The sequence below is a fragment of the Extibacter sp. GGCC_0201 genome (assembly GCF_017566055.1).
In the GTDB taxonomy this organism is placed as follows: domain Bacteria; phylum Bacillota; class Clostridia; order Lachnospirales; family Lachnospiraceae; genus Extibacter.
This window is the reverse complement of sequence record NZ_JABFCH010000001.1, coordinates 171,483-229,153: the sequence shown is the minus strand read 5'-3', so window position 1 is coordinate 229,153 and position 57,671 is coordinate 171,483. Positions and strand designations below refer to the sequence as shown.

Below are 57,671 nucleotides of genomic sequence, written 5' to 3'. Positions count from 1 at the left end.
CATCTTGGATTCAAAAAATCGAAGGCGACATTTGGCAATCTCGGCATCAAAGTGCTGGAATGGTTCCGTGCCCCTGCTACAGAAGCTTTTAAGGCAAGCAGGCATTTTGATCCTCCGGCCCGTATAGAAGATCTTGGCCGTATGGCTTCTGAAATTGTCTCCCTCGGCAACCAGACCGGAGAAGGCTGGTTCCTCACCGGTGAGATGCTGGAGCTGATCCACAGCGGCGCCTCCAACATCGTGTGTACGCAGCCCTTCGCCTGCCTTCCGAACCATGTCGTAGGCAAAGGAGTCATAAAAGAGCTGAGGAGGCGGTATCCGAAGTCCAATGTGGTAGCAATCGACTTCGACCCCGGCGCAAGCGAGGTCAACCAGCTGAACCGTATCAAGCTCATGCTGTCAACCGCCAATAAGAATATGGAATGATGCAAAATAAAACGGGCAGGCCGAAGGCACATATCTACATGTACCTTCGGCCTGCCCGTCTACATAAGAATAAAAACCAGGATTCTGATGTCAGCCGCTTTGCAAGGCGGCATGTATCGGAATCCTGGTTTTCCGCTTCAATTGCGGAAGTCTATTCTCCCCTTACGATCAAGGACTTTCCTGACATCTCTTTTGGCTGCTCCATCCCCATCATCTCGATAAGGGTAGGGGCGATGTCTGCAAGGCATCCGCCTTCTCTCAGCTTATACGCCGGGTCGGCATTAACAAGGATGAAGGGAACCGGATTCGTCGTATGTGCCGTAAATGGCTCCCCTGACTTGTCATCAATGAGCTGTTCTGCATTACCGTGGTCTGCACAGATGAACATCTGCCCGTCTACTTCCTCCAGTGCCGCCACTGCTCTGCCCACACATGCGTCTACTGCTTCGATTGCCTTGATTGCGGCAGCTTCGACTCCTGTGTGTCCTACCATGTCTGGGTTGGCAAAGTTGATGATGATAACGTCGTATCGGTCAGACTTGATAGCTTCGACAAGCTTATCGCATACTTCATAAGCACTCATCTCCGGTTTCAGGTCATACGTAGCAACCTTGGGAGATTTTACAAGGATTCTGTCTTCCCCCTTATTCGGCTCTTCCACGCCACCGTTGAAGAAGAATGTGACATGTGCGTACTTTTCGGTCTCTGCGATTCGGGCCTGCGTCTTCCCATTTGCCGCCAGAAATTCTCCAAATGTGTTCGTAATCTCATCCTTCACAAATGCAACCAGCTTATTTTCAATCGTCACGTCATATTCCGTGAAGCACACGAAGGTCGTCTTAATCCTGTCTCCTCTGTCAAATCCTTCGAATTCGTCATCGCAGAATGTTCTCGTAATCTCTCTTGCACGGTCCGGACGGAAATTGAAGAAGATGATGGAATCTCCATCTTTTACGGTCGCCACCGGCGCGCCGCCCTTCATCACGACCGTAGGCAGGACGAACTCGTCTGTCGTGTCCTTATCATAGGAGGCCTGGATTCCCTCCGGCCCTCCGGATGCAGTTTCTCCCCTGCCTTCTGCCATGGCCTCGTATGCCTTCTTGACGCGCTCCCATCGGTTATCCCGGTCCATAGCATAGTAGCGGCCCATCACAGTGGCAACTTCGCCGACGCCAATCTCCTTCATTTTCGCAACAAGCTCTTCCACATATCCTTTCCCAGACGCCGGCGGCGTGTCACGCCCGTCGAGGAAACAGTGTACATATACGTTTTCAATCCCCTGTTTCTTTGCCAGTTCCAGCAGCCCGTATATGTGTTCATTGTGGCTGTGGACACCGCCGTCTGACACAAGGCCCATCATATGAAGGGAAGAGCTGTTCTTCTTCACATTTTCACATGCTGCCAGAAGTGCCTTGTTCTCAAAGAAATCGCCGTCCTGAATCGCTTTCGTAATCTTCGTAAGGTCCTGATATACGATGCGTCCTGCACCCATGTTCAGATGCCCGACTTCAGAGTTACCCATCTGCCCGTCCGGAAGTCCGACTGCCATTCCGCTGGCATAGCCTTTTACAAACGGGCACTTTGCCATAAGACTATCCATAACAGGTGTCCTGCCTTCCGCCACGGCATTTCCTTCTATGCTGTCATTTAACCCATATCCGTCAAGGATCATCAATACTGTTGGTTTTTTACTCATAATTCATCTCCTACTATTTACTCTTTTCCAAAGTCTAATTTTACATGATTTAGCTACATCTTTCAAGGCATCCTGTCAACTTTATATCGTTTGGCCCCACAGGATCTTATCGGGGCATCGTCCGTCTCGTGACATGCAGCCGGGAAGGGAAAAGCCGCAGGAATCTGCTTCCTGCGGCTCCCGCTTTCTTTATTTGTAGTTTACGATTTTCCCGAAGTCTGCCTTGAGGGAAGCCCCGCCAACAAGGCCGCCGTCGATATCCGCCTGGGCGAACAGTTCCGGTGCCGTAGCGGCATTGACAGAACCGCCGTACTGGATACGGACAGCCTCTGCTGTAGCTTCATCATAAATCTCAGCGATACATGAACGGATTCCTGCACATACTTCCTGCGCCTGCTCTGTCGTGGCCGTCTTGCCTGTACCGATGGCCCAGATCGGCTCGTAAGCGATGACGGCCGTCTTTGCCTGATCTGCCGTAACTCCCAGGAATCCGACCTTAACCTGCTGGCGGATGAAATCCATCGTAACGCCCTGCTCCCTCTGCTCAAGCGTCTCGCCACAGCACATGATAGGGGTGATTCCGTGCTCGAATGCCTTCAGCATCTTCTTATTAACCGTCTCGCTCGTCTCCGCAAAATATTCTCTTCTCTCAGAGTGTCCGAGAACTACATATGATACGCCTGCGTCCGTGAGCATTGCAGGAGCGATCTCACCTGTGTAGGCGCCGCTCTCTTCAAAATACATGTTCTCTGCCCCAACCTGAATGTTCGTTCCTTTGCAAGCCTCTACGACAGGTATGATATCGATAGCGGGCACGCAGAACACGACGTCCACATCATCGTTAGCCACGAGCGGCTTCAATTCCTCCACAAGCGCAACTGCCTCGCTTGGTGTCTTGTTCATCTTCCAGTTTCCAGCTATAATCTTTCTTCTTGCCATCTTTTTATCTCCTATTTTATATAATTTATCTGCAAAAGAATCTATTTATCATTTGCCGCGGCTACTCCCGGCAGTTCCTTGCCTTCCAGGAATTCAAGCGAAGCTCCGCCGCCGGTTGATATATGTGACATCTTATCACCGTATCCGAGCTGGTTTACCGCTGCAGCGGAATCTCCGCCACCGATAATCGTCGTGGCGTCCGTGTCTGCAAGGGCCTTTGCAACCTCTTCTGTACCTTTAGCGAAGTTAGGCATCTCAAAGCATCCCATCGGTCCGTTCCATACCACGGTCTTTGCATCTTTTACCGCTTCTGAGAACATGGCGGCTGTCTCAGGTCCTATGTCAAGCCCTTCCCAGTCTGCCGGAATCTCTCCTGCCTTGACAACCTTGGAATTTGCATCGTTAGAAAAGTCATCTGCAATGACCGTATCTACAGGAAGGAGCAGCTTGACGCCTTTCTCCTTCGCCTTGTCCAGCATCTTTATCGCATAATCACAATAATCTTCCTCGAGGAGAGATTTGCCGACGCTTCCGCCCTGCGCCTTGCTGAATGTATAGGACATTCCCCCTCCGATGATCAAGGTGTCAACCTTGTCCAGCAGATTCTCGATAACGGATATCTTGCTGGAAACCTTTGCCCCACCCAGGATGGCGACAAACGGTCTCTCAGGGTTGTTGACCGCGTTGCCGAGGAAATCGATCTCTTTCTGCATGAGATAACCTACGACAGCCGTATCTACGAACCGGGTAACGCCTACATTAGAACAGTGTGCCCTGTGTGCGGTACCAAACGCGTCATTGACAAACACGTCGCACAGTGACGCAAGGTCCTTGGAGAATGCCTCGCCATTCTTCGTCTCCTCCGCCCTGTAGCGTGTATTTTCAAGCAGTATGATGTCGCCGTCCTTCATCTCTGCAGCGGCAGCTTTCGCATTCGGCCCTACCACTTCCGGGTCAGCGGCAAACTTCACTTCCTGTCCAAGCAGCTCGCTCAGGCGCAGAGCGACCGGGGCAAGAGAAAGAGAAGGAACCGCCTCTCCCTTCGGTTTGCCAAGATGCGAGCACAGAATCACCCTGCCCCCATCCGCAGCCAGCTTCTTTATCGTCGGCAGCGCCGCCACAAGACGGTTCTCATCCGTAATCTTGCCGTCGATAAGCGGCACGTTGAAGTCACATCTGACAAGTACCTTTTTTCCCTTTACATTGATATCATCCACTGATTTCTTATTAAGCATATGATGGCCTCCTTTTTCATAGGGGTCAGACCCCTTTAGGGCATAGGGGTCTGACCCCTATGAAAATTCCCTCAATATTCTGATAATTTAAAAGGAATCCGGCCCAATATAGACCGGACCCCTTTGTGAGTCTTAAAGCAGATTTATGCTAATTCAGAGAAGTATTTGATTGTTCTTACCATCTGGCTTGTGTAAGAATTCTCATTGTCGTACCAGGATACGACCTGTACTTCTGTTGTTCCGTTATCTAAAGGCAGTACCATTGTCTGGGTAGCATCAAAGAGTGAACCATATCTCATACCGATAACGTCAGTGGATACGATTTCATCTGTGTTATATCCGAAGGATTCTGTAGCTGCTGCTTTCATAGCTGCGTTTACATCGTCAACTGTAACTGTTCCGTCTACTACTGCTGTCAGGATAGTCGTAGATCCTGTAGGTGTCGGAACACGCTGTGCAGAACCGATCAGCTTGCCGTTCAGTTCCGGAATAACGAGGCCGATAGCCTTTGCAGCACCTGTGCTGTTCGGAACGATATTCAAAGCAGCTGCGCGGGATCTTCTGAGATCGCCTTTTCTCTGAGGGCCGTCAAGTGTCATCTGATCACCTGTGTACGCGTGAATCGTGCACATGATACCTGATTTGATCTTCGCAAGGTCGTTCAGCGCCTTCGCCATAGGTGCAAGACAATTTGTCGTACAGGAAGCTGCGGAGATAACGGTATCTTCCGGTTTCAGAATGTCGTGGTTTACATTATATACGATAGTTGGCAGGTCGTTTCCGGCAGGTGCTGAGATAACGACTTTTCTTGCTCCTGCTTTCACATGTGCAGATGCTTTTTCTTTTGATGTATAGAATCCAGTACATTCAAGAACAACGTCCACTCCGATTTCTCCCCATGGAAGTTCTTCGGCATTCGCTTTAGCGTAAATCTTGATCTCTTTGCCGTCTACGATGATTGAATCATCCGTAGATTCCACCTTGTCAGCCAAAGCATATTTCCCCTGTGAAGAGTCGTATTTTAACAAGTGAGCTAACATTTTTGGAGATGTCAAGTCGTTGATTGCTACTACTTCATACCCTTCTGCCCCGAACATCTGTCTGAATGCAAGACGTCCGATACGCCCGAATCCATTAATCGCTACTTTTACTGCCATGATTAATTCCTCCTAAAGTTTGTTTATTAACTGTTACACAGCCTTTATTTTTGAAACTCTTTAACATCGTTAAAGAATCATCAACCGTTTATAATTGTACTAAATTTGATACAAAAATTCAAGGGCTTTTACCATTTTTATGGAAGTTGCTTAAAAACAGGCGTCCTGCCGGAAAATTCTGTATAATATTTGAAGCCGCATGATTTCAGGATATCTTCTGCCTTTTGGAAGTCATAGGCGATATGCTCCGGACAATGGGCATCTGCACCTATGGTGATAATCTCTCCGCCAAGTTCACGGTAACGTTTCAGTACATCCGGGTGCGGATGGGCGAACGGAAGGCCGTATTTGAGTCCTGCCGTGTTCAGTTCCAACCCTTTCCCGTCAGCGATCAGCTGTCTGAGTATCTCATCAATAATATCAGCAAATGTATCGTACACGTATGCCTTTTCTCTGCCTGCCCCGTAACGGACCACATAATCCAGATGTCCGAGCACGTCATAGTCCTGATAGGCACGGATATCTGTCAGTATCTCCGTAAATGCACTCCGGTATGCCTCTTCATCCGTCTTATCTTCAAACAACTTCCCGGCTGCCGGGTCAGTGGATTCGACGCTGTGCACAGAACCGATCACAAAGTCGAAGGGATATCTGGCCGTAAATGCTCTGTAGTAGTCCCCCAGATATGGAAGGAGGCCGAGCTCCACTCCGATACGTATGTCAATCCTTCCTCTGTACTTTTCCTGAAGAGGCCGCAGTACGTTAAAATATTCTTCCGGGTCAAAGATGCTTTCTTCTCCCCATTCCATCTCGTCTTTGTCGTAATGGTCCGTGAAACATATCATCTCAAGGCCTCTGTCTATGGCTCCGAGTATCATCTCCTCCGGTGCCGCCTTGGAATCATGTGAAAATGATGTATGCATATGAACATCTGCTCTCATAATCTTCCTACTCATCTCCTATAATTGTTCCGCCCCCGAGGACATGGTCCCCGTCATAGAGCACGACTGCCTGTCCCGGGGTGATGGCCCGCTGGGGCTCTTCAAATGTACATAATATCTCATCCGTCCCTGTCTCTTCCACCGTACACCATGCACCTCTGTGGTTATAACGAATCTTGGCCCATACTCTCTTTTTCTCCGACAGGCTGCTGACGGACATAAAGTTCACCCGGTTTGCCCTTACATAGAGAGACATGGCTTCCTCATTGCTCCCTACGACAACTTCATTCGTCTCAGGACGTATCTCAAGTACGAAGGCCGGATGTCCAAGAGACAGTCCCAGGCCTCTGCGCTGCCCTACTGTATAGTGGATGATTCCTTTATGCGTACCAAGCACGGTACCGTCGGAAGTGACGAAGTCCCCGGTCCGGGCACTTGTACCGGTCTCCTTTTCAATAAACGAAGCATAATTGCCGTCCGGAACGAAGCAGATATCCTGGCTGTCCGGCTTATCTGCCACCGTGAGGCCGAGGCCACAGGCAATCTTCCTTATCTCCTCTTTGTCATACATGCCGACCGGCATCAGCGTGTGCCTAAGCTGCTCCTGCGTCAGGTTGTAAAGCGCATATGTCTGGTCTTTTGCCGCTGTGGCCGACACTTGCAGCGCATATCTTCCGTTTGGAAGCTGGTCGATTCTCGCATAATGACCGGTAGCGATATAATCTGCCCCGATATCCATACTTCTTTTAAGGAGAGACTCCCATTTCACATACCGGTTGCAGGCGATACACGGATTCGGCGTACGCCCGTGCGTATATTCCTCCACAAAATAGTCGATAACCTGCTCTTTGAACTCCTGTCTGAAATTCATCACATAGTACGGAATTTCCAGGCGGGCCGCTACCCTTCTTGCATCATCCACAGCACTCAGCCCGCAGCAGCCTCCGTTTTCTTCCTGTACCGCACGCTCCTCGTCCTGCCATATCTGCATCGTGACACCGATGACATCGTAGCCCTGCTCCTTCAGAAGATAAGCGGCGACAGAAGAATCTACGCCTCCCGACATCCCTACGACAACTTTTTTCTTATCCATACCGACACCTTCACTTAATATGTTTCTTCTTCCTCTTCTTCATCCTCATGGATATCTGATTTCGGCTTCTCCAGCCCTTCTATCTTGATATCATTTTTTTCGGCGTAATCCCAGAGCGCGGCGTGGATTGCTTCTTCCGCAAGCAGGGAGCAGTGCACCTTTACCGGCGGCAGTCCGTCCAGCGCTTCCATGACAGCCTTGTTCGTCACCTTCAGCGCCTCTTCTATCGTCTTGCCCTTGACCAGCTCTGTTGCCATACTGCTTGTGGCGACGGCCGCACCACAGCCGAACGTCTTGAATTTCACATCACGGATGATATGATTTTCATCGATGTCAAGATACATCCTCATGATATCCCCACATTTCGCGTTCCCTACGGTTCCGACACCGCTTGCTCCATCTATCTCTCCCACGTTACGCGGGTTCTGGAAATGATCCATCACTTTTTCTGAGTACATGTCTGTCTTCCTCCTTGTTCGTACGTTTTAAGAATTTTTCTTTACAAAATCTTCATAGAGCGGGGACATCTTTCTGAGATGTTCCACGATCTCTTTCAGATTGTCGACAACATAATCGATATCTTCCTTTGTCGTCTCATCGCTCAATGTCAGCCGCAGCGAACCGTGAGCTATCTCATGCGGCAGACCGATAGCCAGCAGCACATGAGATGGGTCGAGAGAACCTGACGTGCAGGCGGAGCCGCTCGACGCACAGATGCCCTTCATATCCAGCATTATCAGCAGGGACTCTCCTTCAATGAAGCGGAAGCTGAAATTGGCATTGTTCGGAAGGCGGTGCTTCCTGTGGCCGTTCAGCCTGCAGTATGGAATCTCCTTTTCCACACGCTCTATCATATAGTCTCTGAGCGCACTTTCTTTTGCACTTCGCTCTTCCATTGTTCTGATGGCCCGGCTGACTGCTGTTCCGAGACCAACGATTCCCGGAACATTTTCCGTCCCCGCGCGTCTCTTCCTCTCCTGGCCCCCGCCGTGGACAAAAGAACGTATCTTTACACCTGTTCGTATATACAGGAAGCCGATTCCTTTGGGTCCGTTCAGCTTGTGCCCGCTGGCACTCAGCATATCTATATGGCACTCGTCAACATTGACGGGTATCTGTCCGAATGCCTGTACCGCATCTGTATGGAACAATATGCCGTGTTCATGGGCAATCTCCCCAATTTCCTTAATCGGCTGAACCGTCCCTATCTCATTGTTGGCATACATGACCGATATAAGGATGGTATCCGGACGGATTGCGCTTTTCAGCTCTTCCAGCCTTATGATGCCATCTTCGTCTACATCAAGGTACGTCACATCAAACCCTTTGCTCTCAAGATATTCTCCGGTGTGGAGAATCGCATGGTGCTCTATCTTTGTCGTGATGATATGTTTCCCCTTGTCCGCATATGCTTCAGCCGCCGCTTTCAGCGCCCAGTTATCCGCCTCCGAACCTCCGGCCGTAAAGTAGATTTCATTGCTCTTGGCGCCAAGCGCGTCTGCAATGATATCCCTTTGTGCCGTTATGACTTCTTTGTTCGCTGAGGCGAATCCATACACGCTGGATGGATTGCCGAACTTCTCTGTAAAATAAGGAAGCATCGCCTCCACTACCTCCGGCGCCGTCTTTGTCGTCGCAGCATTATCCAAATATATAAACTGTCCCATATGTTCTTCCTCCTTAAGTCTTTATTTATTGCACTGGGGATTGGCACATTCTCCCTGCGGATTGACACGCCTGCTCTCCAGAACCAATTCATCCAATTTGATTTCATCCACCGTCCGGTTGATATTATCATTGATCTTCTGCCATACATATTTTGTCACACAGCCGTCCGACGCCATACAGCCGTCTTCCGCGTAGAATGCGGCACATTTCACCGGCTCAAGGCTGCCTTCCAGTGCACGCAGCACATCACCGACAGATATGTCTTTCATATCCCGCGCCAGCACATAGCCCCCTCCGGCACCCCGGATGCTTTTTACAAGCCCCGCCTTCTTCATCAGGCCGACGAGCTGCTCAAGATACCGCTCTGATATCTCCTGCCTCGCCGCTATGCTGCTGATAGAGACAGGCTCCGCCTCCGCATATCTGGCCAGATCTATGATAGCCCGCAGGCCATATCTCCCCTTTGTAGAAAGCTTCATGCTATCACCTTCTTCTTTAATTCCTAGTATTTTACTGGGATTTATCTTTCTGTAGAATAACACTTTTAAATCTGTTCTGTCAAGCATATATCCTGAATATCTTATAACGATATCCTATAGGAGTTAATTATGTCCAGAAAACGTGCCATTATCAAAGGAACTTTCATCCTTACCCTCACCGGTTTTGCCACCAGGTTCATGGGCTTTTTTTACCGGGTTTTTCTGAGCCATACTTTCGGCGAAGAAGGCGTCGGGCTCTATCAGCTCATTTTCCCCATCTATGCCTTATGCTTCTCACTTACTTCCGCCGGAATTGAAATAGCCCTGTCCCGCTGTGTTGCCAAGCGCACCACACTTGGACAGGAAAAAGAAGCCAGAGAATTATTGTATACGAGTATCGTATTTACTGTCATAATTTCGTGTATCACTACAATGCTGCTGCAGAAGTATGCGTGGTTCATCTCATCGGCCTTCCTGAAAGACGACCGCTGCGCCGAGCTGCTCGTCATCCTGTCCTATGCATTTCCATTCGCTGCAGTCCACAGCTGTATCTGCGGCTACTATTTCGGTCTGAAGATGACGGGAGTGCCTGCCACGTCACAGCTCATCGAACAAGTGGCCAGAATCACGTCCGTCTATCTCATCTATGTATTCGGACAGAAAAATGGTGTCACCTTCGGCATCTCCATCGCAGTGACGGGTCTGATTGCCGGGGAAGTCATCTCCTCGCTCTTCTGTCTGAAGGCTGTCACAGGTAAATCCATGTCCATGCAAAAGATACGGCCTGCCCTCCCCTCTTTCGGAAGGAATATGAAAGAGCTTCTCTTCCTGTCCATTCCGCTCACCGGAAGCCGGGTGCTCCTCAATGTCCTTCAGAGCGTGGAGGCTATCTCCATTCCGCTTCGACTGCAGGCATATGGAATGACGAACAAAGCAGCTCTCAGTACATATGGGGTACTGACCGGTATGGCCCTCCCCTGCATCTTGTTTCCTTCCGCCATTACCAATTCCATCTCCACCATGCTCCTTCCGACCGTGGCAGAGATACAGGCGCTCGATAACCAGAGGGAGATGTCCGCCATTATTAAGAAAGTCGTTTCCTGCTGCGTACTGCTTGGAAGCGGCTGCTGCGCCCTTCTGCTGTTGACCGGCAACTGGATAGGTTCCTTCTTGTTCCACAGCCCGGCGGCCGGAAGCTTCATCGTCACCCTTGCATGGATATGCCCATTCCTCTACACAGACAACACCCTTATCAGCATCATCAACGGTATCGGCAAGACGACACTTTCCTTCGTTATCAACGCCGTCGGCCTGCTCATCCGAATCGGAAGCGTGCTCCTCCTGATTCCGATATATGGAATCCGGGGCTATTTGTGGGGACTGCTGGCAAGCCAGCTCTGCATCTTCCTGTTCTGCATCCTCTACCTGTATTATTATCTGGCAATCCGCAGGAAAAAGTGTGTATAGTAAATTAGGCTGCGGGCGGGGAGCCGGGTGGCATCTGCTCCGATGCGTACGAGGCTCTGACTATTTCACGTATCCCTAACCCTGCGGAATGTGCGCCGACAGCGGCTTACATCCCGCAGGATAAGGGCTACGGAAAGGATTCTCCGCCTCTTCCGCTTACACCTGCGCATCTCCCACCCGGCTCCCCGCCCGCTATCTACTTCACTTGGCAAGGGCGAGGACGGCTGTGTGGCGTTACTGGCCAGCGGATGGCCGTTGCTGCAAGAAGAGCCGGAATCAGGCAGGGGATGTTATATCACATAACATCCCCTGCCTGATTCCGGCTCTTCTTCATGACAATCACTTTCAACTAAGGTTATCAACCTGATTAGCCCCTTATCACTATGCTTAAACAGCCAAAGTCTTTCCATCAGCCCACAGCGCTACACAGCCGCCTTCGCCCGTGCCAGTAAAGTAGACAGCCGCTGGGGAGGTATGGGACAGATGCGCAGGTATAAGCAGGAGGGACGGAGAATCTGTCCCATACCTCCTCAGCGGCGTCTGCTTCACTAAACTCACAAAGTCTTCAGGAACATCTTCATCAGCACAGGATTGACATAGCACTCAAGGACAATACCAAGCGCAAGCAGAAGCAGGAAGCAGACTGTCTTAGTCAGGTTCCACTTGGATTGCGGATAGGAAAACAGGTACCAGAGCAGTACAACATATCCGGCGATATAAAATGCGAACTGCGGAGTCATGGCAAGCAGGCACAGCACGATTCCCTTCACCCCCATCTTCATGATGGCGGACGTCATTATCATACCGCAGGAAAAGCCTGTCCAAAGCAGAAATGCCACGACGACCCCTTTCCTGAATCTCGTACATCCCAGTGCAAAAAGCAGGATGACCGGCATCATACGTATCCGTATGATATACCAGGCATATTCTGCCATACCTATATCCGTCTGGGCATACTGGTTCAAAAAGAAATCATTGAAGATTCCCATGCTTGTTATGTAATCCTTCGACACTATGTTCGCATACAAGATACCAATCAAAAAACCCAGCATACAAAATAAAACAAAATACTTCTTGTTTTCCCGTATCCTCACAAATACTCCTCCTCTTGTCAAGATACTTCATTATATGCCGGGTCTTCCGATATATTCTTATTTTATGTCCGCTTAGCCTCAGACGGCGGCCATGGCGCTTACGTCACCGGAGGTATCTGGATTCATATGCCAGCAGCGCCGCCACGGTTTTGGAATCTTCTACCCTTCCGTCAAAAATCATCTCTTTTAACTCACTGCGCTCATATGGCCTGACATCCACATACTCATTCTCATCCAGGTTCTGTCTTGACGCTGTCAGGCCTCTCGCCACGAATATCTCGATACGCTCGTCACAGTAGGCTACCGTAGGGCGTATCGTGATGAGCCAGTCGAGCGTTCCCGCCCGGTAGCCGGTCTCTTCCTCCAGCTCCCTTCTGCTGCACTCGATTCCCGGCTCCCCTGCTGCATCCAGCTTCCCCGCCGGTATCTCCAGCGTATCCCGCTCCAGGGCATTTCTGTACTGCCGCACCATAAGTATCCTGCCGTCGTCCAGAACAGGCACGATGGCAGCCGCCCCTACGTGATGGATATAGTCCCACCTGGCGCTGTTGCCGTTGGCAAATTCCATCGTATCCTGATACACCTTAAGGATAGCCCCTTCATACACAAGTTCCCTCTTCGTCCTTCTGACTTCTCCGCTCATAATACCGCCTGCCTCTTCACTTTCTATACAGCCTATAGAGAAGATACGAATTCCTCAATCCGGTTCAGCCCCTTCTCTATGCTTTCCATGGATATAGCATAGGACAGGCGCACAAAATTGTCAAATCCAAAATCCTGGCACGGAACGACGGCCACACGGTAATCTTCAATCAGAATTTCTGCCGCACGGGACGCTGTTCCGATACGGACGCCTTTGTAAGACTTCTCCAGAACATTTGTAAAGTCCACGAACGTATAGAATGCTCCCTCCGGCTCCAGACAGTCCAGCAGAGGCATGTTCTGGATGCGTCCATACATATATTTTCTTCTGGCATCAAATTCCTCACGCATAGCATCCACTGCGTCCTGAGGGCCTTCCAGCGCCTCAAGCGCCGCTTTCTGGGCGATAGAGTTCGGGTTGGATGTCTGATGGCTCTGGATGCTTCCCATAAGCTTCGCAATCTCCACGCTGGAACCGGTATAGCCAATCCTCCATCCTGTCATAGAATAGCTCTTGGACAATCCGCTGCAAGTGATCGTCCTTTTATAGATTTCTTCACCGAGTGATGCGATGCTCACATGCTTCTTCTCCCCGTAGATTAGATTCTCATACATCTCATCTGCAACCACATAGATATCGTTTCTCACTGCCACGTCCGCGATGGCACGCAGCTCTGCCTCCGAATATACCATGCCGGTCGGGTTGTTCGGCGTATTCAATATGAGAGCCTTCGTCTTATTCGTAATGGCTCCTTCAATCTGCTTTGCCGTCACCTTATACCCCGACTCTTTCGTGCCGTAGATGACAACCGGGATGCTGTCGCACAGCTTGACAATCTCCGGGTATGTCAGCCAGTACGGCGCCGGAATGATGACTTCGTCTCCCGGATTCGTGATTGCCTGGAAAATGTTCGTAAGCGAATGTTTTCCCCCGTTGCTCACGACGATCTGGTTCGCTGCATAATCAAGACCGTTAAAGTCCTGGAATTTCCTGCTCACTGCTTTTTTCAGCTCCTCTGTCCCGGAGGCAGGGGTATATTTTGTAAATCCAGACCGGATGGCATCAATCGCAGCCTCATTAATATTATCCGGTGTATTAAAATCCGGTTCCCCAGCTCCAAATCCTACCACATCAATGCCTTCTGCCTTCATCGCTTTCGCTTTCGCAGTAATCGCAAGTGTTGATGACGGCTTTACCCTAGCCGCCTTTTCTGATAATGTCAACGCCATTGTTCCATCCATCCTATCTTTTTCATATTTTATTTCACATTCTAGTAAATCATTATAGTATAAGATACGTCGATTTGCAAGATTAATTTCCATAATATTCTTTTTGTCATTTACAACGGCATTATTCCAAGTCTCTCATGACGTTTTTGCAATTTTATCGTTCCAATCCTGCATTATGCGCATATTTCCCGCTAATATCCCTCTGTCCGGTCAGTCAAACCATGCATGGCCATAACGCTCCAGCATCCTGTCCGCCTCGTCCGGTCCTGCATTGCCGGGCTCATACGCATATACAGGAAGCCGCTGGCTAACGTACCGTTCCCGTAAGGCATCTACATAGTTCCAGCTCGTCTCGACCTGGTCCCACTGGGAAAACCAGGACCGCTCCCCGCGGATGCATGCGCCAATCAGCCTCTCATACGCCTCCGGCGTATTCATCTGGTTGATATACGAACAGCTCTGGCAGAAGTCCATCTTCGCCTGGATAATCTCATCCAGCTCGCCAGGCCTCTTTATATTGAACTGCAGATATACGCCTTCCGTCGGCTGAATCTTAATATTCAGGATGTTCTGCGGCACGCCCGGTACGGGACTCTTAAATACGACTGCCACCTGCATCTCCCGCTTCGTAAGCTTCTTCCCCGTCCGGATATAGAACGGCATCCCTCTCCACCTGTCATTCTCCACGAAGAGACGAAGCGCGGCATATGTCTCTGTGGCAGAATGGGCAGCCACGGCCTTCTCGCTCCGGTATCCTCTGTACTGTCCGAGCACCGCGCTTTTGGTGGCATCTTCCGGCAGGGCGAGCGCTTGAAGCACTTTCATCTGCTCCCCGTGCATCTCTTCCACCCCAGGTCCCTGGGGACGATCCATCGCAACTATCGTGAGTATCTGGAACAGGTGGTTCTGCATCATATCTTTCAGCGCACCGCTGTGATCATAATAACCGCCCCGTGTCTCGACGCCGACCTCTTCAAGGGCAGATATCTGAATGCATTCAATATGATCTGCATCCCATATATTGCTGAAGATAGGGTTGGCAAACCGAATCGTCTGGATATTCCTGACCATCTCCTTTCCAAGATAATGGTCAATCCTGTATATGTGGTCCGGCTGGAAAAATGCTTCCATCATGATATTCAGCTCTTCTGCCGCCTTAAGATTCTCCCCGAACGGCTTCTCGATGACTACCTTGCCGCTGCCGGCGCCATGGACGGCCTTGAGCCCTTTTACTATCGTACCGAAGAAGCGGGGCGCCACGGCGAAATAAAAGATATGGCCGCCGGCACCTGATGCTCTGTAGAACTCGTCCAGCCCTTTATATTCCTCTTCATCCGTAAAGTCCATGCGGTAATAGACGATACGCTCTGCCAGCTCTTTGTAAATCTCCTCCCTGTAGGAAAGACGGGCAAATCTCTCAACCCATTCTCCCGCCAGCTTCCGGTACTCCTCGCTCGTATAGTCTCTTCTTCCTATAATGACAATCTGCCCGTTGAGCTGCTCATTATCCGCAGCCGCCATATTATAGAGCGCCGGTATCAGCTTACGGAACGTCAGGTCCCCGGTACCGCCGAAAATGGTAAATGTCTGCTCCTTATTCATTGTCCTGCCCCCAGTCGTGATGGAAAATGCCTTCCCGGTCTGTTCTTTCGAATGTGTGGGCGCCAAAGCAATCCCTCTGGGCCTGGATGAGATTCGCCCCCACCGGCATCCCTCTGAATGCATCGATGTAAGCTTCCGCCTGGCTCATAGCCGGCAGCGGGATCCCGTTCTGGATGCCAAGGCACAGGATATTCTGAAGGCCCTCCTTCCCCCGGTTGATACCTTCCAGAAAATAAGAATCCAGCATCAGGTTCGTAAGTTCCGAATCCTTGTCAAATGCTTTTGTTATCTCATCGAGGAACTGGGCCTGTATAATGCACCCGGCACGGAATATGGACGCAATCCTTCCGTAATTGAGATTCCACCCATACTCCGCAGAGGCATGTCTGAGCAGGTCAAACCCCTGGGCATATGCGACGATTTTCGCAGTATAGAGACCCTTCCTGACCATATCGGCAAATGTCCCTTTATCCACAGCAGGCCTGTTCTGAGAACCGTTAATCAACGATTGCGCTGCCTTTCTCTCTTCTATCCTGTTGGACATGATCCTAGCGTTGCAGGCTGCCGTAATCATAGATACGTTCACTCCCTGCCTAAGCGACTCCAGGCTGGTCCAACGGCCGGTACCCTTCTGCCCCGCGCTGTCAAGTATATGATCCACCAGCTCCCCTTGGGCATAATCATCTGCTTCCCGGAATATCCTGGCCGTAATCTCAATCAGGTAGCTCTTCAGCTCCCCTTCGTTCCACTCTTCAAAGATAGCCGCGAGCTCTTCATTCGTATGACCTCCGGCGTATTTCAGCAGCAGATAGGCTTCCGCTATGAGCTGCATATCCGCATACTCTATCCCGTTATGCACCATCTTTACATAATGACCGGCACCGTCCGGACCCATGTAAGCACAGCATGGTTCCCCTTTGGCTTTGGCCGCGACCGCTTCCAGCACCGGGGCGATGTGGCTGTAGGCGGACTCCTCTCCCCCCGGCATGATGGAAGGGCCGAAACGCGCGCCGTGCTCTCCCCCTGATACGCCGGTGCCAAAGTAATAGATGCCCTTCGACTTCAGACTTCTTTCACGCCTTCTCGTATCCTCAAAAAATGAGTTCCCTCCGTCCAGTATCATGTCTCCTTCATCCAGCAGAGGAACGAGCTGTTCGATTACCATATCGACCGGCTTTCCTGCCTTCACCATAATCAGGAACCGTCTCGGACGCTCCTGGGACGCGACGAGCGACTCCATATCATAAAAAGGTATAAAGTTCTCATGCGGGTACTCCTTAACCACCTCGTCCGTCACTTTGCCGCTCCTGTTATATCCGCCTACTTTAAATCCATGGTCCGCCATGTTTAGGGCAATACTTCTTCCCATAACCGCCAGGCCGATGACTCCTATCTCTGTTATCTGCATCACATTTCCTCCTTCATCGATTCACTGCCTTGCCTTATCGCCAGAGCAACTCCCTCCGGCATGCTGATACGGCTTCGGATTCCAATGATCCTGCCGCTCATCCTGTCTCTTTCCAAACTGACTACCTCTCCCGAAAAACGGTTTGCAACGAGAAGAAACCTTTCGTCTTCCGTCAGGACAAAATCCCTTGGATGATCTCCGCCACATGGCACATGTTGAAGCACCGCCGCGCTGCTCCCGCCGACATCCACCACAGCCAGAAGATTCAGCCCCCGAATGGATATATACAAAAACCTTTCATCTTCCGTAAGACGTACTGCCGCGGCAGACGCAGCCTGCTTCCTTCTCCCGCTTTGTGTATCTTCGGGAAGTATCGTTAACTGTTGGCGTAACAGAAACGTATCCTCCTTCACTTCAAATATGAACAGCTCATTGCTCCATTCGCTCACCACATACAGCAGCGTATGTGACGCGTTAAACACTCCGTGCCTCGGCCCGCTTCCATCCGGGAACCGGACAGCGCCGCACGAGCGGAAACCATCTGTCCGGTCAAACAGCCGGATGCGATGCTGCGTCAGACAGGGAACCATCACATATGGCCCATGTAACATAATCTGATGGCAGCCTGCCTCCTCTCCATTTTCAATCCTGCCTGCAGCTTCAGGTCCTTCCTGTCCCATATGGTATATCATGACCGTGCCATCATGGTAGTTGGCCGTATATGCGAAGGCTCCCTCCTGCAGGATGAAGCACGGCGTGTCTTTCTCCTCCAGTATCTCTCCTACAAAGCTTGCCCCCTTATCCGTAAGGCTTGCAAAGCATGTTCCTGCCCTGTTTTGCCGCTCCGTAGGAAAAGCAAGCATATCCCCTGCCAGGGACACCCATTTTGCATTGTGTGCTTCATATAGCAGTTCCGGTTCTGTCATGCGTCCGTTATTGAGGTTGACCATAAAACGATATACCCCTCTGCTCTTGTCAGACGCGTAGGTTCCGACATACCCCTCTCTCCAGACATCTGATGTCTTCTCCCCATATGCTTCATCTTGTAACTTCTTATTTCCTTTTTCCATCGCAGCCTCCATATCTTTGACTTATATTGCAACGATTATGCCGCCGCATACTGTAATTATAATTATTACAGTATAGAATGTCAAACGTTACTTTTTTAACGCTGATAATCCGGAACGTTATAGAAATGTTATTCTTTTGTGCTAGCATTCGATAAGCAGCAGAATTCAACTTATAAAAGAAAGGATGTTCAGACATGAAAGATTTCATTCTGGAAACAAAAAATTTATCAAAAAGATATGGAAGCCAACAGGCCGTAAGCAATATTTCCCTGGAAATCGAGCGCGGCAGCATCTATGGGCTTCTCGGACCGAATGGCGCAGGAAAATCTACGACACTCAAAATGCTTGTCGGCCTCCTCCGGCCATCCGCCGGACAGATTCTCTTCAACAGGAAGCCCTGGGAAAGGGCTGTATTGGGGAGAATCGGCTCTCTGATCGAATCCCCCGCCTTGTACGGCAACCTTACGGCAAAAGAAAACCTTCTTGTGCATACAAAGCTTCTTGGCATACCAAAGGAAAAAATCGATGAAGTGCTGGATACCGTCCATCTAAAAGGTACAGGCAAAAAACGGGCCGCCCAATTTTCCATGGGAATGAAACAGCGGCTCGGATTGGCCGTAGCCCTGCTCAGTGAACCAGAGCTGCTCATTCTCGACGAACCTGCCAACGGGCTTGACCCTTTTGGTATCCAGGAACTGCGCGGGCTTATCGCCTCATTACCTGATAAGGGCATTACCGTACTCTTATCCAGCCACATACTCTCAGAGGTCGCACAGATTACAGACACGATTGGAATCATCGACAAAGGGCGGCTCTTGTTCCAAGGCACACCGGCACCCGGCAGGAATCTCGAGCAATTCTTCACAGATGTCATTCTCAAAGGAGGACAGAAAAGATGCATGGACTGAAATCAGAAATGCTAAAGTACAAAAGAACATTTATGCGTAGGCTCGTTGTCTTTATTCCCTTATTTTTCACAGCATATGCGGTGATAATGCATGCTACGCTTATGAAAAACCCGCTGTCTGAGAACAGCCGCTGGATGTGGCAGAGCCTGCTCGCTCTCGTATACAACTGGTGGCCACTGGCATTTCTGCCTCTTGGGTTTGCGTTATTTGCCGCACTGGCAGCCGCGCAGGAAAAAAAATCCGGCAATTACCGGTCCCTTCGTGCTCATGATGTACCGCCCGCGGCACTATGGGCAGATAAAATCGCTGCTATGTCCATCCACAGCTTGTTTTCTACACTCATATTGACCATTTCGGCCGTCATGGCGGGTGTGCTGTCCGGGTCCGGCTCTGTTCCTTTCGGCCAGATTATTGCAGCAGGCGCACTCTGCTGGATCACTTCACTTGTACTTATTCCGCTCCAGCTGTGGGCTGCTACAAAGGGAGGCATCTTCCTGAGCATGGGAATCGGATTTGCAGGAATGGCTGTAGGTATCCTGGCCGCACCGCAGCCATACTGGATTGCAGTGCCATGGAGCTGGGCAATGAGACTAATGTGCCCTGTCATCGGAGTACACCCGAACGGTATGGTATTGGAAAGGGGGAACCCTCTGCTGGATGCTTCCGTCATACCAGTTGGAATCGCAGTGTCAATCGCTGCATTTCTCGTCGTCTCGTTTCTGACTGCGGCATGGTTTAAAAGGAGGGAAGAATGATGTGGATGCTCTTATCATCAGAATGGCTTAAGACGAAACGGACCGCTATCCGCTGGTTTACCTTTTGCATGCCTGTCGTATTCTCATCTTGCGCGGCTGTCTACCTTTCGGTTCGCTCCGGATTTACCCAGAAGTTTGCCTTTGAGGGCTTTTTTACGCTGTGGACGGTATTCATCATTCCAGTAGGCGCCGGCATCCTTTCAGGTGCTGTCGTCCACTCAGAAGAACTGGCCGGAGATTTTAATAGCTTTTTAGCGACAGGGATACCGAGAGCCAGGTTATATCTCGGAAAATTTCTTTTACTTCTTTTCTGCCTGTCTGCGTGTACACTTATCGCTGTGCTGACCTTCTGCGCAGGCATGAATATAGCGTCGCCTGGCCATGTTTCGCCTGGCCTGTTCATAGCCGCGGCCGCCCTATCTATTGCCGGCTCACTTCCACTGCTGGCACTTCATCTGTGGGTCAGTTTCTTATGGGGTACGGGCGCGTCTGTCGGCATGAGCATATGCGGCCTCTTAATGGCGGCATTGCTCGGGCCCACACGTCTGGGCTTAGCAGCATGGCCGCTCGTCCCGTGGACGTGGCCCGTTAAGCTCGGGATGCTGCCTGGAGCCTGTTTCCTCAAAGACGGGGGAATCATGCCGTCCTCGGCAGTCATATCCGGGATGGCACGAACCGGGGCCGCCGGACTGGCTGCAGTCTCTGCCGGCCTCACATTATTCTTGATAGGGGGAATCATATGGTTTAACATATGGGAAGGAAGGAAAACATATGGGTAAGCAGATACCGTGGCATATGCCGCCCAGCAGGAAAGGAGTTCTGTTTTGAGTAAAATATTAATCATAGACGATGAAGTCGACCTTGTAACGCTTCTTGAAGAAGAGCTGAAGGCCAAAGGCCATGAGGTGCTGGCTGCCTATGACGGGCAGACGGGGATAGCACTGTCCAAAATGCAGCCGGATCTTATTATTCTCGATATTATGATGCCGGGAAGGGACGGCTTTGACGTCTGCAGGGCAATCCGTGATGACGTGCTCTGCCCGGTCATCTTTCTGAGCGCAAAGCAATCAGAAGCCGATAAGGTCAAAGGGCTGACCATCGGCGCAGATGACTATATCACAAAGCCCTTCGGACTGCGAGAACTGATGGCCCGAATCGAGGCCAGCCTGCGCAGGGAAGCGCGGTCCCAGTATATCAACACAGAGGGCAGACGTTCGAAGCTGTATTTCGGTAACCTGTGCATCTGCATAAAGGAACGTGAGGTCATCGTAGATGGAAATAGCGTGCCCCTTACGAAACGGGAGTATGATATCGTTGAACTTCTGGCCCTCCATGCAGGGCAGGTTTTTTCAAGAGAACAGATTTATGAAAAAGTCTGGGGGTTTGATTCCGATGGCGATTCTGCAACCGTTGTCGAACGGATCAAAAGAATCCGGTCAAAGCTTGCCACCGCCGCACCAGGCAGCGGGTATATTCAAACGGTCTGGGGAATCGGATATAAATGGAACAAAATGCATGACCAAGGAGGAGAATTAGGATGAGAAACGAATCATTTGCCCCCCTCTTCCGGCGGACCCTCATCATGATCGTAGCTGCCAGCGCGGCAGCGTCCGCGCTTACCTGTGCCCTCGCTTATTACCTGTTCACGAAGTCGCTTGGTAAAGATATATACCCGGCCGATTACTATGAGCGGCAGATTCCCGGCATCGAAGCATATGTCCGGGAAAAGAGCACAGAGCTCCTGGTTCAGGAGGGCGGAGCTGATCTGGCAGGTGTCATAAGAGGGGAAGATATGTCCTATCAGGTCGTAGATAATGACGGCAATATCCTGTATGGTACCCATTCGCAAAAGCTGTTTGATACGAGAGACGAATTATTTGACAGCTTCCTGAATACAACCATCTTCCGAGACGGATATTATATCCATACCGTCCCTATTACAGAGGCCGGCGGGAATATAGAAGGAGCTGTGCTTCTCTCCTATCAGATCAAGATGACGTTCGCCAATGACCGGGGACGTCTGACCGCTGTAGCTATAGGCATTGCTCTGTTTTCACCGTTTATGTATATTATCGGCTTTACATTTCTTTTTTCCAGGATACTGGCTGAGAAAATCAATTACCCGCTTCGGCTACTTACCGACGCTGCCAAGAACATACGGGAGAAGAACCTTGACTTTGAAATCGACTATCATTCAGATAATGAGCTGGGCAGGCTCTGCAGCGCATTTTCTGATATGAAAGAGGAATTGAAAAGCTCGTTGTCCGCCCAATGGCATATGGAACAGGAACGAGTCTTCATGACAGAGGCTCTGGCCCACGATTTGAAATCTCCTCTTTCTGTCATTCTGGCATATACGGATGCGCTGCTGGACAGCACTCCCGACGACAGCGAAAAGTGGCACCGTTATCTTTCCGTCATAAAGGCCAACACAGAAAAAAGTGCCTCTCTCGTCCAGAGAATGCAGGATGCGGCGGATCTGGAGCGGCCGGATATCCAGCCACAGCCCACCGCCATAGATATACAGGAACTGCTGTCGCAAAAGGTACAGGATTATCGATTACAGTCCTGCTGCAAAGACATCGAGCTGGCATTGGATATACACGGCGACTTGCTCTCCCCCGTCAGGACGGATGCGGAAATGCTGTCGCGTATCATTGACAATATCATATCCAACAGCATGCAGTTTACACCCCGGGGCGGCAGGATTACGATAGATGTATCGCTTGAAAAGGAGCGGGTATGTTATCGAATCTGTGATTCCGGACCTGGATTCGGCAGCCAGGATCTGCAGAAAGCGTTTGACAGATTTTACAGAGGCGATATCGCCCGCAGCACGAAAGGCGGACATTCGGGGCTTGGACTTTATATCGTAAAGCAGCTTGCAGAACAGCTTGGAGGCTCCGCCGAAATTGAAAATTCCAGTTCAGGCGGAGCGTGCGTGATATTTTGGCACAGCGTTTAATTTCTAATGTTCTGCCAATACTAACTGTGGAGGTGATTCCCATGGAACATGAATATGAGATTGCCCATATCTCGTCTGACTGTATAAAAGAAATCAACGAACTGCAGGAAAAGCTGAAGCAGCAGACAGAAGAAGACATCGTATTGATTGCATATGCACCGGCCGAAAAGTAGATGCTCGAGGGTAGAACTAAGGGAACGAAGTTTCCTATGATACAAAAAAAGAGCTGTCACGCTGATTGCTCAGCGTGACAGCTCCCTTCAACATTTATCTTCTACTTGGCATAGTCAGTAACACGTGACTCACGGATTACATTGACTTTAATCTGCCCAGGATATTCTAGCTCATACTCTATCTGCTTTGCTATATCTCTGGCCATCAATACCATGTCTGCATCAGATACCTGCTCTGGAACTACCATTACACGAATCTCTCTACCCGCCTGAATTGCAAAAGATTTCTCAACACCTTTAAACTGATTGGTGATATCTTCTAATTGTTTTAACCTGTTTGTATATGTTTCAATTGTTTCTCTTCTTGCACCTGGTCTTGCCGCCGATATCGTATCAGCTGCCTGTACTACACATGCAATTAAAGTTTCCGGTTCTACATCGCCGTGATGAGCCTCTACCGCATTGATGACCGTCGCAGATTCCTTGTATTTCCTACAGAGATCCACTCCAATCTGAATATGTGAGCCTTCCACATCATGATCAATAGATTTTCCTACATCGTGCAGAAGACCTGCCCTTTTCGCCACTCTGACGTCAAGGCCGATTTCTCCCGCCAGAAGGCCTGACAGCTGCGCAACTTCGATAGAATGCTTGAGTGCATTCTGCCCATAGCTCGTTCTGAATTTCATCCGTCCTAAAAGCCTGATGAGCTCAGGATGAATTCCATGTACGCCTACTTCAAGAGCTGCCGCCTCTCCTTCTTCACGAATCATCGTCTCTACTTCTTTCTGCGCTTTCTCTACCATCTCCTCAATTCTTGCCGGATGAATACGTCCGTCAACAATCAGCTTCTCAAGCGCTATCCTTGCGACCTCTCTCCTGATTGGATCGAAGCCTGACAAGACGACGGCTTCCGGGGTATCATCGATAATAAGCTCTACGCCCGTAAGCGTTTCGAGGGTGCGGATATTACGTCCTTCCCTTCCGATGATCCTTCCTTTCATTTCATCACTTGGAAGCTGTACAACCGAAATTGTAGTTTCCGCCACATGATCTGCGGCGCATCTCTGGATAGCGGTGACAACATATTCCTTCGCCTTCTTGTCCGCCTCTTCCTTCGCCTGCGTCTCCAATTCTTTGATCATCTTAGCGGTATCATGTTTAACATCTTCTTCAACAGTTTTTAACAAATATTCTTTTGCTTGTTCGGAGGTAAGTCCTGAGATTCTTTCTAGTTCCTGTACTCGCTGCTTACTCAGCTCTTCCACTTTCGTTTCGCGCTGCTTAAGCTGTTCTTCTTTTGCTGCAAACCCTGACTCACGCTTCTCGATAGCCTCTGACTTCTTATCCAGTGCCTCTTCTTTGGAAAGGACTCTTTTCTCGTAACGCTGCAATTCTGCCCTGCGTTCTTTTGTCTCTTTTTCAAGCTCGTTCTTATTCTTGATAGACTCTTCCTTAATTTCCAAGAGAGACTCCTTTTTCTTGGCCTCGGCTGTCTTCACCGCGTCGTCAATAATTTCTCTGGCCTTGCTTTCCGCATTTCCAATCTTAGATTCTGCATTCTTCTTCAGATTGGAGACCGTAACAAAATGACTGACTGCCGCTGTTACTATAACAAGCACCACGGCTACAGCAATTACTATTCCTATCGGCACAGGAGCACCTCCTTATTAAATTTTCATTGTACAAATACAACACTTAAATTTTATACTGTTTTCACAAAGATGTCAAGCATTCCACTCAGAAACTTGTATTACATGACGGATGTCATCATAGCTGAATCCTTTGCGTGTCAGATAGCCCATGATTCTGCGCTTTTCGGCGTCTTGCGCGGTGGCGGGGTCATACTTTTTCTTTTCCAGTATCTTCCGTATGGCCGCCTGGGAATCCTCTTGTCCATAGCACTCTTCCATGGCGGCATCGATCTGTTCCTTCGGGATACCTTTCTGGCTGAGCGCCGCTTTGATCTCCCGTCTGCTCTTTCTCTCTTTTCTGCCCATTATGAATCTTCTCACATAGGCGTCGTCATTGATATATCCAAAAGCCTTGACATAGTCTATGGCAGCGTCAATCATATCTTCCGTATAGCCGCCCTGCCCGAGCTTCGTCCTGAGCTGTCCCTCCGTGCGGTCCATGTCGTTCAGCAGATGCATGGCCTTAAGCTTGACCCGCTTTAAGATCACTTCCGTCCGGATCGTCTCGTATGTCTCTTCTGTGATTTCCTCATCTTCCGCGATATGATAACGGGACAGTTCGCCTTTATATAATATAAAGGCGAACTGTCCGTCCACATATATCCGGTATCTCGTCTTCGTCACAGGCTCTATCTTCGTGACTGTCATTATTGCTTGTCCTCATCCTTTTTCCTGGATTCTTTCTTCTTGCTTTCCTGCGGGACGGCCTCTTCCGCCGTCGCGGCGGCATCCGCTCCCAGATGATAATGCGCCCGTATCCTGGCCTCTACTTCTTCCAGCATATCCGGATGCTCCGCCAGATACATCTTGGCATTTTCACGTCCCTGTCCGATCTTATCGCCGTTGTAAGCATACCACGCGCCGCTCTTATTGATTACATTGATGCCTGCGGCCAGATCCAGGATATCGCCTTCGCGGGAGATTCCTTTCCCGAACATGATGTCAAACTCTGCTTCTTTAAACGGAGGCGCAATCTTATTCTTTACGATCTTGACCCGCGTCCGGTTGCCGACCATCTCTCCGCCCTGCTTCAGCGTCTCTATCCTTCTGACATCCATACGGATAGAAGCATAGAACTTAAGGGCACGGCCGCCGGTAGTCGTCTCCGGATTGCCGAACATGATTCCCACCTTCTCCCTCAGCTGATTGATGAAGATTACGACACAGTTTGACTTGCTGATTACAGGTGTCAGCTTCCTCAGCGCCTGGGACATAAGCCTCGCCTGAAGCCCTACATGGCTGTCGCCCATATCGCCTTCAATCTCCTGCCTGGGCACGAGCGCGGCCACTGAATCGACGACAACGATATCCATCGCGCCGGAGCGCACCATCGTCTCGGTAATCTCGAGCGCCTGGTCTCCGCTGTCCGGCTGTGATATGTACAGCTCATCAATATCGACGCCTATATTGCCCGCGTATACAGGATCCAGCGCGTGCTCTGCATCGATAAAGCCTGCTATCCCCCCGCGCTTCTGCACCTCGGCTATCATGTGGAGCGCCACCGTCGTCTTACCGCTTGACTCAGGTCCATATATCTCGATTACACGCCCCTTCGGGACGCCGCCGAGCCCCAGAGCAAGGTCAAGGCTGAGGGAACCAGTCGGCACCGTCTCTACCTGTACCTGGGCTGCCGGATCACCCAATTTCATGACCGTGCCTTTTCCAAAATCTTTCTCTAGTTTCGATATCGCCGCATCGAGCGCTTTCTTCTTATCATCACTTACCATAATATGCTCTCCTTCTCATTGTCGAACGAATGTTCGTTCCTCGATTAATATAGTATTATACTTACCGGGAAATGTCAATATTAAAATCAACAAAATATCGGTAAAAGACGGAAAGAATATTCCTGCTTTTCTCTCTCCAAGAATTTAATTGTGGATTCTGCCAGAAGCGGCTGCGATTCCATCAGAAAAGGCCTGTCGCCTTATCCGGACAGCGGTGCAGATGCACTGCTTTGGTACGTCAGAATTGATTGGACCAACTGTTCCCTCCCTTCGTCAAGTTATATGCCATATGAAGAAAATGCCAGCTTTTAAAATACTCTTCCTGTAAGCTATTATAAAAGAATCCCTGACATTTTGCAATGATGGCATATGTCTTTTTCAGAGGCCGCCTCTCAGCGCTCTCTGCACACATCGACCCATCCGCTGCTGCCTCCGTACTGCTCCAGCTCATCTATGCTGAGCTCAATCATGCTGTTCCCGCTTCCGGCCGCAGGAAATACGGTGTCAAACCTTTTCAGCGACACATCCATGTACACGTCTATTCCGTCATTAATGCCAAAGGGACATACTCCCCCTACGCCATGGCCCACGATGGGTTCTACTTCTTCTGCCTTCAGCATCTGTGCCTTGCAGCCGAACCGTGCTTTGTACTTCTTATTGTCTATCTTCCTATCACCTGCAGCTACTATTAGGATAATATCTTCCCCCGCACAAAACGACAGCGTCTTGGCAATACGCTTCGGCTCGCATCCAAGGGCAGCGGCAGCCGTCTCCACCGTAGCGCTGGATGCATCTACCTCTCTGATCCGTCCTTCCATGCCATACTGCCGAAAATAATCTCTGACTCTTTCTATAGACATCTTCTCTCCTCCTTCATCCCCGACGGGCGGGGCATATATCTTTTTACGTATACTGTAGATTATACATGCATCCGGAGAAAAATCCACCCTTAAAACTTTCTTTTCCGGTCCCATCTGTTATATAATTAAATCAGGCACATAACAACGGAAGAAAAAAGAAAGGAAAAAGGGCTTATGGATCTGAAAAAATGTGAAGTGCTGCTGACCGCCATCCATCTCGGCAGCTTTACAAAGGCGGGTGAAAAGCTTGGCTATACACAGTCCGGAATCACGCAAATGATGAAGTCGCTTGAGGCCGAGGTCGGCTTCCCGCTGTTCTACAAAGGCCACAAAGGCGTATCCCTTACGCCGGAGGGCGAGGCCCTGCTCCCGTCTATCCGGGCGCTGCTCTTTTCCAACGAGACCGTCAATCAGGAAATCTCTTTTCTGAAGGGCCTGAAAAAAGGTACGTTACGCGTCGGAACTTATGTCAGCTGTTCGATACGCTGGCTTCCTGATATCATCCGCCGGTTCCAGGCCGACTACCCGGGTATCGTATTTCAGATTATGGAAGGAAGCGGCGGGGAGATTGCCAGATGGCTGGAAGATTTCACCGTAGATATCGGCCTTACAAGCTTTCAAAAGGATAAAACCTATGATTTCATCCACGTAGAGCAGGACCCCCTCCTTGCGGTCCTTCCGAAGGGGCACCCTTTTGCGGAGCTTGAGAAAGTGCCGATCGAGCTGTTTGAAAGCCAGCCGTTTATCATATACGACCGGGTCAATGACGCGGATATACATCCGCTGCTTGAAAAGGCAGGAATTACGCCAGACATTAAATTTACCGGCAAGAACGATTATTCTATCGCATCGATGGTGGAACACGGACTTGGCATCAGCATCATGCCTCAGCTTTTTCTGTCACTATACCACGGAGATTATGTGACCCGGCCGCTTGTACCTAAGTCGTACCGCAACTTAGGAATCGCCCTGCGTTCGTCCAAAGACCTTTCCCCGGCCATGAAGCTTTTCCTCCAGTACGTCAGGAAGAACCTCCTCTGAATATACAGGGGCCGCATACTGTCTGCCTATAGTAATCAGCATACAGTTTGCAGCCCCTGTTCCCGTCATTTCCGCCGTCTGTTTCCGCCTAGAAGTGCCTTTTTCTGTCAGATACTACAATATATATTCCATACAGCGCCGCTACAGCTACGACAGCCCATCCTATAATGTTTCCCATAATGACACCTCCTAATCGTGAACTTCATTCCTCTTTCTTCACTTATATAGTATCATTCCTGCGGAAGATTGTGAAATTACCGTTCGTTATGGGGATATAAGATTTCGTAATGGATAGCTGCCTATTGCATCAGAAGTTTCTTCACAAGAACCTCTGCACACCATCCGGCATCTTTTCTGTCTGCAGATTCCGTAGTTATGACCGGGAATTCCCTCAACAGCTCGCCGTCCAGCATATAGGTGACCGTGCCGACTTTTTTCCCTTCCTTGACCGGTGCGGCAAGCGCCTCGCTTACATCACAGGCCACGTCTACTTTCTCTCCTTCTTTGAGCAGCACTTTGAAGTCTTTATCTGCATCCGCAACCTTGACCGGAATCTTCGCATCGCCCCCAAATTCATCTCCTTTTTTTATTCCCTTTTCTGCCTTTATGTCTTTGAGCTCCATATCCTGCCAGACCGTCCGGTACTGGTAATTGGCGATGCCGTACTCCATCAGCTTCCTCGTGTCTTGCCATTTATATCCTTTATTGTTCGGCCATCCGCAGGCCAGGAGGGCTACGATGAATGTCCGGCCGTCCCGTTCAAGGGCTCCTACGTAGCAGTATCCGGCGTCGGCCGTGAATCCTGTCTTTCCCGACAGGGCTCCGTCCATCATCGTCAGGAACGAATTGTGGTTGCTGCACGAAAAGCTCCTGTCTCCTTTTACATTTGTAAAGCTGTACTCCTTCGTGCGCGTCACTTCAAGGAACGCGTCCTTCTTCGGCGATTCCCTGATGCAGTACCTCATGATTGCCGCCAGATCTCTCGCAGTCGTCGAGTGCGTCCCCCCATCGTCATAACCGTCCAGCCCGTTCGGGGTGACAAAATATGTATTGCTGCATCCAAGCTCTGCCGCCTTCTCATTCATCATGACGGCAAATTCCTCCACCGATCCTGCAATCCCTTCCGCAATCACTACCGCACTGTCATTATGGGATTCCAGCATAAGCGAGTATAGGAGGTCCTTCATCCGGAACTCCTCTTTCCCCTTCACCCCAAGCCGGACTTTTGGCTGGCTCGCAGCATAATCCGATGCCGCCGTCACCTCATCTTCCTGCATGTTCTCCAGCGCAAGGATACAAGTCATGATCTTCGTGGTGCTGGCCATCGGCCTTACCACATCTTCCTCTTTGCCAAATAAAACACGCCCGCTGTCAGCATCCATAAGAACTGCGGACCGGGCGTATAGCTGTGACAGCTCTTCCGGGACGTCCTCATCCCCGGCATGTGTGCCGAAGGAGGGAAAGCCAGAGAGAACTATCATCATAATCATACCTATCATACAGTATTTCTTTTTCATATACAGCACCGCATATAATCTGTGTTACTGTAATCTATGTTCTGTACACGGATACTATGAACATTTTTCATCCTGAGGCAGCGGCTGTCATACGTCCAGCTTGAGCTGTATCTCTTCCTCCGCCTCTGTCTTGAAGTTCTCCATCTGTTCCGGATTAAGGCTTGGAAGCTCTTCCACCGACTGGATGCTGAACCTGCGCAGGAACTCTTCCGTCGTCCCGAACAGCAGCGGACGTCCCGGAGCATCCAGCCTGCCCACTTCGCAGACAAGGTTATACTCTACGAGCTTATTTACCGCATGGTCTGATTTGACCCCTCTGATCTTCTCAATCTCCAGCTTCGTGACCGGCTGCTTGTACGCTACAATCGACAGCGTCTCAAGCAGGACATCCGTCAGGACGAATTTGCGCGGCTGCTTTGCTATCTTGATCAGGTATTCGTACATCTCCTTCTTCGTACACATCTGGAAGCAGCCTTCCAGTTCAATGATGCGGACGCCCCGGTCCTCCTCGTCATACCTGACCATCATCTGCCGGATAATCTTTCTCGTCGTATCTTCATCATGTTCGATGGCAGAAGCTATCTTGCCAAGCTCCACCGACTCTCCCATGGTAAATAAAATGGCTTCTATCACGCCTTCTAACTTACGAATCTCCACTTCTTCCATACTACCTTTCCCACTCTCATCTATAACACGGATGTAATGATAATGTCATCAAACTGCTGCTCCTGCTCGATGAAGACCGTTCCGACTTTCATCAGTTCCAGGACCGCTAGAAATGTCACGATAAGCTGCACTTTGGAACATTGCTTCTCCAGAAGCTCACGAAAGCTGAACTTCTTATGTATCTTTGCATAATCCGTCACATAATCCAGTTTCTCAGGCAGCGTGACTTCTTCTTTTTCAATCTTCCCGAACGTGCTGCGGACCGGATCTATCTTGTCTGCCTGCCTGCGCATCACATCTTTGAAGATACGGTTCAGCTTCAGAAGCGTCAGATCCCCGAGCAATGCATCCATATCGACCGGCTCTACATATTCCAGAACTTCTTCCGGTATCGTCGGGTCTTTATAAAGTACCATCTCGCCGTCGACCTGCCTGTCCTTCAGCTCATAGGACATATACTTGTACATTTTGTATTCCAGCAGCTGTTCGACGAGCTCCTGCCTCGGGTCCTCTTCTTCGCCTTCCTCATTCAATTCTTTGGGAAGCAGCATCCGGCACTTGATATCAAGGAGCGTTGCCGCCATCAGGAGGAATTCGCTCATCACATTCAGGTCTTCCTTCTCCATGGCCCGGATATATTCCATATACTGGTTTGTTATCTCTACTATCGGAATATCATATATATCGATTTTATTCTTGTCAATCAGATGCAGCAGAAGGTCCAACGGCCCCTCGAACACCTGAAGCTTAACTGGTATACCCATATATGCTCCTTTTGTCTTATTCAGTCACAACTAATTTATTATACCGTCTGGGGAACGTTTTCACAAGTTTTCTTTGTGAAATTCCAGGACGACTGCCTCAGCAGGATTAAAAAGCCTGACCGGCAGCGTATGGCTGCCAACCCCTTTGCTCACTATGATTGTCGCATCCCCTTCTGTATATTTCCCGCCCGAGTGCTTCGGAAAGAGAAAAAAGCCGGGGGCGATGATTCCTCCCAGACCTGGAATGCGCACGATGCCTCCGTGATAGTGTCCTGACAGTATGAGGTCTGCCCCCCACGCTTTGTATACATCGGCGTAGCAGGGATTATGTGCAAGCAGGATATTATAGCATCCCTCTTTACGCGTCCCGATTAAGTTTGCGATGTCTTCCGCCCGAAGCGCTGCCCTTTTGAATCGACCATAGCAGCGATTGGGCAGGGAGAGGCCATATATGCGGATCGGTATGCCTTCCGGCTCCATGCAGGCGAATGCATTGTCCAGGAAATGCACTCCCGCTTTCCGAAGTTCTTCTACATATACGTCCATGTCCATGCCATATTCCCCGGGCTTCTCCTTTATACGCTGTTCATGGTTGCCGTCGGCATAGTAGACTGGGCAGATATCGGCAAGCCGTGTTACGAATTGTAGCGCCGGGCGGAAGCTGTGCCCTTTTTTGCCGACCAGCATGTCGCCTCCTATGAGTATCAGATCCGGATGTTCCTTGCGCACCGCGTCCAGAAGCCTGCTGTTGCCCGGTCCATATGTCTTGTTGTGCATATCGCTCAGGAATATCACTTTGAAAACTTTCGACATGCCGCTGAACACCGGCGGATCCATAGGATACCTTGTCATTCTGAACGTATGCGTTTCCCGCCGGATTTCCAGCAGGATACCCAGCAGTATAGCGATTCCTGTAATTATAATGGCAGTCACTTATGTCGTTCTCCTTTACCCGATGAAGTCTTCATATAGCTGCCGGATATCCCTGTATACATAATCCGGTCTGAATTCTGTGCCGTCGAGGTCTTTTTCCCGGGCTTCGCCTGTGAGCACGAGAGCAGTCTCTACCCCTGCCCGGATGCCGCAGGCGATGTCGGTGTAGAGCCTGTCGCCTACGACAAGGACCTCCTCCGGCTTTGCGCCCACCTGTTCCATGCACATGGCCACAATCTCCTTGTTTGGTTTTCCGGCGTAATAAGGCTTTCTGTCCACCGTCACATTGAGCATCTCGCAGATTCCCCCGCAGTCCGGGACGAACCCGAAGGACGCAGGGCACCGGTAATCAGGATTCGTGCCGACATAATCCACTTCAGGCCGGAACAGCAGCCTGCAGGCCTCTTCCACCTTTTCATACCTAAGCGTCCTGTCAAATCCGACCACTACACATGCAACGTCTTCCTCCGCCTGTTCTGTAACGGCAAATCCACAGCCTTTTACCTCTTCTATAAAGGACGGAGTCCCCATGACAAAGAGCTTCTTTCCGGAATAATGTTCCTTCAGATATCGGCAGGTGGCATAGGATGCCGTGATAAACTGGCCTTCCTCTGTCGAGATGTCCCACCGCCTGAAGCCAGCCATATAATCTCTTCTGCTTTTTGTAGAATTGTTCGTAATGTAGAAGGAACGGCCGCCGATGGATGAAATATGATCAATGAGTTCCCTGCTCCCGTCAAACAGTACGTCATCTACGGCGAGTGTTCCGTCTATATCAAATAAAAAATATTTTTTATCTTTTAACATAATCTGCTCCTTTTATATCGTGATAATTATATAATTATTCCTTTGAATTTGCAAACATATATGTTAGAATTTTATATTAGAGACATTTATAAAAAAGGGAGGTTTTAACATGAATATACGAGAAAGGCTCACTGCTCTGCGTGCACTGATGGCAGAAAAAGGCTTCGACATCTACATGGTGCCGACGGACGATTGCCATCAGAGCGAATATGTTGGGGAACATTTCAAGGCGAGAGCATTTATCACAGGCTTTACAGGTTCCGCCGGGACGGCTGTCATCACACCGACCGAGGCGGGCCTGTGGACGGATGGCAGATACTTTATCCAGGCTGAAAAACAGCTGGAAGGAAGCGGCGTCAGGCTGTTCAAGATGGGGAATCCCGGCGTTCCTTCTGTAGAAGAATTTATCACAGAAGCACTGCCTGAAAATGGGACATTGGGATTTGACGGCCGTGTCGTTGCTATGGGAGAAGGACAGGCTCTTGAAGCTGCCGTCGCTCCTAAGAACGGAAAGATTGATTATTCCGAGGATCTTGTCGACAGGATATGGGAAGACCGTCCGCCGCTTTCGGAAGAGCCCGCATTCGCGCTTGAAGAAGCTTATACGGGAGCCTCTACCGCGTCCAAGCTCGCCCGCATCCGCGAAGCCATGAAATCCGCGGGGGCTGACATCCACGTTATCGGGGCACTGGATGACGTGTGCTGGACGACGAATCTGCGCGGCAATGATATCGAATATTTTCCACTTCTTCTCTCCTACGCCGTCATCACGATGGAGGACATGAAGCTTTATATCGATGAGAGAAAGCTGACGGAAGAGATGAAGGCAAAGCTGGCGGCAGACAATATCTCCATCCATCCTTACAATGCGGTATATGAGGATGTGAAGTCGTTTAAAGAGAGCGATACCGTGCTTGTGGACCCGTCCAGGTTAAACTATGCTTTGTATAACAACCTTCCAAAGGGCACTAAGGTTGTGGAGCAGATCAACCCGACGATTCTTATGAAAGCCATGAAAAATGATACGGAGCTTCAGAATATTGTCAATGCACACGTAAAAGATGGCGTGGCTGTCACAAAGTTCATGTACTGGCTGAAGAAACAGGTCGGCAAGATCGAGATTACCGAACTCAGCGCGGCCGAGAAGCTGGAAGAGTTCCGAAAGGAGCAGGAAGGCTACCTGTGGCAGAGCTTTGAGCCAATCTGCGGATTCGGCGAACACGGGGCCATCGTACACTATACATCGACGCCTGAGACGAACGTGCCGCTGAAGGAAGGTTCTCTTTTCCTGACGGACACGGGCGGTGGATATTACGAAGGTTCCACCGACATCACTAGAACCTTTGCCCTTGGCAATATTCCGGATAACATGAAGGAGGACTTTACGGCAGTCCTCAAGTGCAACCTGCACCTGGCCGCAGCAGTGTTCCTCTATGGTACCACGGGCTATAACCTGGATGTGCTCGCAAGGCAGCCGCTCTGGGAACGGGGTCAGAACTTCAATCATGGAACCGGCCATGGCGTTGGATATCTGATGAACATCCATGAAGCCCCTACCGGCTTTCGCTGTGCTATCCGGGAGAAGGAAAAGCATCCGCTGGAACCAGGCATGGTAATCACGAATGAGCCAGGACTGTATATCGAAGGCTCCCACGGTATCCGCACGGAGAACGAGATGGTCGTAAGAAAAGGCGACTGTACGGAATACGGACAGTTCCTGTATTTTGAACCTATCACCTATGTACCGATAGATTTGGACGCCATCAAGCCGGAACTGCTGTCACAGGCAGACAAAGACCAGCTGAACGCATACCATGCCAAAGTATACGACATCGTCTCACCACATCTTAACGAAGACGAAAAAGAATGGTTGAAAGAATACACAAGAGCAATTTAATATTCTCAGGGTAATTGGGGACGGAGGTTTTTTAAAAAACCTCCGTCCCCAATTCATTTTAACGTGTCCCTTTTTATTTTTACCCTGTCCCAGGTTATATTTTCCCTCCTTTTCCACTACACTGGTAATAATAGAATCTATATGGAGAGTTGCCAATGAAGCGATTCTTTGCTCTACTAATATGCGTATTTTTATGTACCCAGTCTGTCGCTCTTGCCGCGCCGCCGGACAACATTCTCCTCTATGAAGAGGACACCGGACAGAGCCAGGAACAAGACAGCGATGCCGGCGCGGAAGAAAGCACGGACACCGAATCGGATTCCGGTGCCAGACAGGATGCTGCCACCGGCCTGGACGTCTCCGCGCCATCGGCCATCCTGATGGAAGCCTCCACCGGACAGGTAATCTACGAGAAAGAAGCCGATGAGCAGCGCCCGCCTGCCAGCGTGACGAAGATTATGACGCTGCTACTCATATTTGACGCTCTGAAGGACGGGAAGATCAAGCTCGAAGATTCTGTATCCACCTCGGAATTTGCCGCTTCTATGGGCGGCTCACAGGTATTCCTGGAGCCTGGCGAGACCCAGACCGTAGATACGATGATCAAATGTATCGCCGTGGCGTCGGCCAACGATGCCTGTGTTGCGATGGCGGAATACATATGCGGAAACGAAGAAGAATTCGTGAAAAATATGAATGAACGCGCCAAAGGGCTTGGCATGGACAATACACATTTCGTGAACTGCAACGGCCTGGATACAGACGGACATCTCACGACAGCCAGGGATATCGCGCTGATGTCCCGCGAACTAATCACTACATACCCGCAGATCCGGGACTATTCCATGATATGGATGGAAGACATAACACATACGACCAAAAAGGGGACTACCGAATTCGGGCTTACGAACACAAACAAGCTGGTACGCCAGTATGAATATGCGACAGGCCTGAAGACAGGTTCCACAGACAAAGCCAAATACTGCGTCTCCGCCACAGCAGAAAAAAACGGCATGGAACTGATTGCCGTCATAATGGCGGCGCCCGACCATAAAGCCCGCTTCAGCGACGCCACCACGCTGCTAAACTATGGATTCGGCAAGTGCAACAAATACGAAGAAGAAAAAACAGCCTACATCAAGCCTGTCGCACTCACCAGAGGAGTGAAAAAGACAATCAAGGCAGAACAGACAGAACCTTTTGCCTACATAGACACGACCGGAGCCGACCTGAACAGCATAGAAAAGAAAAAAGTATTGAAAAAGAATCTGAAGGCTCCGATTAAAAAAGGGACTAAAATCGGAGAAATGAAATACTATCTGGCAGGAAAAGAAATCGGCAGCAAGGATATCATCGCCGGAGAAACCGTTGATGAAGTAAGTTATCAGAGCGCATTGAAAGATGCCCTCAACGATCTGCTGCTATAGGCGGCGGGGACACGTTAAAACGAAATGGGGACGGAGGTTTTTTAAAAAACCTCCGTCCCCATTTCGTTTTAACGTGTCCCCAACCGTCTGTAACGGTTCAGGCAAGCGTAGATCTCCTGTTTTCTCGGCAGCGCCAGATTGCCCGGAAGGTAAGAGTCGCCGCAGACTGTTTTGAATCCCATTTTATCCAAATCAGATGTCAGCGTTTCTACAAGCTGCCGTATCGTCATTTTTCCGTCCATCATGTGCTCTTCCATATGCTTTACGATGTAGCCGAGACAGGTGAGCTGTTCTGCGTCAGCCAGCTGTTCCACATAACGCAGGTCAATCGTGTCATGGTTCAGCTGCACGCCGTCTTTCCCAAGCGTCTTTATCTTGATGCGCCCTTTCTGCTTCAGTCCCGGATTATTCTTGGCAATTCTTCTGAATTCCGGCATCTTGGGCTTGTCCGCCGGCAGTTCCAGCCTCGGATACGCTTCGGCTGCCTCTTTTGCCGCCTGCGTAATCACTTTCGGCACATACCGGTCCATCTGGATAATGTCATCCGCCACCTGGAAATATGCCCCGGAACTTCCCGCTACGATGACAGTAGAGATGCCATACATCTCATACAGGTCCCTTACCCTCTCAATAAACGGCGTGATCGGTTCCATATCGCGGTGGATGACCTGCTGCATCAGTTCGTCCCGGACCATAAAGTTCGTGGCGCTCGTATCTTCATCTATGAAGAATACTTTTGCCCCCGCCTCCAGGCTCTCTACCACATTGGCGGCCTGGGACGTACTGCCGCTTGCATCTTCCGTGTAAAATGCTCTCGTGTCTTTCCCGTTCGGAAGGTCATTGATGAACATGGAGATATCCGTGTGCCTGATGCTCCTTCCATCCTCTGCCCTGAGCTTTACCGCAGAGCTGTCCGTCACGACATACTCCCTGCCGTCTCCTGCTATATGCGGATATACCCCAGATTCCAGCGCCTTAAGGAGCGTGGATTTGCCGTGATAGCCTCCGCCTACGATAAGCGTGATTCCTCTCTTGACTCCCATGCCGGTAAGCGTTCCCTTAAAAGGCAGCTCAAGAGTGACCTCCATCTGCTCCGGCGAGACGAATGCGACCGCTTCCTTCATCGGCTTCTGCGACACGCCTGACTCTCTTGGCAGTATGGAGCCGTTCGCGACAAACGCCGCAAGCCCGAGGCGGTCCAGTTCGCCAAGGATGAATTCCCGGTCCACGCTGAGTTCCATGACCTTTTCTACCGTCCGGGCATTCAGATTCCCATAAAGCATTGATTTTTCCACGCAAGCCGGCAGATAATCATATAGTATCTTAATCAGCTCTTTCGCATTGATGGTCCGCCCGTTGGCCGGGAAGCCGACCTCAAAACGCACAGTAACATCCCCAGTCTGCCCGTCTATCGTACAGGCCGTGCGTTCCAGAACTTCCTGGCCGCAGCGAGTCACCGAGATAATTCCACTTTTTCCAGAGCCTTTGGCCTGAAACGTATAACGGGCCGCCTGGGCCGCAAACTGCCTGGTCACATAGTCCTGCAGTGCAATGCGTTTGTACTTTTCATCATACAGCCTTATAGGAAATCCTGCCGTACGTCCATGCACTCTGACACTCAGCCTGGACGGAGCCGCAAAGGGGTCTCCCTGGACATGGTCTATCGATAATTCATACGTCCCAAACCGGTAGCTTCCTTTCGTCCCCTTATACGCCGGATATCCCTTATGGTCTATACTATATAGCAACTGTCTTAAATCTGATTCTGACTTCATATTCTTCTGTTCCTTATCCATATTATTGACCGGCCCGCAGCCTCTACAGCTCAACGATTCTTGCCCTGTGATGCACGTGGGGCAGGAATTTCGTGAGCAGATCCTTCGTCTTGAACTTCAGATGGCTCGTATTGATGCCGGGGTTGCAGCCGAACCATTCGCTTTCCGCCACTTCCTTATCCACAATCACCTGCACATAGTCATCCTCGTCGTTGAGAAGCCCTGCCACGCTTGCGGAACCTGGGGTCGTGCCCAGATGTTCCATCATCTTTTCCGGCGGTGCAAACGACATATGCGACACGCCGAGCTTCTTGCTGAATGATGCCGTGTCGAACGCTTTATCAGCCGGCATGACAAGAAGGAAAAATGTCGTCTTCTTCTGGTTGCATAGGAATACGTTCTTACGGATCTCCGTGCCGATCGCCTTGTCCACAGCCGCACATTCTTCCATAGACGCAGCCGGGTCATTATCCACACGCTCATACGGAATCTTCAACTTATCAAGCGTTTCATACATTTTGCGTTCCAGCGGCATCCTCTCGTCGTCCGGCGCCGTCGTCGTAATCTCACTGATGTACATAGTATCGTTCCTCCATTATTTCTATTCTCTTTCAGATTGTCATCACGAGTTACATTATAGAGCAAATCTGTTAAAAAATAAACCCGTATTGTGATATAATAGATGCAAATTCAGATTTTAAAGAGGAGGAATACGTTGTGAAATATATTCTTGCTTCGGCTTCGCCACGCAGAAAAGAATTATTAACGCAGGCCGGCTTCGACTTTGATGTCATGCCGGCTGATATAGAAGAAATAATGGCCGGGAATAATCCCCCGGAGATTGTCATGAACCTGGCCCGCCAGAAAGCGCTGCACGTATTCAAGACGCTGCCGGGGGAGTCGTGCACTATTATCGGCGCAGACACGGTTGTCGTATACAATGGCGAGATACTTGGAAAGCCTTCCGGTGCTAAGGAAGCCTATGACATGCTTTCCCTGCTGGCGGACCGTACCCATCAGGTTTATACCGGCGTATCTCTCGTAACGGGCAGCGCCAAGGCACCGGATATCCGAACTTTTTATGAAAAGACAGATGTAACGTTCTATCCTGTTACCCGCCAGGATCTGCAGTCCTACATCGCGACAGGAGATCCTTTTGACAAAGCAGGAGCCTATGGCATCCAGGGGCCCTTTGCCATCCATGTAAAATGTATAAAAGGTGACTATAACAATGTGGTCGGTCTTCCGATAGCACGTCTGTACCACGAATTAGACAGGGGTATATGCCATGAGCAATAATCTGCACAGGCAGAAACATGAAAAATCAGCGTTGAAAATCTCACTGGCCGGCGGAACCGTCTTTGTCATACTGGAGTTCATCATGGCTGTGTACACAAGTTCACAGGCGGTTCTTCTTGACGCGCTTTATGACGGCGTCGAGCTGCTTATGATATTCTTCTCTCTGTTCCTCGTACCGCTGCTTTATAAGCCGTCAAGTGAAAAGAGGCCATTCGGCTATATGCAGATAGAGTCTTTGTTCATGGCTGTAAAGGGCACCATCATGGCCTCGGTAACCGTAGGCCTGATTGTCAACAATATACAGATTATGCTGCACGGGGGACGACATGTCAGCTTTTCCACTATTGCATATTTTGAACTGTTTGCCTCAGTCCTGAGCGTCGCTGTCATCGTCCTGCTGCGCCGTATGAATGCCAGGCTTTCTTCTCCGATTGTCAGCATGGAGATTCAGGAATGGAAAATCGATGCGGCTGCTTCGCTCGGAATGACAGTTGCCTTCTTCCTGCCTGCGGTTATCACCTCAGACTCCTTTGCAGCGTTCACCCCTTATCTGGATCAAATCATAGCAGTCGTACTTTCCCTCTTCATGCTCCCTGTGCCTGTCCGCACTGTCATAACAGGGCTCAGAGACTTGTTCCTGCTTCCCCCCGAGGAAGAGACAGTCTGCCGCATCAAGGCGATTATCACACCGATTCTGGACGCGTACGGATATGACAGGCTGTACTTTGATATCGTCCGGACAGGCAGAAAACTGTGGATTAGCGTATATATTACATTTGACCGGGACGAGATATCCATCTCCCGCTTTAAGATTGTGCAAAATCTTATCAATCAGGCACTTGCAAAAGAATTTCAGGACTTCTATTTTGAACTGCTTCCAGATATTGAAATTACAGAGGACAGAGGGCATGTCATCTAGCTGCTTAACCCGCTTTGGCCGTCTGTCCTCCTGCCACCTCTTCAATGGCTTCACTCATAATGCCCATGAGTTTATCCACGTCCCTCTTTGTGGCTGTCAACGGCGGAATCATCCTGTTGACACTGTCACCGATAGCTGTAATCAATGCCCTTCTTTTCAGGGCTGCACGTTTTACTTCTCCGGCAATCGGAATATCGTATTCACACCCTGTCAGCAGTCCCCGCCCCCTCGTTTCTATTACATGCGGCAGGGCTGCAAGCTTCTTCTGCAGGTATTTTCCTACCTTTTCCGCATTTGCGCTCAGGTCCTTATCCAGAATCTCCGATGTGGACGCCAGCGCGGCTGCGCATGCGAGCGCATTTCCCCCATAAGTGGACCCATGGCTTCCTGCACCGAGCGCCTCCGCTACTTCCTTCCGTGCGCAGCATGCTCCGATAGGCATGCCGCCTCCCATGGCCTTTGCCATGGACACTGCATCCGGCCTGACACCATACCCCATATATGCCATCACTGTCCCTGTGCGTCCCCAGCCTGTCTGCACCTCATCGAACAGCAGAAGCATCTCATGGTCGTCGCAGAGCTTCCTAAGCCCGGTCATGAATTCCTGTGTCGCAGGATACACGCCTCCTTCTCCCTGTACAGGCTCTATCATGACAGCTATCGTGTCTGGAGTCACCTTAGATGCAAAATCGTCCAGATTGTTGAATTCTGCGTAGGTAAAACCAGGTACCACAGGCATGAACCCCTGCTGTATGGCACTGCCGGGCTGTCCGGTCGCCGACATGGCCCCATACGTCCTCCCGTGGAATCCATTTTTTGCGGTGATGATATGATAACGGTTCTTACCATATCTGTCCGTACCGTATTTTCTTGCCATCTTGATCATACACTCATTCGCTTCCGTACCCGAATTCTGGTAAAATATCTTATCCATTCCTATCGCGTCGCATATCTTCCTGGCAAGCAGCGCCTGGGGCACCGTATACGGATAGTTAAACGTATGTACGATATCGTCCGCCTGCTCCTTGATTGCCTGTATGACCTTCTCGTTTCTGTTGCCGGCGCTGTTGACTGCCACTCCTCCGTAAAAGTCAAGGTAAGCATTCCCTTTCTCGTCATAGAGGTACATCCCTTCTGCCCGCTCTGCGACAAAATCATATCTTGGATAAGTCTCCACCATGTACTTGTCTGTCAGCGCTTTCAGCTCTCTGGCCGTAAGTCCCGTATCCTTAAGTCTCATACTAATCTCCTCACTTTCTCTACTGCCTGACTTTTTGCCGTCTACCTTATTCACAGATCCTGCAATGAAAAAAGGACGCCGTATATAAAATACGACGTCCTCGTCTGTGACATTTACAGTATAAACCTTCCCCGGGTCCTCGTCAACAACTGTTTCTAAAACTTTTGCGCGGGCTGGGAAATTGTACATATCATTCTTTAGACAGCTTGTCCATCAGCTTATCTTTTACCTGCCACACACGGTCAGGTATATCTTCTTTCTTCTCCCGGTATAAGGTGATGAAGAAATCTGTCGCATAGACGACAATAACGACAGTTCCGCCTATTTTTCCTATCATGACAGGGATTACATCCACAATCCCGACTATCATATTCTGGAGGAACGCAAATAACGCAAGCGTGTAGAACCCCCAGGCGATAGAACTTTCCAGACATATGATTCCTTTATAATTAAATGGTTTCCTGCGGTAATCCCACCATATCTCGCCGAATATCTTGTTCATGATACCTGCTGTTATAAATTCTATGGATGTTGCAAGCAGCATTCCCATGAAAAACAACTTCACCGGATGCTCGCTGTATGGCTGCAGCATGAAAAAGACGGTCAGCGCACCGACGCCATAGATAGGGCAGACCGGGCATCTTGCAAATCCGCGGTTAGTAATCTTACGGTTGCACAATGACATATAGACCGATTCTACAAACCATCCGAGTATACTGTACACGAGGAACCACAGCACGACATGATACGCACTCCAGCCGAATATCACTTTGTTCCACCACATCTTTACCACCTCTTCGTTCTTCCTGAGTATTCTGCCGACATGTTCCATCAACGTAAAAATAGAGTGTTGTACCCCAACACTCTATTTATCTGCACATATTAGTTATACTTACGTTTTCTAGCAGCTTCAGACTTTTTCTTACGTCTTACACTTGGCTTTTCGTAATGTTCTCTTTTACGAATTTCCTGCTGAATGCCAGCTTTGGCGCAGTTTCTTTTGAATCTGCGTAAAGCGCTATCTAACGTCTCGTTTTCTTTAACGATTACATTTGACATAGACTCACACCTAACCTCCCTCCAGTCCTATATTGTGCACCATACGACTGTTCGGGTATATTTATTGCACTACATAAGATTATATCACATATTTCTACTACGTCAATATTTTTTCAGTATTTGCTGTAGTTTTTTTCTGATCTTTCTTTTTCTTGACTACCGTATATACCGGAAGTCCCACCAGCATGATGATGATACTGCCCACCGAAAGTACCGTAGACTGCAGGCCTGACATGAACAGCTGGTTGACGATGACGTACACTCCGCTGACAACCGCGATAATCGGTACGACTGGATATAGCGGGACCTTGTAGGTCCTCACCGCATCCGGGCGGTCCTTTCTGAGCTTCATTACGCCGATGAAGGTCAAGGTGTAGAACGTCCAGCTTGAGAATACCGCAAGGTCCGTGAGCAGGTTGAACTGCCCGCTGATAGCATAGATACAGCCGATCCCCCCGACAAGGATGATGGAATTCGTAGGAACCTGTGCGTTGTTCAGCCTTGCAAGATTTCTGCTGAATGGGAAATTGCCTTCCGCCGCCAGGGAATACGCCACCCTGGATCCAGACAGGACAAAACCGTTGCAGGCGCCGAATACGGATATCATGATGCCGACCGATATGATCTTCCCGCCGATGTCTCCGAATACCTTCAGCGCCACCGCTGACGCAGGCGCCGTAAGGGACGCCAGTTCGCTTGCGGGAAGCACCCACAGGTACGCGATGTTGATGATAAAGTATACGCCCATGATTACAGATACTCCTCCGACAATCGCAATCGGAAGGTCTCTACTCGGATTCTTCATCTCTCCGGCAATCGCGCCGACACCGGTCCAGCCCTCAAAGGCAAATAATATGGCAACCATCAGCTGTCCAAGTACCACTGCCGGACTCAGTCCGTCTCCTACCATGGGGCTGAAAATCGGGTTGGCACCACTGCCCTTTACAAATCCAAAGACCATCAGCAGAACGAGTGGAATCAATTTACATACCGTAAAAATGACCTGTATGCTCCCGCCGACTTTGGAACCAAGATTGTTCAAGAATATAATCAGGATGATGATACCTATCGCAAGCGGAACCGTAAAGCCCTCCCCGATAAAAAGCCCTGCCTGCTGGGCACATACGACCGCAAGTGCCGATATCATGGCCGGATAGAATAGTATCGTCTGCACCCATCCCGCCAGAAAGCCGACAACCGGATTATAAATCTCTTCCAGATACGCCACCATGCCTCCTGTCTTCGGTATCATGATAGCCACTTCCGCAAAGGTAAGGGCAGCTGCAATGCTCGCAAGCCCCGTAATGACCCAGGCAATCATGCCAAGCCCCGGCGCTCCTCCTGTAGCAGTATAAATCGCCTGCGGCTTAAAGAACACGCCGGACCCGATAACACAGCCAACAACCAAAGCCATGGCAGTCGCCACACCCAAGTTCCTCTTCAATTCCTTTTTCTGCTCCATAATCATTCTCCTTAAATTTTCATAGGGGTCAGACCCCTTTGTCCACAGGGGTCTGACCCCTATGAAGATTTCCAAACTATTCAGACAATACAAAAGAGGGTATAGGCATACTTATAGCGTATCCTATACCCTCTGTATTTTTACCTGAAAGCTTTACTTCTACGGTGGCCTTTAAAGGCTCTTTCCAGAGTTCCATCCGCGGCGGGTACCTGAACCTGAAAGTTTCTTGGAAAGATTAGGTGCCTCTCCAATTGCTTCATCGGTTTTCTGCTGAGAATCAGACAGAAATCTTCCTCGCCGTTTCACTTGGCTTTATTCTTTTCTTAGTATATGTGTCCCATGTAAATTTGTCAACCATAGTTATTTTTATGACGTTAATCTTCTGACAATGAAGTCTGTAATTTATGATAACTGCCCTTCTAGCACTTCACCTGCTTTGGCAATGGCATCATCGATGCCGTCCGGATTCTTGCCTCCGGCCTGCGCCATATTCGGGCGACCGCCTCCGCCTCCGCCTACGAGTCCTGCGATTGCCTTGATGAGATTGCCTGCATGGGCCCCTTTGTCTATGGCTCCTTTTGTCGCGGTGGCCATGAGATTCACCTTTCCACCACTGGCGGATGCTATCACTATCACCCCGTCTCCAAGCTTCTCTTTCAGCTGGTCACCCAGGTCGCGGAGCCCGTTCATATCCACCCCTTCTACTTTTGTCGCAAGGAGCTTCACTCCGTTCACTTCTACAACCTGATTCATCACATCTCCCATGGCATCCTGGGCCAATCTGCTCTTAAGACTTTCCACTTCGCTGTGAAGCGTTTTATTTTCCGCCTGGAGATGTGTAATCTTCTCCGCCAGCTTATCCGGTGCGGCCTTGACAAGCTTTGCCGCCTCCACAAGTCTTCTCTCCAGTTCATCATAGTAGTTCAGCAGCCCCTTGGATGTCAATGCCTCAATCCTTCGTACGCCCGCTGCAACCCCTGTCTCAGAAATGATTTTGAATGCGGTGATGACACCGGTATTCTCCACATGTGTTCCACCACAGAACTCTACAGAAAAGTCTCCCATGCTTACGACACGGACAATGTCACCGTATTTCTCCCCGAAGAGTGCCGCAGCACCTGTCTTCCTTGCCTCTTCAATCGGCAGGTTCTGCACTTTGACTGAAAGCGCGGCCATTATCTGACTGTTGACAATATCTTCTACCTGTTTCAATTCTTCTTTTGACAATGCGGAGAAATGGGTGAAGTCAAAACGGAGCCGCTCTGCATTTACAGAAGAGCCTGCCTGCTCTACATGCGTTCCAAGAACCGTACGAAGCGCCTTATGGAGCAGATGTGTCGCGCTGTGGTTTCTTGCAGACAATGCCCTGACTTCCTTATCGACCTCAAGTGTAACCGTATCGCCCGTTTTAATCATTCCCTTTTCCACATAGCCGACATGCCCTATTTTTCCGCCGAGCAGCTTTACCACATCCTCAACACGGAACTCCCCGTCTGCAGTCCGTATATAACCTTTATCGGCTTCCTGTCCGCCGCTCGTGGCATAGAAAGGTGTCTTCTCTGTAAATACAGTTCCCCTCTCTCCGTCAGACAATGCGTCTACCACTTCCGTCTCTGTCGTGAGAACGGTCACGCCGGACGTATACGACAGATTGTCATAGCCGACAAACTCCGAAGAGACACCTGGGTCGATGGACTCATACACTGTTGCATCCGCCCCCATATAGTTTGTCACTTCTCTTGCCTCTCTCGCTGTCCTACGCTGCACTTCCATCGATGCCCTGAAGCCGTCTTCATCGACAGACAGCCCCTTTTCTTCCAGAATCTCCTTTGTAAGATCCAGCGGGAATCCATACGTATCATACAGCTTGAAGGCATGGCTGCCGGTCAGTGTCTTTTCACCCTTTTTATCCATCTCGGCCTCCATCTCGGCAAGGATGGTCAGCCCCTGGTCTATCGTCTTATTGAACTGTTCCTCTTCTTTGGCAATCACCTTGAAGATAAAGTCTTTCTTCTCTTCCAGTTCCGGATATCCGTCTTTGGAACCATCGATAACTGTCTGTGCGAGCTCAACGAGAAATTCTCCTTCCACACCAAGCAGCCTTCCATGGCGGCATGCACGGCGCAGCAGACGGCGCAGCACATATCCTCTTCCTTCATTGGACGGCATGATTCCGTCTGAAATCATAAAGGTCACGGAACGTACATGATCCGTGATAACACGCAGAGACACATCCGTCTCATCGTCCTGCCCGTATTCCGTCTTCGTGATGCGGCAGACATGGTCTCTCAGCGCTTTGATTGTATCGATATCGAACATGGAGTCTACGCCCTGTACGACACAGGCCAGACGCTCCAGACCCATGCCGGTATCGATATTCTTCTGCTCCAGCTCGGTATAATTATTGTTGCCGTCATTGTCGAACTGGGTAAATACATTGTTCCATATCTCCATATAACGGTCACATTCACATCCCACCGTACAATCCGGACTGCCGCAGCCATATTCAGGCCCCCGGTCATAGTACACCTCCGAACACGGTCCACACGGCCCGGAACCGTGCTCCCAGAAGTTGTCTTCTTTTCCAAAACGGAAGATCCGCTCCGGTGTGATTCCTATATCTTTATTCCAGATTTCCCATGCCTCATCATCGTCCAGGTAGACGGACGGATACAGCCTGTCCGGTTCAAGCCCGACCACTTCTGTGAGGAACTCCCATGTCCATCGGATAGACTCCTTTTTGAAATAATCACCGAACGAGAAGTTTCCAAGCATCTCGAAAAATGTTCCGTGTCTGGCGGTCTTGCCTACATTCTCTATATCGCCGGTACGGATACACTTCTGACATGTGGTGACTCTTTTTCTCGGCGGAATCTCCTGCCCTGTAAAATATGGCTTGAGCGGCGCCATGCCCGAATTGATCAGCAATAAGCTCTTGTCATTGTGAGGTACGAGCGAAAAACTCTTCATTATCAGATGTCCCTTGCTCTCAAAATACTCCAGGAACATTTTCCTCAATTCATTTACTCCGTATTTCTGCATATTTGCCCTCCTGCTTCTATATCCAAAATACCCGGCAGCCACAGGCATCCGGGACAATTTGATACTTAAGTCTTAATTATAAAGAGAACCCGGCTGTTTGTCAACGGGCGGGGACAGGGCAAAATAAGTTTGGGACGGGGGAAAATCAATTTTCCCCCGTCCCAAACTCATTTTTTTGCCCTGTCCCTTATTTCAGCTCTATCTCTTCTAATTCCTTCGGCGGCAGCTGTTTTGACGATGCTGACACGAATTCTTTTATCTTTTTCTGTGCCTTCGCGACCTGGATATTGGTTCCGGCTCCGGCCACGCATCCGCCCGGACAGCCCATCCCCTCGATGAGGCAGCCATTCATCTTGCCGGCCTTGGCAAGCGCCAGCGTCTTCTTGCACTCTGCCAGTCCTTCTGCGTGTTCGATGCTCACGTCCACGCCCGGATAATATTCTTTCACGCATTTTTCGATTGCTTCTGCCACGCCCCCGGCCACCGCATAACCGCGCCCGGCTCCGGTCGCGTTGTGAAAGGACGATTCCGCTTCGTATTTGGACAGGTCAATGTCCCTCGCATCAAACATTGCCTGAAGCTCCTCAAAGGTGACGACAAAGTCTACGTCACTGCGAACGGTCCTTCGCATCGCCTCCAGCTTCTTCGCCGCGCACGGGCCGATAAATACCACCCTCGCTTCTGGATGTTCCTGCTTTATCGTCCGGGCGGTCGCGACCATCGGCGTCAGTTCCTGGGACACCTGGTCTATCAGGTCCGGAAAATACTTCTTCGCAAGCATGGCCCAGGACGGACAGCAGGAAGTGAGAAGAAACGGAAGTTCGCCTGTCGTCACTTTATTGACATAGTGGTGCGCCTCTGCCACCGCGCCGATATCAGCTCCGAGCGCCACCTCATACACCTCTGAGAATCCCAGTTCCTGGAGTGCAGCCTTAAGATTTCTCGGCGTGATATTGTCACCGAACTGCCCGGCAAACGCAGGGGCAATCTCGGCCACAATCTCATCACCTTCCGTCAAAGCCCGGGCAAGCTGGAATATCTGCGACTTGTCGGATATGGCGCCGAATGGACAGCTTACCATACACATGCCGCAGGATACGCATTTGTCATTGTTGATACGGGCACGCCCGCAGCTGTCCGACTCAATCGCTCCGACTCCACAGGCTTTCTGGCATGGACGCTCCTTCTTCGAGATGGCATCGTACGGGCAGACGGACTTGCATTTTCCGCATTTGATGCATTTATCCTGGTCTATGTAAGAACGGCCTTTTATCATGGAGATGGCATCCTTCGGACAGACTTCCATGCACGGATGTGCCAGACAGCCCTTGCACATATTGCTGACCTCATATCCCCGCTCCTCGCACGCCTCGCATGCGGAAGGTATCACCTGCATGAGAGGCGGTTCATAATACTTGTCCGAGATATTGCTCGATTCCACGCCCGCAGTCAGATGGACCGGCTTATTTTCCGGACGCAGCGAAAGCCCCATAGCCAGCCGCAGCCTTTCCCTGACTACTGCCCGGGCCCTGTATACGCTCTCCCTGTACTTTGCCGTATCCTCGTTCACCATCTTATATGGAATCGCTTCCATGTCATCATTCAGCGTCCCGGCATTCGCCTTAAACCCAAGCCTGGCAACCTCCTCGAATACTTTTCTTCTCAGCTTCCTGACCGTCGTATCCAGCCCTCTCATCATATGGCAGTTTCCTCCTGATTATCTTTCACTAATTTGTTCCTGCCAACACTATACTGAATCGTTAAAATACTGTCAATATGCAGACATGTATTTAATCAGAAACATTCGTCACTTCGCTGTGTGCAGGACGTCCTGCGCATAATATACAGACTGCATCGCGTCTTTTCCATAATAGTCGGCTCCAATCATATCCGCATATTCCTCGTTTAATACAGCACCGCCCACCATGACCTTGCAGTCCGGCTTTTCCTGTCTGAGCTGCCGAATCGTCTCCTCCATGCTGACGACCGTCGTGGTCATAAGTGCACTTAAACCCACGAGACGCACGTCTTCTGCAACTGCCCGTTGGACTATCACCTCCGGCGCCACATCTTTGCCAAGATCGATTACATCAAAGCTGTAGTTCTCTAGCAGTACTTTCACAATGTTTTTGCCGATGTCGTGGATATCTCCCTTGACGGTAGCCAGAAGCACCTTCTCCTTCTTCTGTGCCGCTTCACCGCTTTTGGCCAGCTCATCTTTAAGCACCGCGAATGCGAGCTTCGCCGCATCTGCACTCATAAGCAGCTGCGGAAGGAAGATGGTTCCCTTTTCAAACCCTTTCCCCACCGCGTCAAGAGCCGGTATGAGGTGTTCGTTGATGATGGCAAGCGGTGCCTTTTCTATCACAAGCCGGGCCGCCGCCTGATACGCCTCTTCCTTCAACCCTTTCTCTATGGCGTCTTTGAGCGGCATCTCTCCCGAAGGCTGCACGGATGGGGCAGGCGCTTTCTGACTGCCATACTGCACAATATACTGTTCACAGTTCTTGTCATGGTTCATGAGTGCGCAGAAGGAGTAATAAGACCGCATCATATCTTCTGAAGACGGATTGATAATCCCCGCGCTGAGTCCGCACTGCATCGCCATCGTATAGAAATTGGCATTGATTGCAGGGCGGTAAGGCAGGCCGAAAGATATGTTCGAGACACCGAGCACCGTGCGGACACCATAGTGTTCGGTCACCTTCCGAAGCGCGTCCAGCGTAATCTTTGCACCTTCCGGCTCTGAACTGATTGTCATGGCAAGCACATCGATGACAATATCTTTCCGGTCGATGCCGTACTTTTTCGCTTCGTCGATTATCCTGCCGGCAACCTTAAGCCTTCCATCCGCCGTGTCCGGAATGCCGTCCTCATCAATCGTCAGTCCGATGACTACTCCGCCGTATTTCTTTATGAGCGGAAATACGGTGTCCATGGATTCCTGCTTCCCATTTACAGAGTTCACCATCGGCTTTCCGTTATATATGCGCATAGCCGCTTCCATGGCAGTTATGTCTACCGTGTCAATCTGGAGCGGAAGGCTTGTGACGCTCTGCAGCTCACATACCACCTCTTTCATCATGGATACTTCATCTATATCAGGAAGCCCCACGTTGACATCCAGTATATGTGCCCCTTTATCCTGCTGCGTGATTCCTTCCCGCAGAATGTAATCCAGGTTATGATCCTTCAGCGCCTGCTTGAACTTGCTCTTTCCCGTCGGATTGATCCGCTCGCCTATGATGACCGGCCGGTCTCCGATAACGACACCCTGCCCATAGGAAGATACGATGGTATCTCCTTTTTCTACCGGCGACTTTGGCCGCATTCCCTTACATCTGCCTGCCATAGCCTTGATATGCGCAGGTGTCGTTCCGCAGCATCCCCCGATAACGCAGGCGCCTGCTTGTACGACCTGGTGCATCGCCTCTGCAAAATGCCCGGGATCCACGTCATAAAACACCTCCCCATCCTTCTGTTTCGGAAGCCCCGCGTTCGGCTTCACGATAACAGGTATGGAGGCGTATCTCATAATCTCATACAGTACGGGCATCATCTGCTTTGGCCCCATCCCACAGTTGATTCCGAGGGCGTCTACCCTAAGCCCCTCCAGCAGGGCCACGACAGACAACACATCTCCACCTGTCAGGAGCTTGCCTCTCTCGTCAAAAATCATCGTTGCAAATACCGGAAGATCCGTGTTCTCTTTTACTGCCAGAACGGCCGCCTTCACCTCATACGTGTCGCTCATCGTCTCGATATGGACAAGATCTGCTCCAGCCTCCTCCCCATAGCAGACGACCTCTTTAAAGGCTTCATAGGCATCCTCAAATGCCAGATCCCCCATCGGCCTAAGCAGCTTGCCCGTAGGTCCGATATCAAGTGCAGTATAGGTCTCGCGCCCGTCAGCCACACCAAGCTTCGCAGCTTTCTTGACGTTTCTGACGGCAGCGGATACGATGTCCTTTAGATGGTACTCTGTATCATGGAACTTCAGAGCGTTAGCACCAAATGTATTCGTCAGCACGATATCACTGCCGGCTTCAAAATACTGCCGGTGGATGTCGATGACCTCTTCCGTGCGTATCAGGTTCCACGTCTCCGGCAGTTCCCCCGGCCCAAGCCCCTTTGACTGGAGCAGGGTGCCCATGCCTCCGTCAAAATATAATAGTTCTTTTCCAAGTCTCTGTGATAACATCTACTTTCTCCTTTGCCATTGTCTTCCTTCATCTTCTGTAAGGACAATCTGTCATCTTGCACACCTCACAGCCTTTTCTGTGGCACGGTTCCTTCCTCCTGCTCATCCCTATGATTGCCGTGACAGACTTCATCGGCGTCAGCATGCTGCTTCCGGTCATCGTCAGTCCAATCTTCTTGGCTGTGTCAAGCATCCGCAGAATCTCTTCCTGATGTTCTATCGGAAAGTCTCCGTAACCCGGGCTGAACCGTGGGCGGAGATACAGGCCCTGCCGGGCCGCCTCCTGCTCTATCTCAAGCTGGCAGCTGTCCAGATATTCTTCCAGCAGGGCGGCGGCACACGACTGTACGACAACAGCCTTGGCCATATTCGTGATACTCAGTTTCTTCATATACCTGTCTATCTCGATGCCAAGCGTCGCCCCGAGCACGGCTGCCTTACTGCAGCCATTTATATTTCTGCCAAGGCTTCTGCTTCTGATGCATATATTCCCTATCTCTATGCAGTCCTGCCCTTTCATCGTCAAGTCAAAAATGCGGTAGACGATTCTCCTGGCTGCCAGCAGGTCCAGCTCTTCAAATGCTTCCCCGATCAGCGCAAGTGTATAATCATCTACCGCATGTCTGCCATAACCCAAGTAACGAACTGCTTCCTTCGTCCTTGTATCCATGTCTTCCCCTTATGCTTCGCTTATACTTTTACTATTTCCGACAGATTATACATGATTGCCTCTGCGACTTCCGGCTTGTTCATGGAATAGATATGTATGTTATTAATCCCATTGGCAATCAAATCAATTATCTGGTCGGTCGCATATGCGATTCCGGCCTGCTGCATCGCCTTCGGATCGTCTCCAAAGCGGTCTACGATGGCACGGAACCTCTCCGGCAGCGCTGTTCCTGATAAAGAGCATATTCTCTTCATCTGTTTGGAATTCGTCACCGGCATGATGCCCGGGAGCACTGGTACAGTAATTCCCTTTTCCCGGATACGGTAAAGAAAGTTATACAGGATATTGTTGTCAAAGAACATCTGCGTCGTGAGAAAGTCAACCCCGCATTCCACCTTGTTCTTCAGATTCTCAATATCGTCTTTCTTATGTTCCGTCTCCACATGCCCCTCAGGATAGCAGGCCGCTCCTACGCAGAAGCTGCCCTGGGACTTTATATCCTGAATCAGTTCATATGCGTATTTGTACTGGTTTGATACAGGGAACTGCACGTCATCGGGTATATCGCCGCGAAGACCCAGTACATTTTCAATTCCCTCTTCTTTCAGCTTTCCAATCACCTGCCGTACTTCATCCTTAGTGGACGATGCGCATGTCAGATGTGCCAGGCTTACCACTCCCAGATCATTTTGTATATGGGATGCAATGTTGACTGTATTCTTGCTCGTGCCGCCGCCTGCACCATAGGTTACACTTATAAATGACGGTTTTAATGCTGCTATTTTTTCTGTCGCAGACAGCACACTTTCATATCCTGCATCCGTTTTTGGAGGAAACACCTCAAACGAAATGTGTGGTTCCTTATCCTTCAGTATCTCTTTTATCTTCATCTGTTCTCCTCTTGATGTAATCTTCCCCACTGCTGCTAACAGAGTATGCTTTCGTATAAATCTTCATATTGCTTTGCAGAATTCTTCCAGGAGAAATCCTTCTGCATGCCTCTTTCCACTATCTTGTTCCAGTCTCTCTTCTTATCGTAATAGATACGTTCTGCATAGCGGATCGTACCGAGCATCTCATGGGCATTGTAGTTCATGAAGCTGAATCCGGTACCCGTCTTTTCAAACTCATTATATGCCTCCACCGTGTCTTTCAGGCCGCCCGTCTCTCTTACAACCGGAACCGTCCCGTATCGCAGGCTCATGAGCTGGCTCAGTCCGCAAGGTTCAAACAGTGACGGCATCAGGAACGCATCGCAGGAAGCGTATATCTTATGGGACATCGGCTCTGAATAGAATATATTTGCAGATACCTTATCCGAATACTTCCAGGCATAGTGCCGGAACATGTTTTCATACTGCTCTGCACCCGTGCCAAGTACCACGAGCTGTACTGCATCCTGGCACAGTTCATCCATGACATAAGATATCAGGTCGAATCCCTTCTGGTCTGTCAGCCTTGACACGACTCCGATCATCATCACGCGGTGGTCGGCTTCCAGACCCAGCTCCTTCTGAAGCGCAATCTTATTTTTCACCTTTTCCTTTCGGAAATTGTCTACCGTATAATTCCTCTCAATGTGCGGGTCGTCCGCTGGATTATAGTCTTCATAGTCAATACCGTTCACGATACCGGACAGGCTGTTGGCTCTCGCATTCATGAGCCCGTCCAGCTTCTCTCCGTAAAACGGTGTCTTAATCTCTTCTGCATAAGAGCTGCTCACTGTCGTAATCCGGTCAGCGTATACGATGCCGCCCTTGAGATAATTGGCATCTTTATACGCTTCCAGCTTATCTGGTGCAAAGTAATATCTCGGCAGCCCGGTTATATCCATTACTCTCTTCGTATCCCATGTTCCCTGAAACTTCAGGTTATGTATGGTCATGATTGTCTTTATGCCCCTGTAGAATTCATTTCCATATCGGAAATTATCCAGGTATACCGGGACGAGACCGCTCTGCCAGTCATGGCAGTGCAAAATGTCAGGTCTGAAATCGATCAGCGGCAGTGCGCTGAGAACTGCTTTTGAAAAGAATGCAAACTTTTCAATATCCGAATACATATCCCCATATGGTGTAAATCCATTAAAGTAGTATTCATTATCTATAAAATAGAACGTAATTCCATCGTATTCTAATTCCAGTATCCCAACGTATTGTGTCCTCCAGTTCAGATCCATATAGAAGTGGGTACAGTACGTCAGTTTTTCTTTCCATTCATCCTTCATGCACATATACTTCGGTAACATCACTCGTACGTCATACTTTTCTTTATCAAAGTACTTTGGCAAAGAACCGACTACATCGGCCAGCCCCCCGGTCTTTATAAAAGGTACTGACTCAGAAGCCGCAAATAATATTTTTTCCATCAGAATTTCCTCCCAACCTCACGATATGTATTATTATACCGTATTTTTTTTCAGAAGGAAAGTCTTATCTGTTTTTATATTCCAAGCGAATTGTATCCGCAATCAATGCGATAAACTCTGAATTCGTTGGTTTTCCCTTTCCGTTGCTTACTGTATACCCGAACAAGTCGTCGAGCGTATCCAGCTTTCCTCTGCTCCACGCAACCTCGATCGCATGGCGTATCGCTCTTTCTACCCTGCTTGCTGTCGTCTGGTGCATCTTAGCTACTGTTGGATACAGAACTTTCGTTATGGCGTTCAACACATCCATATCTTCCACTGCCATAATGATTGCATCCCTCAGATAATGGTATCCTTTGATATGGGCCGGTATACCAATCTCATGTATCATGTCTGTTACTCTCGTTTCCAGATTAACTTCCGGCTGACGGTTTAAAGTTGTTTCGCCCGGAGACATCTGCTTCATCTCATGTCTTATTACATGGTTCGCATGTTTTATCCTGTTCAGTACCATATCGTTGTTAAACGGTTTCATGATATAGTAATTCGCGCCTTTCTTAAAGGCATCTTCTGTAATTCTTTCCTGTCCTACCGCTGTTACGACAATAAAATCCGGGTGTTTCTTAATTTCCTTATCTTCGTTGACAAGATCCATGACACTCAGACCGTCCATTTTCGGCATTATCAGGTCCAACAGGACAACATCCGGCTGTTTCTGCCTAATAAGCTCATACATGTCCTCCCCATTATTCGCCTTACCGACAAGCGTAAGCTCCTTGTCATTGCTTATGATATCGCCAAGCAAATCCAAGATTCTCTCATTGTCGTCGGCTATCGCTACGTTTATCTCTCCCATTTGGCGTAAAGCCTCCCTTCCTCATATAAAAACCGTCAGAATTTATTATATATTTCGCCATATAGCAAAGCAAGAAATTACTGTCGTAAAAACTTGACACCAATCGACAGTTTACAGACTAATCTACATAATCCAACATATTCTCTATGAAAATGCCATACCCTTTCGTAGAATCCTGAACGAACACATGGGTAACCGCCCCGATTAATTTGTTATTCTGGATTATCGGGCTTCCGCTCATGCCTTGTACGATTCCTCCCGTTAATTTAAGGAGCTCCGAATCTGTAACTTCGATGACAATTCCCTTGTTCACTTCTTTGGCGTTTTTGTCGATTTTTGTAATACGAATATCATAATCTTTTACTTTGCCGTCAACAGAACATCGTATGACAGCATCTCCCTCTTTGATGTCGTCTTTATTCCCGACTTCAATCGGCGTCTGATCCGAAAAAAGCGCATCAATCCGCTCAATACGCCCGAATATTCCAGATTCTGTATTTTTCTCTATGCTGCCGAGCACGTTATAGTTATTGTAGATGATAATGCCTTCCATGCCTCCCGGAACGCCGTTCTCACCCTTTTGTATGTCTTTGATGCTCGTCGTGTAAAGTGTTCCGTCATTGATTTCCAGAAGTTCGTTCGTATCCACATCGTGGATCCCGTGCCCAAGGGCTCCAAACTGGCTGTCCGTGTTCAGGAAGGTAATCGTGCCGAGCCCCTGTGCATTGTCGCGTACCCATATGCCGAGCTTATAATCCCTCGTGCCGCACTGAACCGGCTTCAGCTTGATATCGATGTACTTGTCCGTCCGGCGCACCTTCAGCACGACCTCGTCCTCATCCAGCTTCTTCATCGCTGCTATCAGTTCTGATTTGCTGCCTATCTCTTCGTCGTCCAGGCCCACGATATAATCGCCTGATTTCACAAGATGGGCCGCCGGCTCATAATCCATTCCGTCTACGGAAGTGACCGCATCCGTGCCGAGAACCATCACCCCTTCCGTCTCCAGATAGATGCCGATGGGCATCCCACCGGGAATCACCATACGCTTGGACTCAGCGCTGGCGCTCACCTCCTGCCTCAGCTGGCTGTGCTGGTCCTCGATAAGATAATAGCTTCCGCCCACCGCAATCGTGAAAGTAACAATAATGATAAGTATTTTCTTGTACCAGTATCTCCGCATACCAAACCCTCCTGAAATTGTATAGAATTGTCATAGGGGTCAGACCCCTGTCGCGACAGGGGTCTGACCCCTATGACAATATCGAAAAAAGACAGACACTTTCATGTCTGTCTTAGTATATGAGTTTTTCAGGATTTCACTCTGGATTTTTTTGTCTGTTTTGCAAGTTCCCGCATTTCTCTGGCATTTTCCATTACGGTTTCTGTTATTTTGGCCCCGCCGAGTATTCTTGCCAGCTCGTTTACTGACGCTTCCTCTGTCAGCGGCCGGATATCTGTCCTGGTGCTTTCTTTGGTGGCCGTCTTTTCGATGACGAAGTGGCAGTCCGCCATTGCAGCTATCTGCGCGAGATGGGTGATGCAGATTACCTGATGCTTCCTGCCTATGACTGCCATCTTCTCGGACACCTTCTGTGCGGTGCGTCCGCTGATTCCGACATCAATCTCGTCAAAAATCAACGTCTCTATATCGTCCCTGTCCGCCATCACGGTCTTAATCGCCAGCATGATTCTGGACAGCTCGCCGCCTGAGGCCACGTTGATGAGCGGCTTCACGGGCTGTCCCGGATTGAGCGATATCATGAATTCCACCTCATCCGTACCCTGGACCGTATAGTCAGACAGCTCCTCAAAATGAATTGCAAAACTGACATCTTCAAAGTTCAGTTCCAGCAGACCTTCTTGAATCGCCCTCTCCAGAATCGCCGCCTGTTCTTTCCTCAGGCGGCTCAGCCTGCCTGCCTGCTTCTTCAGCTCTTTTTCCGCCCTGTCGCAAGATTTTTTTAACGTATCGATATACTGTTCGTAATCCTCAAGCTTCTGAATCTTGTCCTGCTGTTCCCTGCCGTAAGCCAGAATATCATCTATAGTATTCCCGTATTTTTGTTTTAAATGATTGATTTCATTCAGACGGTTCTCCGCCTCTATGAATTCTTCTTCAGAAAATTCGCACGATTTGCTGTAATCGGACAACTCTCTGTTGAAATCGTTCAACAGGCTGTCCACTTCCACAAGCTGGTTATAGAGCTCCTGCGCACGCCCGTCATACTCAGACGCCTCGGAGAGCGCACGTATGGCCCTGCTGAGCGCTTCGCTCGCGCTGGATTCCCCTTCGCTTGTAAAGGTATATGCCTCGGCGACACCATCGGCAATCTTCCTGCCGTTTGCCATGCGGCGGTACAAAGCCTCCAGCTCCTCATCTTCCCCCGGCTTAAGCTCCGCCTTCTCTATCTCGTCCGCCTCGAACTTAAGGAAGGCAAGCTCCTTGGCACGCTGTGCCTCATCCATATCCGCCTCTTCCAGCTCTTTTCTGCGCGC

Annotated in this window: 52 protein-coding genes and 1 riboswitch (2 of these 53 cut by a window edge); of the genes, 13 read left to right on the top strand and 39 right to left on the bottom strand. The window is 49.8% G+C overall.

Annotated elements, in window-relative coordinates; translation table 11 throughout:
* Positions 1–426: the 3' portion of a 2-hydroxyacyl-CoA dehydratase gene (locus HJV72_RS01060; RefSeq protein ID WP_208067976.1), read on the top strand. The gene continues 3,816 nt to the left of window position 1, outside the view; only the last 426 of its 4,242 coding nucleotides appear in the window; its start codon lies off the left edge, out of view; the stop codon is at positions 424–426.
* 151 nt (positions 427–577) lie between these two features.
* Here HJV72_RS01060 and gpmI read toward each other — a convergent pair whose 3' ends face one another.
* The 9 genes from gpmI to HJV72_RS01015 all read right to left on the bottom strand — a co-directional run bounded on the left by gpmI (position 578) and on the right by HJV72_RS01015 (position 9,634).
* Positions 578–2,122, bottom strand: coding sequence for a 2,3-bisphosphoglycerate-independent phosphoglycerate mutase (gene gpmI / locus HJV72_RS01055; protein ID WP_208067974.1), 1,545 nt, complete (start codon positions 2,120–2,122; stop codon positions 578–580).
* Between the two features lie 189 nt (positions 2,123–2,311).
* Positions 2,312–3,061 carry a triose-phosphate isomerase gene (gene tpiA / locus HJV72_RS01050; RefSeq protein ID WP_208067972.1) on the bottom strand — a complete coding sequence of 250 codons (750 nt, stop codon included), beginning with the start codon at positions 3,059–3,061 and terminating at the stop codon, positions 2,312–2,314.
* 41 nt (positions 3,062–3,102) lie between these two features.
* Positions 3,103–4,296: a phosphoglycerate kinase gene (locus HJV72_RS01045; protein ID WP_208067970.1), complete on the bottom strand. Its 1,194-nt coding sequence runs from the start codon at positions 4,294–4,296 to the stop codon at positions 3,103–3,105.
* Positions 4,297–4,439: 143 nt separating this feature from the next.
* Positions 4,440–5,453: a type I glyceraldehyde-3-phosphate dehydrogenase gene (gene gap / locus HJV72_RS01040; protein ID WP_049728083.1), complete on the bottom strand. Its 1,014-nt coding sequence runs from the start codon at positions 5,451–5,453 to the stop codon at positions 4,440–4,442.
* A 137-nt stretch (positions 5,454–5,590) separates the two neighbouring features.
* Positions 5,591–6,394, bottom strand: a complete 804-nt coding sequence (locus tag HJV72_RS01035; protein WP_208067968.1) for a histidinol-phosphatase HisJ family protein — start codon at positions 6,392–6,394, stop codon at positions 5,591–5,593.
* 7 nt (positions 6,395–6,401) lie between these two features.
* On the bottom strand, positions 6,402–7,487 hold the full coding sequence (gene mnmA / locus HJV72_RS01030) for a tRNA 2-thiouridine(34) synthase MnmA (protein ID WP_208067966.1): 1,086 nt from the start codon (positions 7,485–7,487) through the stop codon (positions 6,402–6,404).
* A 14-nt stretch (positions 7,488–7,501) separates the two neighbouring features.
* Positions 7,502–7,945: a Fe-S cluster assembly scaffold protein NifU gene (gene nifU / locus HJV72_RS01025; RefSeq protein ID WP_208067964.1), complete on the bottom strand. Its 444-nt coding sequence runs from the start codon at positions 7,943–7,945 to the stop codon at positions 7,502–7,504.
* A gap of 27 nt (positions 7,946–7,972) precedes the next feature.
* Positions 7,973–9,154 carry a cysteine desulfurase NifS gene (gene nifS, locus HJV72_RS01020; RefSeq protein ID WP_208067962.1) on the bottom strand — a complete coding sequence of 394 codons (1,182 nt, stop codon included), beginning with the start codon at positions 9,152–9,154 and terminating at the stop codon, positions 7,973–7,975.
* Between the two features lie 21 nt (positions 9,155–9,175).
* A complete protein-coding gene (locus HJV72_RS01015) occupies positions 9,176–9,634 on the bottom strand; it encodes an RrF2 family transcriptional regulator (protein ID WP_208067960.1) in 459 nt (152 codons plus the stop codon).
* Between the two features lie 129 nt (positions 9,635–9,763).
* Here HJV72_RS01015 and HJV72_RS01010 point away from each other — a divergent pair, with 129 nt between their 5' ends.
* Complete coding sequence (locus HJV72_RS01010; RefSeq protein ID WP_208067959.1) at positions 9,764–11,101, top strand: polysaccharide biosynthesis protein; 1,338 nt, start codon at positions 9,764–9,766, stop codon at positions 11,099–11,101.
* 554 nt (positions 11,102–11,655) lie between these two features.
* Here HJV72_RS01010 and HJV72_RS01005 read toward each other — a convergent pair.
* From HJV72_RS01005 to HJV72_RS00980, 6 genes are all read right to left on the bottom strand, one after another.
* Positions 11,656–12,195, bottom strand: coding sequence for a stage II sporulation protein M (locus tag HJV72_RS01005; protein ID WP_227184561.1), 540 nt, complete (start codon positions 12,193–12,195; stop codon positions 11,656–11,658).
* 103 nt (positions 12,196–12,298) lie between these two features.
* Positions 12,299–12,838 (bottom strand): NUDIX domain-containing protein, encoded by a 540-nt coding sequence (locus HJV72_RS01000; protein ID WP_208067958.1) that lies wholly within the window; start codon positions 12,836–12,838, stop codon positions 12,299–12,301.
* A 32-nt stretch (positions 12,839–12,870) separates the two neighbouring features.
* On the bottom strand, positions 12,871–14,067 hold the full coding sequence (locus HJV72_RS00995; RefSeq protein ID WP_243765473.1) for a pyridoxal phosphate-dependent aminotransferase: 1,197 nt from the start codon (positions 14,065–14,067) through the stop codon (positions 12,871–12,873).
* Positions 14,068–14,277: 210 nt separating this feature from the next.
* Entirely contained in the window at positions 14,278–15,669 is a 1,392-nt protein-coding gene (gene zwf / locus HJV72_RS00990) for a glucose-6-phosphate dehydrogenase (RefSeq protein ID WP_208067956.1), read from the bottom strand.
* A complete protein-coding gene (gene gndA, locus HJV72_RS00985; protein WP_208067955.1) occupies positions 15,662–17,077 on the bottom strand; it encodes an NADP-dependent phosphogluconate dehydrogenase in 1,416 nt (471 codons plus the stop codon). Before gndA ends, zwf begins: the two co-directional genes overlap by 8 nt.
* Positions 17,077–18,147, bottom strand: a complete 1,071-nt coding sequence (locus HJV72_RS00980; protein WP_243765472.1) for a lactonase family protein — start codon at positions 18,145–18,147, stop codon at positions 17,077–17,079. Before HJV72_RS00980 ends, gndA begins: the two co-directional genes overlap by 1 nt.
* A gap of 194 nt (positions 18,148–18,341) precedes the next feature.
* Here HJV72_RS00980 and HJV72_RS00975 point away from each other — a divergent pair, with 194 nt between their 5' ends.
* The 6 genes from HJV72_RS00975 to HJV72_RS19940 are packed head-to-tail and all read left to right on the top strand — an operon-like array spanning position 18,342 to position 22,948.
* The gene (locus HJV72_RS00975) at positions 18,342–19,055 is read left to right on the top strand and encodes a lantibiotic protection ABC transporter ATP-binding protein (RefSeq protein WP_208067953.1); all 714 of its coding nucleotides are present in this window, start codon (positions 18,342–18,344) and stop codon (positions 19,053–19,055) included.
* Positions 19,043–19,810 carry a lantibiotic immunity ABC transporter MutE/EpiE family permease subunit gene (locus HJV72_RS00970; RefSeq protein WP_208067952.1) on the top strand — a complete coding sequence of 256 codons (768 nt, stop codon included), beginning with the start codon at positions 19,043–19,045 and terminating at the stop codon, positions 19,808–19,810. The genes HJV72_RS00975 and HJV72_RS00970 overlap by 13 nt, the downstream gene beginning before the upstream one ends.
* Positions 19,807–20,589 carry a lantibiotic immunity ABC transporter MutG family permease subunit gene (locus HJV72_RS00965; protein WP_243765471.1) on the top strand — a complete coding sequence of 261 codons (783 nt, stop codon included), beginning with the start codon at positions 19,807–19,809 and terminating at the stop codon, positions 20,587–20,589. The genes HJV72_RS00970 and HJV72_RS00965 overlap by 4 nt, the downstream gene beginning before the upstream one ends.
* A gap of 45 nt (positions 20,590–20,634) precedes the next feature.
* Positions 20,635–21,351 carry a response regulator transcription factor gene (locus tag HJV72_RS00960; protein ID WP_208067950.1) on the top strand — a complete coding sequence of 239 codons (717 nt, stop codon included), beginning with the start codon at positions 20,635–20,637 and terminating at the stop codon, positions 21,349–21,351.
* A complete protein-coding gene (locus HJV72_RS00955; protein WP_208067949.1) occupies positions 21,348–22,775 on the top strand; it encodes a HAMP domain-containing sensor histidine kinase in 1,428 nt (475 codons plus the stop codon). The genes HJV72_RS00960 and HJV72_RS00955 overlap by 4 nt, the downstream gene beginning before the upstream one ends.
* Positions 22,776–22,816: 41 nt before the next feature.
* Positions 22,817–22,948 (top strand): hypothetical protein, encoded by a 132-nt coding sequence (locus tag HJV72_RS19940; RefSeq protein WP_255351347.1) that lies wholly within the window; start codon positions 22,817–22,819, stop codon positions 22,946–22,948.
* A gap of 101 nt (positions 22,949–23,049) precedes the next feature.
* On the opposite strand, the gene rny is transcribed toward HJV72_RS19940, so the two are convergent.
* The 4 genes from rny to HJV72_RS00935 form a co-directional block, all read right to left on the bottom strand.
* Positions 23,050–24,603, bottom strand: coding sequence for a ribonuclease Y (gene rny, locus HJV72_RS00950; protein ID WP_066575818.1), 1,554 nt, complete (start codon positions 24,601–24,603; stop codon positions 23,050–23,052).
* Between the two features lie 72 nt (positions 24,604–24,675).
* On the bottom strand, positions 24,676–25,290 hold the full coding sequence (locus HJV72_RS00945) for a regulatory protein RecX (RefSeq protein WP_208067946.1): 615 nt from the start codon (positions 25,288–25,290) through the stop codon (positions 24,676–24,678).
* The gene (recA, locus tag HJV72_RS00940) at positions 25,290–26,369 is read right to left on the bottom strand and encodes a recombinase RecA (protein WP_208067944.1); all 1,080 of its coding nucleotides are present in this window, start codon (positions 26,367–26,369) and stop codon (positions 25,290–25,292) included. Before recA ends, HJV72_RS00945 begins: the two co-directional genes overlap by 1 nt.
* 392 nt (positions 26,370–26,761) lie before the next feature.
* Positions 26,762–27,229: a YbaK/EbsC family protein gene (locus HJV72_RS00935; RefSeq protein ID WP_208067943.1), complete on the bottom strand. Its 468-nt coding sequence runs from the start codon at positions 27,227–27,229 to the stop codon at positions 26,762–26,764.
* 174 nt (positions 27,230–27,403) lie between these two features.
* On the opposite strand from HJV72_RS00935, the gene HJV72_RS00930 reads away from it, so the two are divergent.
* Positions 27,404–28,270 carry a LysR family transcriptional regulator gene (locus tag HJV72_RS00930; protein ID WP_208067941.1) on the top strand — a complete coding sequence of 289 codons (867 nt, stop codon included), beginning with the start codon at positions 27,404–27,406 and terminating at the stop codon, positions 28,268–28,270.
* Positions 28,271–28,569: 299 nt separating this feature from the next.
* On the opposite strand, the gene HJV72_RS00925 is transcribed toward HJV72_RS00930, so the two are convergent.
* The 5 genes from HJV72_RS00925 to HJV72_RS00905 all read right to left on the bottom strand — a co-directional run bounded on the left by HJV72_RS00925 (position 28,570) and on the right by HJV72_RS00905 (position 32,957).
* The gene (locus HJV72_RS00925) at positions 28,570–29,787 is read right to left on the bottom strand and encodes a D-alanyl-D-alanine carboxypeptidase family protein (protein ID WP_208067939.1); all 1,218 of its coding nucleotides are present in this window, start codon (positions 29,785–29,787) and stop codon (positions 28,570–28,572) included.
* A gap of 87 nt (positions 29,788–29,874) precedes the next feature.
* Positions 29,875–30,453, bottom strand: a complete 579-nt coding sequence (gene scpB / locus HJV72_RS00920) for an SMC-Scp complex subunit ScpB (RefSeq protein WP_181992849.1) — start codon at positions 30,451–30,453, stop codon at positions 29,875–29,877.
* A 20-nt stretch (positions 30,454–30,473) separates the two neighbouring features.
* Positions 30,474–31,217: a segregation and condensation protein A gene (locus HJV72_RS00915; RefSeq protein ID WP_208067937.1), complete on the bottom strand. Its 744-nt coding sequence runs from the start codon at positions 31,215–31,217 to the stop codon at positions 30,474–30,476.
* A gap of 60 nt (positions 31,218–31,277) precedes the next feature.
* Positions 31,278–32,150: a metallophosphoesterase gene (locus tag HJV72_RS00910; RefSeq protein WP_330618728.1), complete on the bottom strand. Its 873-nt coding sequence runs from the start codon at positions 32,148–32,150 to the stop codon at positions 31,278–31,280.
* A 15-nt stretch (positions 32,151–32,165) separates the two neighbouring features.
* On the bottom strand, positions 32,166–32,957 hold the full coding sequence (locus HJV72_RS00905; RefSeq protein ID WP_208067934.1) for an HAD-IIA family hydrolase: 792 nt from the start codon (positions 32,955–32,957) through the stop codon (positions 32,166–32,168).
* A gap of 109 nt (positions 32,958–33,066) precedes the next feature.
* On the opposite strand from HJV72_RS00905, the gene HJV72_RS00900 reads away from it, so the two are divergent.
* Together HJV72_RS00900 and HJV72_RS00895 are read left to right on the top strand one after the other, a co-directional pair.
* On the top strand, positions 33,067–34,854 hold the full coding sequence (locus HJV72_RS00900; RefSeq protein WP_208067932.1) for an aminopeptidase P family protein: 1,788 nt from the start codon (positions 33,067–33,069) through the stop codon (positions 34,852–34,854).
* A gap of 155 nt (positions 34,855–35,009) precedes the next feature.
* Positions 35,010–36,281: a D-alanyl-D-alanine carboxypeptidase family protein gene (locus tag HJV72_RS00895; RefSeq protein WP_208067931.1), complete on the top strand. Its 1,272-nt coding sequence runs from the start codon at positions 35,010–35,012 to the stop codon at positions 36,279–36,281.
* Between the two features lie 68 nt (positions 36,282–36,349).
* On the opposite strand, the gene HJV72_RS00890 is transcribed toward HJV72_RS00895, so the two are convergent.
* On the bottom strand, positions 36,350–38,056 hold the full coding sequence (locus tag HJV72_RS00890; RefSeq protein WP_208067929.1) for an ABC-ATPase domain-containing protein: 1,707 nt from the start codon (positions 38,054–38,056) through the stop codon (positions 36,350–36,352).
* A 43-nt stretch (positions 38,057–38,099) separates the two neighbouring features.
* Positions 38,100–38,636: a prolyl-tRNA synthetase associated domain-containing protein gene (locus tag HJV72_RS00885; RefSeq protein ID WP_208067927.1), complete on the bottom strand. Its 537-nt coding sequence runs from the start codon at positions 38,634–38,636 to the stop codon at positions 38,100–38,102.
* Between the two features lie 137 nt (positions 38,637–38,773).
* Here HJV72_RS00885 and HJV72_RS00880 point away from each other — a divergent pair, with 137 nt between their 5' ends.
* Both HJV72_RS00880 and HJV72_RS00875 read left to right on the top strand, forming a co-directional pair.
* The gene (locus HJV72_RS00880) at positions 38,774–39,355 is read left to right on the top strand and encodes a Maf family protein (protein ID WP_208067926.1); all 582 of its coding nucleotides are present in this window, start codon (positions 38,774–38,776) and stop codon (positions 39,353–39,355) included.
* Positions 39,345–40,274: a cation diffusion facilitator family transporter gene (locus HJV72_RS00875; RefSeq protein ID WP_208067925.1), complete on the top strand. Its 930-nt coding sequence runs from the start codon at positions 39,345–39,347 to the stop codon at positions 40,272–40,274. Before HJV72_RS00880 ends, HJV72_RS00875 begins: the two co-directional genes overlap by 11 nt.
* A gap of 4 nt (positions 40,275–40,278) precedes the next feature.
* Here the strand turns inward: HJV72_RS00875 and HJV72_RS00870 are convergent, their stop codons facing one another.
* The 13 genes from HJV72_RS00870 to recN all read right to left on the bottom strand — a co-directional run.
* On the bottom strand, positions 40,279–41,514 hold the full coding sequence (locus tag HJV72_RS00870) for an aspartate aminotransferase family protein (protein ID WP_208067924.1): 1,236 nt from the start codon (positions 41,512–41,514) through the stop codon (positions 40,279–40,281).
* Positions 41,515–41,704: 190 nt separating this feature from the next.
* Positions 41,705–42,298 (bottom strand): putative ABC transporter permease, encoded by a 594-nt coding sequence (locus HJV72_RS00865; RefSeq protein WP_208067923.1) that lies wholly within the window; start codon positions 42,296–42,298, stop codon positions 41,705–41,707.
* A gap of 98 nt (positions 42,299–42,396) precedes the next feature.
* Positions 42,397–42,573 carry a 30S ribosomal protein S21 gene (gene rpsU, locus HJV72_RS00860; RefSeq protein ID WP_004054229.1) on the bottom strand — a complete coding sequence of 59 codons (177 nt, stop codon included), beginning with the start codon at positions 42,571–42,573 and terminating at the stop codon, positions 42,397–42,399.
* A 97-nt stretch (positions 42,574–42,670) separates the two neighbouring features.
* A complete protein-coding gene (locus tag HJV72_RS00855) occupies positions 42,671–44,035 on the bottom strand; it encodes an APC family permease (RefSeq protein ID WP_208067922.1) in 1,365 nt (454 codons plus the stop codon).
* Between the two features lie 122 nt (positions 44,036–44,157).
* Positions 44,158–44,233, bottom strand: a riboswitch (glycine riboswitch).
* A gap of 204 nt (positions 44,234–44,437) precedes the next feature.
* Positions 44,438–47,077, bottom strand: a complete 2,640-nt coding sequence (gene alaS / locus HJV72_RS00850; protein WP_208067921.1) for an alanine--tRNA ligase — start codon at positions 47,075–47,077, stop codon at positions 44,438–44,440.
* A 187-nt stretch (positions 47,078–47,264) separates the two neighbouring features.
* A complete protein-coding gene (locus HJV72_RS00845; RefSeq protein WP_208067920.1) occupies positions 47,265–48,776 on the bottom strand; it encodes a 4Fe-4S dicluster domain-containing protein in 1,512 nt (503 codons plus the stop codon).
* A gap of 108 nt (positions 48,777–48,884) precedes the next feature.
* Positions 48,885–51,278: a homocysteine S-methyltransferase family protein gene (locus tag HJV72_RS00840; protein WP_208067918.1), complete on the bottom strand. Its 2,394-nt coding sequence runs from the start codon at positions 51,276–51,278 to the stop codon at positions 48,885–48,887.
* Positions 51,279–51,306: 28 nt separating this feature from the next.
* Complete coding sequence (locus tag HJV72_RS00835) at positions 51,307–51,948, bottom strand: vitamin B12 dependent-methionine synthase activation domain-containing protein (protein ID WP_208067916.1); 642 nt, start codon at positions 51,946–51,948, stop codon at positions 51,307–51,309.
* A 20-nt stretch (positions 51,949–51,968) separates the two neighbouring features.
* Entirely contained in the window at positions 51,969–52,838 is an 870-nt protein-coding gene (gene metF / locus HJV72_RS00830; protein ID WP_208067914.1) for a methylenetetrahydrofolate reductase [NAD(P)H], read from the bottom strand.
* A 35-nt stretch (positions 52,839–52,873) separates the two neighbouring features.
* Positions 52,874–54,316, bottom strand: a complete 1,443-nt coding sequence (gene glgA, locus HJV72_RS00825) for a glycogen synthase GlgA (protein WP_208067912.1) — start codon at positions 54,314–54,316, stop codon at positions 52,874–52,876.
* Positions 54,317–54,380: 64 nt separating this feature from the next.
* On the bottom strand, positions 54,381–55,172 hold the full coding sequence (gene spo0A / locus HJV72_RS00820; protein WP_208067910.1) for a sporulation transcription factor Spo0A: 792 nt from the start codon (positions 55,170–55,172) through the stop codon (positions 54,381–54,383).
* Positions 55,173–55,290: 118 nt separating this feature from the next.
* Complete coding sequence (gene spoIVB, locus HJV72_RS00815; RefSeq protein ID WP_208067908.1) at positions 55,291–56,355, bottom strand: SpoIVB peptidase; 1,065 nt, start codon at positions 56,353–56,355, stop codon at positions 55,291–55,293.
* Positions 56,356–56,483: 128 nt separating this feature from the next.
* Positions 56,484–57,671, bottom strand: the 3' portion of a protein-coding gene (recN, locus tag HJV72_RS00810) for a DNA repair protein RecN (RefSeq protein WP_208067906.1). It continues 504 nt past the right edge of the window; only the last 1,188 of its 1,692 coding nucleotides appear in the window; its start codon lies off the right edge, out of view — the gene reads right to left on this strand; its stop codon occupies positions 56,484–56,486.

Coding starts and splice junctions, on each gene's coding strand:
- gpmI (WP_208067974.1), bottom strand. CDS start 2,122: ATGAGTAAAAAACCAACAGTATTGATGATCCTTGACGGATATGGGTTA.
- tpiA (WP_208067972.1), bottom strand. CDS start 3,061: ATGGCAAGAAGAAAGATTATAGCTGGAAACTGGAAGATGAACAAGACA.
- HJV72_RS01045 (WP_208067970.1), bottom strand. CDS start 4,296: ATGCTTAATAAGAAATCAGTGGATGATATCAATGTAAAGGGAAAAAAG.
- gap (WP_049728083.1), bottom strand. CDS start 5,453: ATGGCAGTAAAAGTAGCGATTAATGGATTCGGGCGTATCGGACGTCTT.
- HJV72_RS01035 (WP_208067968.1), bottom strand. CDS start 6,394: ATGAGAGCAGATGTTCATATGCATACATCATTTTCACATGATTCCAAG.
- mnmA (WP_208067966.1), bottom strand. CDS start 7,487: ATGGATAAGAAAAAAGTTGTCGTAGGGATGTCGGGAGGCGTAGATTCT.
- nifU (WP_208067964.1), bottom strand. CDS start 7,945: ATGTACTCAGAAAAAGTGATGGATCATTTCCAGAACCCGCGTAACGTG.
- nifS (WP_208067962.1), bottom strand. CDS start 9,154: ATGGGACAGTTTATATATTTGGATAATGCTGCGACGACAAAGACGGCG.
- HJV72_RS01015 (WP_208067960.1), bottom strand. CDS start 9,634: ATGAAGCTTTCTACAAAGGGGAGATATGGCCTGCGGGCTATCATAGAT.
- HJV72_RS01010 (WP_208067959.1), top strand. CDS start 9,764: ATGTCCAGAAAACGTGCCATTATCAAAGGAACTTTCATCCTTACCCTC.
- HJV72_RS01000 (WP_208067958.1), bottom strand. CDS start 12,838: ATGAGCGGAGAAGTCAGAAGGACGAAGAGGGAACTTGTGTATGAAGGG.
- HJV72_RS00995 (WP_243765473.1), bottom strand. CDS start 14,067: ATGGCGTTGACATTATCAGAAAAGGCGGCTAGGGTAAAGCCGTCATCA.
- zwf (WP_208067956.1), bottom strand. CDS start 15,669: ATGAATAAGGAGCAGACATTTACCATTTTCGGCGGTACCGGGGACCTG.
- gndA (WP_208067955.1), bottom strand. CDS start 17,077: ATGCAGATAACAGAGATAGGAGTCATCGGCCTGGCGGTTATGGGAAGA.
- HJV72_RS00980 (WP_243765472.1), bottom strand. CDS start 18,147: ATGGAAAAAGGAAATAAGAAGTTACAAGATGAAGCATATGGGGAGAAG.
- HJV72_RS00975 (WP_208067953.1), top strand. CDS start 18,342: ATGAAAGATTTCATTCTGGAAACAAAAAATTTATCAAAAAGATATGGA.
- HJV72_RS00970 (WP_208067952.1), top strand. CDS start 19,043: ATGCATGGACTGAAATCAGAAATGCTAAAGTACAAAAGAACATTTATG.
- HJV72_RS00965 (WP_243765471.1), top strand. CDS start 19,807: ATGATGTGGATGCTCTTATCATCAGAATGGCTTAAGACGAAACGGACC.
- HJV72_RS00955 (WP_208067949.1), top strand. CDS start 21,348: ATGAGAAACGAATCATTTGCCCCCCTCTTCCGGCGGACCCTCATCATG.
- HJV72_RS19940 (WP_255351347.1), top strand. CDS start 22,817: ATGGAACATGAATATGAGATTGCCCATATCTCGTCTGACTGTATAAAA.
- HJV72_RS00945 (WP_208067946.1), bottom strand. CDS start 25,290: ATGACAGTCACGAAGATAGAGCCTGTGACGAAGACGAGATACCGGATA.
- recA (WP_208067944.1), bottom strand. CDS start 26,369: ATGGTAAGTGATGATAAGAAGAAAGCGCTCGATGCGGCGATATCGAAA.
- HJV72_RS00935 (WP_208067943.1), bottom strand. CDS start 27,229: ATGTCTATAGAAAGAGTCAGAGATTATTTTCGGCAGTATGGCATGGAA.
- HJV72_RS00930 (WP_208067941.1), top strand. CDS start 27,404: ATGGATCTGAAAAAATGTGAAGTGCTGCTGACCGCCATCCATCTCGGC.
- HJV72_RS00925 (WP_208067939.1), bottom strand. CDS start 29,787: ATGAAAAAGAAATACTGTATGATAGGTATGATTATGATGATAGTTCTC.
- scpB (WP_181992849.1), bottom strand. CDS start 30,453: ATGGAAGAAGTGGAGATTCGTAAGTTAGAAGGCGTGATAGAAGCCATT.
- HJV72_RS00915 (WP_208067937.1), bottom strand. CDS start 31,217: ATGGGTATACCAGTTAAGCTTCAGGTGTTCGAGGGGCCGTTGGACCTT.
- HJV72_RS00905 (WP_208067934.1), bottom strand. CDS start 32,957: ATGTTAAAAGATAAAAAATATTTTTTATTTGATATAGACGGAACACTC.
- HJV72_RS00900 (WP_208067932.1), top strand. CDS start 33,067: ATGAATATACGAGAAAGGCTCACTGCTCTGCGTGCACTGATGGCAGAA.
- HJV72_RS00895 (WP_208067931.1), top strand. CDS start 35,010: ATGAAGCGATTCTTTGCTCTACTAATATGCGTATTTTTATGTACCCAG.
- HJV72_RS00890 (WP_208067929.1), bottom strand. CDS start 38,056: ATGAAGTCAGAATCAGATTTAAGACAGTTGCTATATAGTATAGACCAT.
- HJV72_RS00885 (WP_208067927.1), bottom strand. CDS start 38,636: ATGTACATCAGTGAGATTACGACGACGGCGCCGGACGACGAGAGGATG.
- HJV72_RS00875 (WP_208067925.1), top strand. CDS start 39,345: ATGAGCAATAATCTGCACAGGCAGAAACATGAAAAATCAGCGTTGAAA.
- HJV72_RS00870 (WP_208067924.1), bottom strand. CDS start 41,514: ATGAGACTTAAGGATACGGGACTTACGGCCAGAGAGCTGAAAGCGCTG.
- HJV72_RS00865 (WP_208067923.1), bottom strand. CDS start 42,298: ATGTGGTGGAACAAAGTGATATTCGGCTGGAGTGCGTATCATGTCGTG.
- rpsU (WP_004054229.1), bottom strand. CDS start 42,573: ATGTCAAATGTAATCGTTAAAGAAAACGAGACGTTAGATAGCGCTTTA.
- HJV72_RS00855 (WP_208067922.1), bottom strand. CDS start 44,035: ATGGAGCAGAAAAAGGAATTGAAGAGGAACTTGGGTGTGGCGACTGCC.
- alaS (WP_208067921.1), bottom strand. CDS start 47,077: ATGCAGAAATACGGAGTAAATGAATTGAGGAAAATGTTCCTGGAGTAT.
- HJV72_RS00845 (WP_208067920.1), bottom strand. CDS start 48,776: ATGATGAGAGGGCTGGATACGACGGTCAGGAAGCTGAGAAGAAAAGTA.
- HJV72_RS00840 (WP_208067918.1), bottom strand. CDS start 51,278: ATGTTATCACAGAGACTTGGAAAAGAACTATTATATTTTGACGGAGGC.
- HJV72_RS00835 (WP_208067916.1), bottom strand. CDS start 51,948: ATGGATACAAGGACGAAGGAAGCAGTTCGTTACTTGGGTTATGGCAGA.
- metF (WP_208067914.1), bottom strand. CDS start 52,838: ATGAAGATAAAAGAGATACTGAAGGATAAGGAACCACACATTTCGTTT.
- glgA (WP_208067912.1), bottom strand. CDS start 54,316: ATGGAAAAAATATTATTTGCGGCTTCTGAGTCAGTACCTTTTATAAAG.
- spo0A (WP_208067910.1), bottom strand. CDS start 55,172: ATGGGAGAGATAAACGTAGCGATAGCCGACGACAATGAGAGAATCTTG.
- spoIVB (WP_208067908.1), bottom strand. CDS start 56,355: ATGCGGAGATACTGGTACAAGAAAATACTTATCATTATTGTTACTTTC.